Here is a 56,146-nt window from a genome sequence, read left to right on the forward strand (position 1 = left end):
TGAGAAACTCAGGCCAGAAGGAAATCAGAACGTGGTGGGGGTATGGGCACTGATGATGCGGCAGATGCCTGCCGAGGTGTTGCTGAAGCTGTGTGGTATGCCGGTGTTGATGGCATAACTCTGCCCTGCAACGAGGTGATAATCCTGGCCGTTGATGGTCAGAATCACGTCACCTTCCAGTATCGTGCCGATCTCCTCACCCTGGTGTTTGATCCGCTCTCCGGTCGTTGTGCCGGGTTGGTAAGTCTCGAAGATCATTGCCAGCGTACGGTTCGGATTTCCGTTGTGAACCAACTTCATTGATACACCCTGACTGCCGATCTCAATCAGGTCATCCTGATTGATAACCACCTGCGGCTCGTCAGGTTTTTCCGGTTCCGCGAAGAACTCGGAGAGCGACAGCCCGTAGACTTTCAGCAGCTTTTGCAGCGTACTGATGGCAGGACTGACTTTGTCCTGTTCTATGGTGCTGATGGCGCTATGCGTTAATCCAGACAGTTCGGCGGCACGACGTTGAGAAAGACCCAGTTGCTGGCGGATCTCTGACAAACGTTTACCCGGCGCCAGGCCGTCATCGCTCATATTGGTATTTCCTTAACAGTAGGGGTCAGAGTCGCTGCTTTTCAGCGAGGTGGTTCTGACAGGCGGTGATAAAACCTTCCAGCAACATACGCGAAAGTGCGTATTCGCTACTGTTCCATTCCGGATGCCACTGCACGCCGAGGGCGAACGGGTGATCGTGAACGCTGGCGGCTTCCACCAGGCCATCCTGCGAGCGGGCTTCTACGCGCAGTGAAGGGCCCAGCGTTTTCGCGCCTTGTCCGTGTAATGAGTTCACCCAAAACGTGTTGCAACCCGGTATTAATGTCGAAAGCAATCCTCCCTGTTGAACCTGGACTTCATGAGATGGCGCATATTGCTGCTCCACCGGGAGTTCCGGATCTTCACGGTGTTCCAGGAACTGAGGCTGATCGCACAGGCGACGATACAGAGTCCCGCCTGTGGCGACAACCAGTTCCTGCAAACCCCGGCAGATGGCGAAAATGGGAATGCGCCTTTCAAGCGAGGCTGCAATCAGCGCCATGCTCAATTCATCACGCCCGGGATCGGCGTCAGGCTCATCGCCGTTTTCACCATAGAGGTGCGGCTGCACGTTGCTGGGGCTGCCCGGCAGGAAAATACCGTCGAGTTTAGGAAGCAGAGCGTTCAGCAATTCCGGCTCTGCCAGCGCGTGCGGCAGGGCGATTGGCAAACCTCCAGCGTTTAATACGGCATTCAGGTACTTTTCTTGCAATGTCTGGGTCTGGTGACCCTTAAGCCTGTTTCTGCACATCACAACACCGATAACCGGTTTGTCAAATATATTGCCCATGATCAACCTCACAGTCTGGACTAAATTATTGCCAAAAACTTCCATGTGGCTCTGTTCCGTTCAATATTTTCTCAATCTAGCAGCGGTATAACCTCTTTGCAAACTCAATTTAACATTTGACAAACATTTGGATTGGTATCATTGTCGAAAAGTGGACATTATATTTAACGGTCTGAATCAGTGACCGGCATTCAAAGCAACGGCGGTGAATCATGGAAACCAATATCGTAGAAGTTGAGAATTTTGTTCAGCATTCTGAAGAGAGACGAAGTAGCGCGTTTGCGCGCGAAGTAAAGAGCTACCTCGAGCGCTACCCGAATACCCAGTACGTTGACGTGCTGCTGACCGACCTGAACGGCTGCTTCCGCGGAAAACGTATCCCGGTTTCCAGCCTGCCCAAGATAGAGAAGGGCTGCTACTTCCCGGCCTCCGTATTTGCGATGGATATTCTTGGCAACGTAGTAGAAGAAGGCGGCTTAGGGCAGGAGCTTGGCGAGCCCGATCGCAACTGCATTCCGGTGCTGGGGACCTTAACCCCATCAGCGGCAGACCCGGAATATATCGGTCAGGTGCAGCTGACCATGCTGGATGAAGATGGCGCTCCCTTTGACGTTGAGCCGCGGAACGTGCTGAACCGACTCTGGCAGCAGCTGCGCCAGCGCGGCCTGTTCCCCGTGGTAGCGGTAGAGCTGGAGTTCTATTTACTGGACCGTCAGCGTGATAACGAAGGTTACCTGCAGCCGCCCTGCGCCCCGGGCACCGATAATCGTAATACCCAGAGCCAGGTTTACTCCGTTGATAACCTGAATCATTTTGCCGCCGTGCTGGAAGATATTGACGACCTGGCGCGCCTGCAGCTGATCCCGGCCGACGGCGCCGTGGCGGAAGCCTCACCGGGCCAGTTTGAAATCAACCTGCACCATACCGATAACGTGCTGGATGCCTGCGACGATGCGCTGGCGCTCAAGCGCCTGGTTCGCACCGTTGCGGAAAAGCACAAGATGCACGCCACCTTTATGGCGAAGCCATATGAAGAGCACGCCGGGAGCGGGATGCACATCCACATCAGCATCCTGAACAGCAAAGGCGAAAACGTGCTGGCCGACGCCGATGGCGAAGATTCCGCCATCCTGAAGCGCGCGCTGGCGGGAATGATAGATTTAATGCCCGCTTCTATGGCACTGTTAGCCCCTAACGTAAACTCCTACCGTCGTTTCCAGCCGGGTATGTATGTGCCAACGCAGGCTTCATGGGGGCATAACAACCGTACCGTCGCGCTGCGTATCCCTTGTGGCGATCGTGACAACCACCGTGTCGAGTACCGCGTAGCGGGTGCTGATGCCAACCCTTATCTGGTGATGGCGTCAATCCTCGCGGGCATTCTGCACGGTCTGGATAACGATCTGCCGCTGCAGGAAGAAGTGGAAGGAAATGGTCTGGAGCAGGAAGGGCTGCCGTTCCCTATTCGCCAGAGCGATGCGCTGTGGGAATTCACTCAGAACGACCACCTGCGCGAGCTGCTGGGCGAGCGTTTCAGCCACGTCTACCACGCCTGTAAGAACGATGAGTTAATTCAGTTCGAGCGTTTGATCACAGAAACTGAAATTGAGTGGATGCTGAAAAACGCGTAATTGCGATGTTGCCCGGTGGCGCTTCGCTTACCGGGCCTACCGTACTGTTGTAGACCGGGCAAGCAACGCGCCCCCGGCAATCAAAAAAAAGAAGCAGCATCATACGGCCTGAGCGGAGCCAGACCGGACGTTTTAGCAGGGCAACCTGCCATTTTCCGAAGTCGCGTAACGGAGCGCAGGCGACAACGGGCCTTCAGTTAAACGACAGATTGTATGACGAGGAAATGAGATGATGCAGATGTTCAAATACCCGCACGGCGAAGGCGAATGCCGCTGCCGCATTGATTACGACGGACCAGCACAAGGTCATTGCCCGACGTTCACACCCCTTACTTCACGACTTCCCCCCAGGCTGAGCAGGTTTGCTACCACAATGATTTCACCGCAAACCCGCACGCGCATGGGGGGGCTTCGTCATGGCGACTAACTCATCTCTCGATCTCCCCTCGCAGGCGGGCAAACCGCAGCTGCGTAAATCTTTAAAACTCTGGCAGGTGGTGGTGATGGGGCTCGCCTATCTCACGCCAATGTCGGTGTTTGACACTTTTGGTATCGTATCCGGCATCAGCAACGGCCACGTTCCGGCTTCCTATCTTCTGGCGTTGGCGGGCGTGCTGTTCACCGCCATCAGCTACGGCAAGCTGGTACGCCAGTTCCCGCAGGCGGGTTCTGCTTATACCTACGCTCAGAAGGCAATCAGTCCGCACGTTGGCTTTATGGTCGGCTGGTCATCGCTGCTCGATTACCTGTTCCTGCCGATGATTAACGTCCTGCTGGCGAAAATCTATCTCTCCGCGCTGTTCCCCGGCGTTGCGCCGTGGATCTGGGTGGTGGGTTTTGTCTGCATTCTGACCGCCGCGAACCTGAAAAGCGTCAACCTGGTAGCAAACTTCAATACCCTGTTCGTGCTGGTGCAGGTGGCCATCATGGTGGTGTTTATTTTCCTCGTGGTGCAGGGGCTGCACAAAGGCGAGGGCGTCGGCACCGTCTGGACGCTGCAGCCGTTTATCAGCCAGAACGCGCACCTGATCCCAATAATCACCGGGGCGACGATCGTCTGCTTCTCGTTCCTGGGCTTTGATGCTGTGACAACGCTTTCGGAAGAAACGCCCGATGCGGCGCGCACCATTCCGAAGGCCATCTTCCTGACGGCGGTCTACGGCGGCATTATCTTTATCGTGGCGTCCTTCTTTATGCAGCTGTTCTTCCCGGACATCAGCCGCTTCAAGAATCCGGACGCTGCCTTGCCGGAGATTGCGCTCTACGTGGGCGGGAAGCTGTTCCAGTCTATCTTCCTGTGTACGACGTTCGTGAACACCCTCGCTTCTGGACTTGCGTCTCATGCCAGCGTTTCGCGTCTGCTGTACGTGATGGGCCGCGATAACGTCTTCCCGGAAAAATACTTCGGCTACGTGCACCCGAAATGGCGTACTCCGGCGCTGAACGTGCTGATGGTTGGCGTTGTGGCGCTCTCCGCGCTGTTCTTCGACCTGGTCACCGCGACGGCGCTGATTAACTTCGGTGCGCTGGTGGCGTTTACCTTTGTGAACCTGTCGGTGTTCAACCACTTCTGGCGTCGTGAAGGGCGTAACAAAACCTGGAAGGACAAGGTGCACTATTTGATCCTGCCGCTGATGGGCGCTGCAACCGTCGCCGTGCTGTGGATCAACCTGGAAATGACCTCGCTGACGCTGGGTCTGGTGTGGGCTGCTGTTGGTATTCTGTACCTGACCTATCTCACCGGTCGCTTCCGTAAGCCGCCGCCGCAGTTCGATGCGGCGAAAGCCGAGCAGGCCTGGGAGTGATTTTTACCCGCTCTGGAGAAGAAAGCAGCAAACGAGTCAAAATGTGAAAAACAGGCTTTGACAAGCCGGGGGCGCATCGCTAATATGCGCCCCGTTAACCGATTCCTCTGTAGTTCAGTCGGTAGAACGGCGGACTGTTAATCCGTATGTCACTGGTTCGAGTCCAGTCAGAGGAGCCAAATTTAGAAAAGCCTGCTTACGAGCAGGCTTTTTGCTTTTGTGAATTCGCTACAGCCTGAATCCAAAATGCGAACCGTCCGGCAGTTCGATATCCAGGTTCAGCTTGCAGCCCGTAGCTTCTACGTAGCGTTTGAGCGACGAAAGCTTTATGTCCTTTCCTTCCTTCTCCATTCCGGCAACCGTAGGCTGCTTGATGCCCAGTGCGTTAGCCATTTCCACCTGCGTTTTGTTCATTTTCGTGCGCAGCTTTGAAAGGGTGTAGTTGAGAAGAATGCTCTTATATAAAAGAAGTGACTGTTGCGCGGGATGGCACTAAAGAGATAAGTTCGGGAAATCTTGGCTTCATCAGGCTGGCCGGGCTGATGTCCGCCCGGCAATGTCAGATTAGCGGCGAGAGATATGATTTTGTCTGAGTGGTGCTTCTACGGTAGTGCCTTCTTTGTGTCTTGCATGTTCTGCTTTCTCAATATCTAACAGCATTTCTGCTGCCAGTTTGCGCGCTTCAGCGATCATCAGCGGATCTTCCTCCACCAGGATTTGCTCCAGAGTTCGTCCCATTTTTTACCTCGTTTCGATATAAAAGTGCTTCTTCAGATAACCCGCCAGTTCATTATCAGCCGTCCGGATCATGGCCCTGTAAAACTGCCGCTCATTTCCTGATTTTTTACCGCCACAAAGCATGACGCCAGAGCGGTCCGGGATGAACGCATAAAAGGCTCGTAAAGGATCGCCACGACACTGAACGCGCAATTCTTTCATGTTTGAAAAACGCGATGCTTTTACAGTGTCTGCATGAGGTCTTGCCAGATTGGGTCCTCGCGTTGCGAGTACAATCATCGATGCTGTGACGCAGGCTTTCTCTTTCTGCTGTAATTTAAGGAACCAGCCGTCAAACGTGTCCGTCGTTTTTATAACCCACACATCCTACTCCATGATTTTTTCGATTGAAATCTGTACAGCGTCAATTCTGCACAGTAAGTGTGGATAAAGAGGACTTTTCAGAAAAGCGCCTGGTTTGAGAACGGGAAGCGTGCTTCAGAGGAAGTTGTGAAAGTGCAGAAGTGTGCAGAAAGTTTGCGGCGCTGCTCGCAAAAAGGCGGGCATTGCGCCCGCCATGTAGTACTTATCCCAGCTGAACCCGCACAGGAGCCGTAGCCGAGAACAGCCACGGCCTTGCATCGCTGTCCACCAGCGGTGACAGCGTTTCACGCACCAGCTGGTGATACTCATCCAGCCACTGCTTTTCCTGCTCGCTCAGCAGATTGATGTCCACCTGGCTCAGGTCGATGGGGATCATCGTCAGTGAGGCAAACTTGCAGAAGCCCGGCTGCGATTCCACCACTTCCACCTGATTTTCGATGCGGATCCCGTATTCACCTTCCAGATAGTAACCCGGCTCGATGGTGATGATGTTGCCTGCCGCCAGCGGCCACGGGTTGACCTTTTTGGCGATGCGGTGCGGCGCTTCGTGGATCAGCAACTGGTGGCCCACGCCGTGACCGGTGCCGTGATCGAAATCGACGCCCAGCTCCCACAGGGCACGACGCGCGAAGGCATCCAACTGATGACCGAAGCTGCCGGACGGAAACTGCAGCGTAATCAGCGACAGAAATCCTTTCAGTACAGCGGTGTAGTGCAGTTTCCGCTGCGGATCGAGCGGGCCATATGCCAGCGTACGGGTGGCATCGGTGGTGCCGTTGCTGTACTGGCCGCCGGAATCATTCAGATAGAAGCTGTCCGCGGTGATGGCGGCGTTAGTGGCTTCGCTCGAATGATAATGGCACATCGCAGCGTTAGCGCCCGCGGCAGAAATGGTGCCAAAGCTTGGCTCGATGAAGGTGGCCTGCTGCTGACGGAAGGCAAACTGTTTTGCCTGTGCTTCCAGCTCGGTTAGCGGATTGCCTGCGGCGATACGCGCCGGCACCTCGTGCGCCAGCCAGGCGAGGAAATTCACCCAAGCCGCGCCGTCAAAACGGTGGCTGTCGCGATAGCCTTCCAGCTCCGCGTCATTTTTGGTCGCTTTGATAAAGGTGATCGGATCCGCGCTCCACAGCACTTCGCCGCCGTGCTGCTCCACGGCAAAACGCAGGGCCACTGGTGCGCTGTCGGCATCCAGCTGAATACGCTTACCGTTGGCAATTTGCTGCGTGCGTGGCACTAACTGCTCCATCGGTGAAAGCGTCAGGCTGGCAAGCAGCGCCTGCGACAGGCCCGTTGTCTTGGCGGCATCAACAAACCACTCCACTTCACCCGAGCGGCTCAGCAGCACAAACGACAGCGGCACCGGGCTGGTGGCGATATCCGCGCCGCGCACGTTCAGCAGCCATGCGATGTTGTCCGGCTGGGTGATAGCGAGGTAATCCGCGCCGTTAGCCTCAAGCTTTGTCGCAATACGCGCGCGTTTGGCCTCGCTGCTTTCACCGGCGATATTAAGCGGCATTTCACGGATTGCGCCGCAGGGCGCGGCAGGGCGATCGTGCCAGACTGCAGTGAACGGATCTTCTGCCAGCGCGACCAGTTCGGTGCCAGAAGCGTTCAGCGTTGCAAACTGGCTGTTGACCATCAGCAGCGGTTCGAAACCAATGCGACTGCCCGCCGGGAGGTGCTTCTCCAGCGGATCGTTATGCAGGTGGTGGATTTCCCACGCCTGAAGATCCACTTCGTTGCGCACCTGCACCTGGTAACGGCCATCGACAAAAATCAGGGCGCGATCCGCCAGCACCAGCGCAACCCCCGCAGAACCCGTAAAACCGGAAACCCAGGCGAGCTTATTGTCATGCGGGGCGGCGTATTCGCTTTGCCAGGCATCGGCCCGCGGGACGATCATGCCATCAAGATTTTGCGCCTTCAGCCAGTCGCGTAGCGCGGAAAGAGAGGAGGTCATTTGCATTCTTCTTAATCCTGAAAATTAACGGAACGGCGGTTCGTTGAAGGTGCGCAGCTTGCGGGAGTGCAGCTTGTCGCCTTCGGCACGCAGCAGGTCGATGGCGCGAATGCCAATCTGCAGGTGCTCGGAAATTGCGCCTTCATAAAAACGGTTCGCCTGGCCGGGCAGCTTGATTTCGCCGTGCAGCGGCTTATCGGAAACGCACAGCAAAGTGCCGTAAGGTACGCGGAAGCGGTAGCCCTGAGCGGCGATGGTGGCGCTTTCCATGTCGATGGCGACGGCGCGGCTGAGGTTGAAGCGCAGGGCTGAGGCGGAATAGCGCAGCTCCCAGTTACGGTCGTCGGTGGTGACGACGGTGCCGGTGCGCAGGCGATGCTTAACTTCCTCGCCTGGCATGCCGCTCACTTGCTTGGTGGCGTCGTACAGTGCGCGCTGCACTTCGGCGATGCTTGGAATTGGAATGTCCGGTGGCAGAACAGCATCCAGCACATGATCGTCACGCAGATACGCATGCGCCAGCACGTAGTCACCGATGGTCTGGCTCTCGCGCAGGCCGCCGCAGTGGCCGATCATCATCCACACTTCCGGGCGCAGCACGGCAAGGTGGTCGCAGATGTTTTTGGCGTTCGCCGGGCCGACGCCGATGTTAATCAGCGTGATCCCCTGGCCGTCTTTGGTGATCAAATGCCATGCGGGCATCTGGTGCTTTTTCCATGCCAGATCGGAAATGGCTGTCTCCGGCGCTTCGGTATCGGCGGTGATCCACACGCCGCCTGCGCAGGAAAGCGCGACGTATGGGCTGTCCGGATCGAGAATCTGGCTGCAGCCCCAGCGGACAAATTCATCCACGTAGCGGGTGTAGTTGGTGAACAGGACGAACGGCTGGAAATGTTCCACCGGCGTGCCGGTGTAGTGACGCAGGCGGGCGAGGGAGAAATCCACGCGGCGGGCATCGAAGTGCGAGAGGGGGTAGAGCTCCGTCGGGTGGAACAGGCCGTCTGCGGTTTCATCGCCAATCTGCGCCAGATCGGTGGTCGGGAAGTGGCGCGTCAGCCCGGCGCTCATGGAACGATCCAGCGTCAGCGTTGAGCCGTCAATCACGTACGGGTAAGGAATTTCGTGCTGCGACAGCTCCACGGTGATGTGCGCGCCGTAATCCTGATACAGCGAGGTGAGCTGCTCCAGCAGATAAGGACGGAACAGGGTTGGCTGAGTAATGGTTGTCGTGTAGCAACCCGCGTGAGTAAAGCGGCCCCAGGCGCGGGTTTTCAGGGCGCTGTGCGCTTCACCGTCCCAGGAGACGGAGAGGGAAGGGTAAACGAACAGCCCTTTCAGGCGATCTTCGGGCGTGGGCAGCACGCCTTCATTAATGTAGCGACCAATCGCTTCACGCAGGGCGGCGACGGATTGATTGTAAAGCGCATCGAGCTGTTCCAGCGCTTGTTCCGGCGTCAGGCCGGTAGCCTTCTTATTCATCATTCGCTTCCTGTGTCGTTGTTGCGGTATTACCCGATAGTATGTCACAGGAATGTGAAACAAAAGCCAGCGGAAAAGGCTGAAGTATAAAGAGAATGCAGAAAAGCAAAAAGCCTGCCCGCAGGCAGGCCGGGGATCGGCTGTCAGCTGAACATTGCCGTCAGAGAAGCGCTTGCCAGGCTGTGGAAATGGACGTTAAAACCGACCATTGCGCCGCTTGCCCCTTCATCCACTTCGATTTTTGCCACGTCTAACGCATGCACCGTAAAGATGTAGCGATGGGTTTCGCCCTTTGGCGGAGCCGCGCCGCCGTAGCCCGCCTTGCCGAAATCGGTACGCGTCTGAATTGCACCCTCAGGCAGATCGGCAATGCCCGAGCCTGCACCCTGCGGTAAGACGCGGGTATCCGCCGGCAAGTTAGCGACAATCCAGTGCCACCAGCCGGAACCGGTCGGCGCATCGGGGTCGTAACAGGTGACGACAAAACTTTTGGTGCCGGAAGGCACCTCATCCCAGGCAAGATGCGGCGACAGGTTGTCGCCGTCATAGCCCATACCGTTGAACACCTGACGGTGCGGCAGCTTGTCGCCATCCTTAAAATCGTGACTGATCAGTTTCATTCGGGTTGCCCTTCAGCATGTTGAATAATCACGAAGTTTAGCTCAGGCCATAAAAAGCGTGTTGTCGTTGAGAGCGGCTTTGACCGCGTCCGTGAGGCGGGTGAGCTGCGCCGGGGTGATGATATACGGCGGCATCAGGTAGATAAGCTTGCCGAATGGACGGATCCAGACACCATGCTCCACAAAGAATTTTTGTAGCCTGGCCATGTTTACGGGATTCTTCGTTTCTACCACGCCGATTGCGCCAAGGATACGCACGTCGGCTACGTTTTCTGATTCGCGAACGTCTGCCAGCTCCCGCTTCAGTTGGGTTTCAATGTCTGCCACCTGCTGCTGCCAGTGGCCTTCTTCCAGCAGTGCCAGGCTTTCTGCCGCCACGGCGCAGGCCAGCGGGTTGCCCATAAAGGTCGGGCCATGCATAAAGCAGCCCGCTTCGCCGTTGCTGATGGTTTCTGCGACGTCCCGGGTGGCGAGCGCGGCGGACAGCGTCATGGTGCCGCCCGTCAGCGCTTTGCCAAGACACATAATATCCGGGGCGATGCCTGCATGGTCGCAGGCGAACAGCTTGCCGGTGCGGCCAAAGCCGGTGGCAATCTCATCGGCGATCAGCAGGATGCCTTCGCGGTCGCACATTTTGCGTAAACGACGCAGCCACTCCGGATGATACATCCGCATGCCGCCCGCGCCCTGCACAATCGGCTCGACGATAACGGCGGCGATTTCACTGCGGTGCGCCGCCATCAGGCGGGCAAAAGGCACGATGTCCATCTCATCCCACTCACCGTCAAAACGGCTCTGCGGCGCGGGTGCGAACAGGTTTTCCGGCAGGTAGCCTTTCCACAGGCTGTGCATCGAGTTGTCCGGATCGCAGGCAGACATCGCGCCAAACGTATCGCCGTGATAGCCGTTGCGGAAGGTGAGAAAGCGTTGGCGCGGCTCGCCTTTGGCATGCCAGTACTGCAAGGCCATTTTCATTGCCACTTCTACCGCCACCGAGCCGGAATCGGCCAGAAACACGCACTCCAGCGGGTCTGGGGTCATGGCGACCAGCTTGCGGCACAGGGCGACGGCGGCCGGGTGAGTGATCCCGCCGAACATCACATGCGACATCTGTGAAATCTGCTGCGTCATCGCCGCGTTCAGACGCGGGTGGTTGTAGCCATGGACTGCCGCCCACCAGGAAGACATGCCGTCGACAAGCTGTTCACCCGACGCCAGCTCCAGCACGCAGCCGTGTGCGGCGACCACCGGGTAAATGGGGAGTGGGGCAGTCATTGAGGTATAGGGGTGCCAGATATGTTGTTGATCGAAGAGGAGATCGTCTTGAGTCATAATTAACTTGTAAACCATTTTGAAAAGTTTTAGGTTTACGAGTCTACACCGAACCGAGAAACAACTGAACCCCTTTTGGAGATGCTCATGGCTCACCACACTCATTGGACAATGTCGCAGGTCACTGAACTGTTTAATAAACCCCTGCTGGAACTGCTGTTTGAAGCGCAGACCATCCACCGTCAGCACTTCGACCCGCGCCAGGTCCAGGTCAGCACGCTGCTGTCGATTAAGACCGGTGCCTGCCCGGAAGACTGTAAATACTGCCCGCAAAGTGCGCGCTATAAAACAGGGCTTGAGGCCGAAAGGCTGATGGAGGTCGAGCAGGTGCTGGATTCGGCGCGTAAAGCAAAAAACGCCGGGTCGACCCGTTTCTGCATGGGCGCTGCGTGGAAAAACCCGAACGAGCGCGATATGCCTTACCTTGAACAAATGGTCAAAGGCGTGAAGGAAATGGGGCTCGAAGCCTGCATGACCCTCGGCACGCTCTCCGACTCGCAGGCGCAGCGCCTCGGCGAAGCGGGGCTCGATTACTACAATCACAATCTTGATACCTCGCCGGAGTTCTACGGCAACATCATCACCACCCGTACCTATCAGGAGCGTCTCGACACCCTCGGTAAAGTGCGCGATGCCGGCATCAAAGTCTGCTCCGGCGGCATTGTCGGCCTTGGCGAAACGGTGACCGATCGCGCCGGGCTGCTGCTCCAGTTGGCGAACCTGCCGACGCCGCCGGAAAGCGTGCCGATCAACATGCTGGTGAAGGTCAAAGGTACGCCGATGGAGAACAACGAAGACGTTGATTCCTTTGATTTTATTCGCACTATTGCAGTGGCGCGCATCATGATGCCGACCTCGCACGTGCGCCTGTCTGCGGGCCGCGAGAAGATGAACGAGCAGACCCAGGCGATGTGCTTCATGGCCGGGGCGAACTCGATCTTCTACGGCTGCAAGCTGTTGACCACTCCGAATCCGGAAGAAGATAAAGACCTGCTGCTGTTCCGCAAGCTTGGCATCAACCCGCAGCAGACGGCGGTGCTGAGCGGCGATATCGAACAGCAGCAGAAGCTGGAACAGGCTCTGATGACGCCGGACACCGACACGTATTACAACGCGGCGGCGATATGAGCTGGCAGCAGCGTATCGAAGAGGCACTAAACGAGCGTCGGGCAGCGGATGCATTTCGCTCCCGTTCGCCTGTCACTCAGGGAGTGGGGCGTTGGCGGGTTGCGAACGGGCAACGCTGGCTCAATTTTTCCGGCAACGATTATCTCGGCCTGAGTCAGCACCCTGCTATCGTCAGCGCCTGGCAGCAGGGGGCCGAGCGTTACGGCACCGGCAGCGGCGGCTCCGGGCACGTTACCGGCTACAGCGAAGCGCATCAGCAATTCGAACAGCGGCTGGCTGAGTGGCTGGGCTACCCGCGCGCACTGCTGTTTATCTCAGGCTTTGCCGCGAATCAGGCGGTCATCGCGGCGCTGCTGCGTAAAGAGGACCGCATTGTCGCCGACCGGCTCAGTCACGCCTCGCTGCTGGAGGCCGCCAGCCTCAGTCCGGCTCAGCTTCGCCGGTTTGCTCACAACGACAGCGCACAGTTGGCAACGCTGCTGGCAAAACCCGTGGACGGCCTTCAGCTGGCAGTGACCGAAGGTATTTTCAGCATGGACGGCGACAGCGCGCTGCTGGCGGAAATTGCCTCGGTGACGCAAGCGGCAGGCGGCTGGCTTATGGTGGATGACGCCCACGGCATTGGCGTCAGCGGGCGTGAAGGGCGCGGCAGCTGTGACGCTCAGGGCATCAAACCCGATCTGCTGGTGGTGACCTTTGGTAAAGCCTTTGGTCTCAGCGGCGCGGCGGTGCTGTGCAGTGATGAAGTGGCAGATTACCTGCTGCAGTTCGCCCGTCACCTGATTTACAGCACCAGTATGCCGCCTGCACAGGCCGTGGCGCTGAACGAGGCGCTGGCGGTGATCCGCAGCGATGACGGCGAAGCACGTCGCCAGCGTCTTCATGAGCATATCTCGCGCTTTCGTCGTGACGCTGAACAGCTGGACTTACAGCTAACAAACTCGGGCAGCGCCATTCAGCCAGTCATCGTCGGAGAAAACAGCCACGCGCTGGCGCTGGCGGAAAAGCTGCGGGATGCGGGCTGCTGGCTGACGGCGATTCGTCCGCCGACGGTGCCCGCTGGCACGGCCCGCCTGCGGGTGACGCTCACTGCTGACCACCGGGCAGAAGATATCGACAGATTGCTGGAGGCGATGCATGGCGTACGTCAATAAGGCGGCGGTAGCGGCAGCGTTTGGTCGCGCCGCCGGCCATTACCAGCAGCATGATGATTTACAGCGCCAGAGCGCGGCGGCACTGCTGGCTCAGCTTGAGGACCGGGCATTTCCGCAGGTGCTGGATGCGGGCTGCGGGCCGGGCACCATGAGCCGCTACTGGTCGGAAAAGGGAAGCCTCGTGACTGCCCTGGATCTCTCTTCGCCAATGCTGGAGGAGGCGCAGCGGCAGGGCGCGGCGCAGCATTACGTCCAGGCCGACATTGAAGCGATGCCACTGGCCGACGGGAAATACGATCTTGCCTGGAGCAACCTCGCCGTACAGTGGTGTGAGTCGCTGCCTTCGGCGCTGGGCGAGCTACATCGGGTGGTGCGACCGGGTGGGGTTGCTGCTTTCAGTACGCTGGTTGCTGATTCGTTGCCCGAGCTGAACCAGGCCTGGCAGGCGCTTGACCGCCATCCGCACGCCAACCGCTTCCTGTCACAGGAGGCGATTCTTGATGCGCTGCGCGGGTACCGCGCGCGGCACCGGCTGCACACGCTGCGAGTGACCTTTGACGACGCGCTAAGCGCCATGAAGTCCCTGAAAGGCATTGGCGCGACGCACCTGCATGAGGGCCGGGCGGTACAGACGCTCACCCGCAGTCACCTGCAGCGGCTGGAGCTGGCGTGGCCAAAAGAGCAGGGCCGCTGCGCCCTGACGTACCATATTTTGACAGGAGTGATTGACCGTGACTGAACGCTATTTTGTCACCGGCACCGATACTGAAGTGGGTAAAACGGTCGCCAGCAGCGCGCTGCTACAGGCGGCCAACCGGGCCGGATTCCGTACCGCAGGCTATAAGCCGGTGGCCTCCGGTAGTGAAATGACCAAAGAAGGTTTACGTAACACCGATGCGCTGGCGCTTCAGCGCAACAGCAGTGCGGCGCTAAGCTATGACCAAGTAAACCCGTACACCTTTGAGGAGCCGACGTCGCCGCATATCGTCAGCGAAGATGAAGGGCGGCCGATTGAGGCATCCCTGCTTTCTGCCGGGCTTCAGGCGCTGTCGGGCAAAGCCGACTGGGTGCTGGTGGAAGGGGCGGGCGGCTGGTATACGCCGCTCTCGTCCTCTTACACCTTCGCAGACTGGGTGCAGGCTGAACGGCTGCCGGTGATCCTCGTGGTTGGCGTGAAGCTGGGCTGCATTAACCATGCCGTGCTGACCGCGCAGGCCATCACTCAGGCCGGGCTCACGCTTGCGGGCTGGATTGCCAACGACATTATCCCGCCGGGAAGGCGGCATGCTGAATATCTGGCAACCCTGACCCGGATGCTACCTGCGCCGCTGCTGGGTGAAATTCCGTACCTCGCAGACGGGCCGGAACACGCTGAACCGGGGCAGTATCTCAACCTTAAGGCGCTTCGTCCGGGGTCATAAATTGTTCCAGCAGCCGGGTATCCAACTGGCTGACGGCCCCCTGCGCCACATTGCGCCCGCGATGAAGCAGGCAGAACTTATCCGCGACCCGACGAATAAACGGCAGGTGCTGTTCGGCAAGCAGCACCGTCATTCCCAGCTCGCGGTTGAGGCGCAGCAGGCATTCGCCGAGCTTGTGCATAAAACCGTGGCCCATTCCGCGGGTTGGTTCGTCGAGGATCAGTAATTTCGGACTACTCACCAGCGCGCTGGCGAGCGCAAGCTGATACTGGTCATCGTCGGACATCGCCGCGCCCTTTACCTGACGCAGCGGCCAGAGATCCGGCATCAGATCGAAGATGGCGCTGCCGACGGCGCTGCTGCCCTCGTGACTGGCCCGCATCGCAATCTGCAGGTTTTCCTCCACCGTCATCTGCGAAAAAATACGCTTGTCCTGTGGTACATAGCCAATGCCCATTGCAGCCCGCAGCGGCGGCGAGAGCGCGAGCAGATCCTGCGGCGGCCCGCTGGCTTCCTGCCAGAAAATGTCTCCGCTTTCCACCTTCTGATATCCGGCGATGCAGTTAACCAGCGTCGTTTTACCCATACCGGGCAGGCCCAGCAGCCCGGTGCATTCGCCGGGGGCAAGATCGAGGCTGAGATTCCACAGTATGTGCTGGCTTCCGTAGTAGTGATTCACAGCGCGCAAACTCAACATCGGCCTCTCCTTTCATTTTGCCGTCGGTGGCGGAAAGAGGGTGCAATTCGCTTGCCAGAAGAATGCGGGCAGAGAAAAGGGATGATTCTTTCAGATTATTCCCCGAAAAACGCTGTTGGCCGGGGGAAATTAACGCAGCGGCTGCACTCTGTCAGTGCCGTTAGTCCGTCATTCTGAAGGGTTTTGGTGCAGCGTCATTGCTGGATTTGTGAGCGATCTCTCACTACAGGACAAGTCACTTTTTCGATGACGAAAGACAAAAAACAGCGATAAATAATTTTTGCTGTGCCTTTTGCGGGGTCAGGACCATTTTGCCCGAGTGGCAGGGGCGTAGGGCTGCAGACAGTTATCCACCATTCCTGTGGATAACCATGTGTATTAGAGTTAGAAAACTTGCGACAGGCAAGAGAATACGCGGGCTGCGCCCAAATTGATGCGAAACGCGGCTTTTTGATATTTTCTTTTTATTTCAATAGGTTCAATAAAAGCAATGCCTGTCAGAAAAGTGTCACCGGCTGCCATAAAAGTTTCATTACGCATCTTGACAAATGTTAAAGGCGAGAATGTTCTGGGGATAACCCTGTTTCGGGAGCGTTTTATCTTGTCGCAGAAGAAATTTTCGCCATGCTGGCTTGCTGATGAACGCGCTAACACAGATACGATAATGCGTTACTGTTTTTTTATCCAGTATTTATTTGTGGCAAATTTTGGTGCGGCGAGTAGAATTAATCGTCTGCCCGTTTCCCTTCATCAGGTTGTCGTTCATGAGTAAACCGTTAAAACTGCATTCTGCTTTCCGTCCGTCCGGCGATCAGCCTGAAGCCATCCGTCGTCTGGAAGAGGGGCTCGAAGATGGTCTCGCGCATCAGACGCTGCTCGGCGTAACCGGGTCAGGGAAAACGTTTACCATTGCCAACGTTATCGCCGACCTTCAGCGTCCGACCATGCTGCTGGCGCCGAACAAAACCCTGGCGGCGCAGCTTTACGGCGAAATGAAAGAGTTTTTCCCGGAGAACGCCGTGGAGTTTTTCGTCTCCTACTACGACTACTATCAGCCGGAAGCCTATGTTCCCAGCTCCGACACCTTCATCGAAAAAGACGCCTCGGTAAACGAACATATCGAGCAGATGCGTCTTTCTGCAACCAAAGCGATGCTTGAGCGCCGTGACGTCATCGTGGTGGCGTCGGTCTCGGCGATTTACGGCCTGGGCGACCCGGATCTCTACCTGAAGATGATGCTGCACCTGACGGTCGGGATGATCATCGATCAGCGCTCCATCCTCCGCCGCCTGGCCGAGCTGCAGTACAGCCGTAACGATCAGGCCTTTCAGCGCGGCACGTTTCGCGTGCGCGGCGAGGTTATCGACATCTTCCCGGCGGAATCGGACGACATTGCGCTGCGCGTGGAGCTGTTCGACGAAGAGGTTGAGCGGCTGTCGCTGTTTGACCCGCTGACCGGGCATCTGGAATCGACCATTCAGCGCTTCACCGTCTACCCGAAAACCCACTACGTCACGCCGCGCGAGCGCATTCTGCAGGCGATGGAAGAGATCAAAGATGAGCTGGTCGACAGGCGTAAGGTGCTGCTGGAAAACAATAAGCTGCTGGAAGAACAGCGCCTCTCCCAGCGTACCCAGTTCGATCTCGAGATGATGAACGAGCTGGGCTACTGCTCTGGTATCGAAAACTACTCCCGCTTCCTCTCCGGGCGCGGGCCTGGCGAGCCACCGCCGACGCTGTTTGACTATTTGCCGGCCGACGGCCTGCTGGTGATCGACGAATCCCACGTCACCGTGCCGCAAATTGGCGGCATGTATCGCGGCGACCGGGCGCGTAAAGAGACGCTGGTGGAGTATGGCTTCCGCCTGCCGTCGGCGCTGGATAACCGTCCGCTCAAATTTGAAGAGTTTGAAGGGCTTGCCCCTCAGACCATCTACGTCTCAGCGACGCCGGGCAAGTATGAGCTGGAGAAATCCGGCGATGAGGTGGTCGATCAGGTGGTGCGCCCGACCGGATTGCTGGATCCCGTCATCGAGGTGCGCCCGGTGGGCACACAGGTGGACGATCTGCTGTCGGAAATTCGCAAGCGTGTGGCCATCAACGAGCGCGTGCTGGTGACCACGCTTACCAAGCGTATGGCTGAAGACCTGACGGAATACCTTGAGGAGCATGGCGAACGTGTGCGCTACCTGCACTCGGATATCGACACCGTCGAGCGAATGGAAATTATCCGTGATTTGCGCTTGGGTGAATTTGACGTCCTGGTGGGGATCAACCTGCTGAGGGAAGGCCTCGATATGCCGGAAGTGTCGCTGGTGGCGATTCTGGATGCCGATAAAGAGGGCTTCCTGCGTTCCGAACGCTCGCTGATTCAGACCATTGGTCGTGCGGCGCGTAACATCAACGGCAAGGCCATTCTCTACGCCGATAAAATTACCCCGTCGATGGAGAAAGCCATTGGCGAAACGGAGCGCCGCCGCGAGAAGCAGCAGCGCTATAACGAAGAGAACGGCATTGTGCCGCAGGGGCTCAACAAGAAGGTTGTCGATATCCTGTCGCTCGGTGAGAGCATTGCGAAGGTCAAAGGTAAGGGCCGTGGTAAACGCTCGCCTGCCGACGTGGAAGCCGCTGAGCTGGCGCTGACGCCAAAAGCGCTGCAGCAGAAAATCAGCGAGCTGGAGGCGCAGATGATGAAGCACGCCCAGAACCTCGAGTTCGAAGAGGCAGCGGAGGTGCGCGACCGTCTGCATCAATTACGCGATTTGTTTATCGCGGCATCTTAACTGCTAATGCCGGGTGGCGGCTACGCCTGACGCCGGCCTACGATGTTATCGTTCTGTAGGCCTGGCAAGCGTAGCGCCGCCGGGCAACGAATAAAAAAATAAGGTCCCGGTCACACAACGTTCCCGGGACCTTAATGTTGGGTTAATCTTCTTTAGCGATACTGTCCTCACTTTAATGAGGATAGCGCCATGCCTAAAGCAAACTTTTCAACTGCTCTGATCGTACTCGTTGCCTTTCTGATCGTCATTGCCTTCTTTCATCAGTGGATCCTGACTTACTGATCAGCGCGTTCTGCGCGGAAATTTAACCCACGCTTTCACGCCTGGCCCAGGCCTGCGGTTATGGAGGAAGAACTGCGCATCGTGCAGTTGAGCGATGCGGGTAACAATACTCAGCCCAAGCCCAATCCCGCCGTAGCGGCTGTCCATGCGCACGAACGCTTTGCTGAGTTCGCCGCTTTTGGCCTCATCAATGCCCGGTCCTTCATCTTCCACCGCCAGCATGCCTGCTTCCACCAGAATGGTGATGGTGGCGTTTTCCGGGCTGTAGCGGTGAGCATTTTCCACCAAATTCCGCAGCAGTACCCGCAGCAGCGTCGCGTCACCTGAGACGGTCACATCCCGATCTTCTGAGGGCAATTGTAACTTCTGGCCTCGCAGGCTGAGCATGGTCTCCAGCTCGTCCTGAATCGGCAAAACGACCCCTTGCACCAGCGGCACCTGCTGGTAGGTACCCGCCGAAAAAGATTGCCCCACGCGCGCCAGCTGCAGCAGCTGGGAGATACTCTGCGTCATCTGATCGAGTCGCTGCAGTAGCGGATCAACCATGACGCTGTGAGATTTCGCCATCAGCTCCAGATGCAGGCGTAGCCCCGCGAGCGGCGTGCGTAGCTCATGAGCGACGTCGGCGGTAAACAGGCGTTCACGCTCCAGCGTCATGTTGAGGCGTTCGACAAGCTGGTTAATGGCCGAGGTGACGGCGTCCACTTCGCTGACCGACTGCGGCAGCTCGATGGGCTGAAGGTTGTCCGGCGTGCGGCTGTTGAGCTCCTGCTGAAGATGCCAAAGCGGGCGGGTGATGCGCTTCACCGCCTGCAGACAAATCCACAGCGCCAGGCCAATGATAAGCATGCTGGGGATCAGCAGGCTGGCGACGGCCTCCCGCACTTCATGCTCGATATGCTTGTGGTTGTTGTGCCCGTTCACGGCGCTTTGTACCAGCAGCTGGATTTGCTCCTGGCTTTCATGCCACAGCCAGAACACGCTGATGAGCTGGCAAACCAGCAGAATGGTGGCGATGGTCAGCAGCAGCTGGCGGCGCATGGTCCACTGAATATTGAGGATCGCCGGTAGCTTCATTTACGCGTCCTCGTGGGTTTTCACCAGCATGTAACCGAAGCCGCGCACCGTGCGAATACGGGATTTCCCAATTTTGTCGCGCAGGTTGTGGATATGCACCTCCAGCGTATTGGTCGACGGTTCGTTATCCCAGCTGTAGATGTCGTTATAAAGCACTTCCCGGTGTACCGGGCTGCCCGCTTTGGCCATCAGGCGCGAGAGCAGGGCGTACTCTTTCGGCGTCAGCTCAAGCGGCGCATCGCCAAGGGAGACGAGACGGCGCGTGATATTGAGGTGCAGATCGCCAATGTTGATTTCGTTATCACCCTGATTGTTATGACGGCGCAGCAGGGCGCGTACGCGGGCGTTAAGCTCTTCCAGGGCGAACGGTTTCACCAGATAGTCATCGGCACCGGTGTCGAGACCGGCGATGCGGTCGGCGACGGTATCGCGAGCCGTAAGAATGAGCACCGGCAGGCTAATTTTCTCCCGACGAATGCGGGTGAGGAAACTCAGCCCGTCTTCATCGGGCAAGCCCAGATCGAGCACGATCAGGCTGTAGTGCCCGTTAGCAAGGCACAGCGCCGCTTCGTGCGCGGTAGTCACCCCGTCGCAGACGTAGCCTTCGCTCTGCATTGCGAGGATCAGTCCCTGTAACAGCAATGCATCGTCTTCCACCACCAGCACTTTCATTTACTTCGCTCCTCTGCACGGCGTCAGGATATCGTCGCTTGCCTGATACTCTTTCGTGCTGACGCCCGCCAAGCCTAACATGGTTGAGAACAGATTATCCTGCGAATAGTGGTTCGCCTGTGCATCGTTTTTCAGGCAGGCGTAATTCACGTTGTAGCGCTGCTGATAGTCATCCGACAGCCAGATGAGCATCGGCACATGTTTTTGCGTATCCGGCGCGATGGAATACGGCAGGCCATGCAGATAGACCCCGTTTTCACCAAGTGACTCACCGTGATCGGACAGATACACCAGGCTTGTGGTGAAGCGGTTCTGTCTGGACTGCAGCAGCTTAATGGCCTTATCGACAATGTAATCCACGTTGACGATAGTGTTGTCGTAGGTGTTCACCAGCTGCTCTTTGGTGCAGTTCTGGATTTCGTTGCTGTCGCAGGTCGGGCTGAAGACACGGCGCTCTTTTGGATAGCGGTTGTAATAGGTCGGGCCGTGGCTGCCGATAGTGTGGAGCACAATCACGCCGTCGCCCTTCAGGTTGTCGATATACTCTTCAAGGCCATGGAACAGCACGTCGTCGTAGCATTCGCCGTCTATGCACTGACCCGGTAAGTTCAGGCGAGTCATGTCCTGGTGCGGCACACGATCGCAGGCACCTTTGCATCCGCCGTCGTTTTCATTCCACAGCACATTGATGCCCGCTCGCTGAATGATATCCAGCAGACCTTCCTGATGCTGCGCCAGCTGCTCGTCATAATGTGCGCGCGGCATGTTGGAGAACATGCAGGGCACGGATATCGCCGTGGCGGTGCCGCAGGATGTGGTATTCGGAAAATAGACCACGTTGTCCTGCTTCAGGCGCGGGTTGGTTTCACGGGCGTAGCCACCGAGGGAGAAGTCCTCCGCGCGGGACGTTTCACCGAGTACCAGAATGGTGAGGTTATGGCGCGGGCCGTTTTTCATTTCCGGTTTTTGGCTAGCGTCTTCGCCGATGTGCACCAGCGGCAGATGAGCAAGGCGATTGTGGGCATACCAGGAGTTGACCGCAACGATGCTGTTCGACGGGTTAATGGATTTCACCAGCTCTTTGTTATTGCGAAACAGCGAGGCGTAATCTTTGTAGAACAGCAGCGCGACGGCCATGATAACCAGCGCCGACACCACAATACTGCCCACGCGCAATGTCAGGCTGCGCAAGGGGCTGGCGGGCTTTTTCAGCTTAATCCACCAGGCGATGACCACCGCCAGCAGACCGGTTGTCGCCAGCGTCAGCACCAGTTTGCCCGACATCAGGGCGAAGCTTTCGGCGGGCGTGGTGTCGATAATATTGGTGATCATCGAGCGATCAATGATCACGCCGAAGGTCATGATGAAGTACTGGGCGGCGGCGCTCAGCAGGATAAACAGGCTGATGACCAGCCGGTCAAGCCACAGAAGGGAGGCCAGCGTCACCAGGATATTGATGATGCAAAACAGCACCAGCGGCATAGTGGCAAATACCAGCGCGTTATGCAGGGAATCAACAGGCAGCAATGAAAACGCCTGCTTAAAGAAGGCAACGTTCAGAAACAGCGCGATATAAAGGGCAAACAGCACAAGGTAGAAAACGTGCCCCATCGCGGGGCGACGTAAAGCAAAACGTGACATCAGGATCATCCGCAAGGCTAAGATGACGGCAGGATGACAGCCCAGCTTTAAGACAACCTTAAGAACTTAAGGAAAGCTGCCCGACATGCTGCCTTAGCCAAGGGCCTGAATGGCTTGCTCCAGCGCCTCGCGCAGCAGGTGGCGGTCGTGACGGTAGCGTATATCGCTGGCTTCAAGCGGTGCCTGAATGACCACGCGGTTTTCCATGCCCGCGACGTCCACTTTGGGGCCAACCACCACGGCATCAATCACCGGTTTGCCGACGTAATGCTCCATCAGCGCCAGCTTATCCTTCAGCGACAGGCTGGCGGCGGCGGGGCTGAGTTCTTTCCCCAGATTGCCGATATAGACCATCGGGGCGGGCGTCCGGCGCAACGCTTGTGCCATGTCGTTCAGCAGCAAAATGGGCATCAGGCTGGTGTAGAAGCTGCCGGGCCCGATGAGAATTAAGTCTGCCTCCGCAATGGCCTGGATCGCTTCGCGGGTTGCGGGGACCGACGGCGTCAACATCAGCTCTTTTGGCGGCAGCCTGAGCTGGTCGATATTCACTTCACCGTAGATTTCATGGCCTTCGTCGTCAACCGCCATCAGATCCACCGGCACTTCCGACATCGGAATCAGCGCAGAATCCACTTTCAGCAGATTTCTGATCAAATTGATCGCCTCAAGAGGCCTTACGCTCAGGTGATCCAGCGCCTTTAACATCAGATTTCCGAGGTTATGCCCGGAAAGTTCGCCATTACCGCCAAAACGATACTCAAACATTGCCGAAGCCACGCTCGGTTCGGTAATTAACTGGTTAAGGCAGTTGCGCATATCTCCCCAGGCGATCCCGCCTTCGGCGCGACGAATGCGGCCCGTGGAGCCACCGTTATCGGTGGTGGTGACAATACCTGTCAGGCGCGAACCCAGAGAGGAGAGGGAGGACATCACTCGCCCCAGACCGTGGCCACCGCCGAGGGCGACAACGCGGTCGAGATCCGCAAAAGTACGATTGCGCATAGTATTCCTTATCAGTAACGGTCGCTGTGAGCTTAGCGTAACTACCCCTAAAAGACGATCGGCGGATCCCATCAAAATGACGCATATCAATGCAAAAGCATGATTTTTGCGTATTCTGTAGCGAAATTGCACGATAGGCTCGTTATATATAAGATTATATAGCGAAAAGGTGAAATGGCGAATATGTCATTTACGCGCTACTATCGGCTTAACCTGCTTCGAAGTCTGAAGCGACACTCTAGCCCTTGCGCCTAAGTCTGTGGATATGGCGCTCTGGCCGTGACGATGTCACCAGGGTACAGGAAGAAATGACTGTGCCTCCCGTATCTGGAAAGGTGTATGGCCCAACAACTGACCGATGCTTTCGCGCGCAAGTTCTACTATTTGCGTCTGTCGATTACCGATGTGTGCAACTTCCGCTGCACCTATTGCCTGCCGAACGGCTACCAGCCGGGCGCGGTGAGCAATAACGGCTTTCTCTCCATCGATGAAGTGCGCCGCGTGACCCGTGCGTTTTCCGCAATGGGCACCGAAAAAGTGCGCCTGACCGGCGGCGAACCTTCGCTGCGACGTGATTTCACCGACATCATTGCCACCGTGCGTGAAAACGAAGCGATTCGCCAGATTGCCGTCACTACCAACGGCTACCGCCTGGCGCGCGATGCGCAGAGCTGGCGCGATGCCGGGCTGACGCACATCAACGTCAGCGTCGACAGCCTCGACGCCCGCCAGTTTCACGCCATCACCGGGCAGGACAAATTTCAGCAGGTGATGGACGGCATTGACGCCGCCTTCACCGCCGGGTTTGCCAAAGTGAAGGTGAATACCGTGCTGATGCGCGACGTGAATCACCATCAGCTCGACACCTTCCTTGAATGGATCAAACCGCGCCCAATCCAGCTGCGCTTCATCGAATTGATGGAGACCGGCGAGGGCAGTGACCTGTTCCGCAAGCATCACATTTCCGGCATAGTCCTGCGCGATGAGCTGCTTAAGCGTGGCTGGATCCACCAGATTCGAAGCCGCAGCGACGGCCCGGCGCAGGTCTTCTGCCACCCCGATTACGCCGGGGAAATAGGGCTTATCATGCCCTATGAAAAAGACTTCTGCGCCAGCTGCAACCGCCTGCGCGTTTCTTCCGTGGGTAAACTGCACCTGTGCCTGTTTGGCGATGGCGGTGTGGATCTTCGCGATCTGCTGGCCGAGGATGCGCAACAGCCTGAGCTGGAAGCGCGTATTTCTGAAGCACTGGCGCAGAAAAAGCAGACCCATTTCCTGCATCAGGGCCAGACCGGCATCACCCGGAATTTGTCCTACATCGGCGGCTGAGCCGTTCAAAGAATATGGAGGTTTATCATGAGTCAGGTCAGTGCTGAATTTACGCCGACCCGTATCGCTATTCTGACCGTGTCCAGCCGTCGCGGCGAAGAGGACGACACGTCCGGGCACTATCTGCGGGAAGTCGCGCACGACGCGGGGCACACCATCGTCGATAAAGCCATCGTAAAAGAGAATCGCTACGCCATTCGCGCCCAGGTTTCCGCATGGATTGCCCGTGACGACGTGCAGGTGGTGCTGATAAACGGCGGCACCGGGTTTACCGACGGCGATCAGGCCCCGGAAGCGCTGCGCCCGCTGTTTGACCGTGAAGTGGAAGGGTTTGGTGAAGTGTTCCGTATGCTTTCCTTTGAGGAGATTGGCACTTCCACACTGCAATCCCGTGCCATTGCGGGCGTGGCAAACCAGACGTTGATTTTTGCCATGCCGGGTTCGACCAAAGCGTGCCGTACCGCGTGGGAGAACATCATCGCGCCGCAGCTTGATGCGCGTACCCGCCCGTGTAATTTCCACCCTCATTTAAAGAAATAAGCCATGTCGCAACTGACGCATATTAACGCCGCCGGTGAAGCTCATATGGTGGACGTCTCCGCCAAAGCGGAAACGGTGCGCGAAGCCCGCGCCGAAGCCTTCGTCACCATGATGCCGGAAACGCTAGCCATGATTATCGACGGTAGCCACCACAAAGGCGACGTCTTCGCCACCGCCCGCATCGCAGGCATTCAGGCGGCGAAAAGAACCTGGGACCTGATCCCGCTGTGCCATCCGCTGATGCTCAGCAAAGTGGAGGTCAACCTTCAGGCACAGCCGGAGCATAGCCGGGTGCGCATTGAATCGCTGTGCCGCCTCACCGGGAAAACCGGCGTCGAAATGGAAGCGCTCACCGCCGCGTCGGTGGCGGCGCTGACCATCTACGACATGTGTAAAGCGGTGCAAAAGGACATGGTGATTGGCCCGCTGCGCCTGCTGGCGAAAAGCGGGGGTAAATCCGGAGACTTCAGGGCGGAAGCAGATGATTAAGGTTTTATTTTTCGCCCAGGTGCGCGAGCTGGTGGGGGCTGATTCACTGGCGCTGGACACCCAGGCAACAACCGTGGAAGCGCTGCGTCAGGAACTGGCTGCGCAGGGTTCTCGCTGGGAGCTGGCGCTGGAAGAGGGCAAGCTGCTTACCGCCGTTAACCAGACGCTGGTGGAGAGTTCTCACCCCATCGCGGACGGCGACGAAGTGGCGTTCTTCCCGCCGGTGACAGGAGGCTGATGATGAGCGAAACCCTTATTCGCGTCAGCCCGGAGCGCTTTAACGTCGGCACGGAATACGGCTGGCTCGCGGAGCGTGATGAAGACGGCGCGGTGGTGACCTTCACCGGAAAGGTGCGTAATCATAACCTTGGCGACAGCGTGAAGGCCCTGACGCTTGAGCACTATCCGGGCATGACGGAGAAAGCGCTGGCGGAAATCGTCGAAGAAGCTCGCGGGCGCTGGCGTTTAGGCCGCGTGACGGTGATTCACCGCATCGGCGAAATGTGGCCCGGCGAAGAGATTGTGTTCGTTGGCGTGACAAGCGTGCACCGCGGCAGCGCCTTCGCCGCCGGGGAATTCATCATGGATTACCTGAAAACGCGCGCGCCGTTCTGGAAACGAGAAGCGACGCCGGAAGGCGAGCGTTGGGTGGAGTCACGCGAAAGCGACCAGGAAGCGGCAAAGCGCTGGTAAAACACGTTTTCAGACTTGCTCGATCCGGGCTTGTGATACGCTTACAGAACACCCACTTATTCAGAGGTATTCATCATGGACCGATATACGCGTCCCGATTCAATCGTGCAGGCGCGCTCTGGCCTGCAAACCTATATGGCGCAGGTTTATGGCTGGATGACCTGCGGGCTGCTGCTGACGGCGTTCGTGGCGTGGTTTGCGGCGAACACGCCTGCGGTAATGATGTTCGTCTTCTCCAGCAAAATCACCTTCTTTGGCCTTATCATCGCCCAGCTGGCGCTGGTCTTTGTGCTTTCCGGAATGGTTCAACGCCTGAGCGCAGGCCTCGCCACCACGCTGTTTATGCTCTATTCGGCGCTAACAGGGCTCACGCTTTCCAGTATTTTCCTCGCCTACACCTACAGTTCTATCGCCAGCACCTTTATCGTGACGGCGGGAATGTTCGGCGCGATGAGCCTGTACGGTTACACCACTAAGCGCGATCTCACCGGCATGGGCAAAATGCTGTTTATGGCGCTGATTGGTATCGTTCTGGCGTCTCTGGTGAACATCTGGCTGAAAAGCACGCCGCTGATGTGGGCGGTGACCTATATCGGCGTGGTGGTGTTCGTGGGCCTGACGGCGTACGACACCCAGAAGCTGAAAATGATCGGTGAACAGATTGATACCCGTGACAGCAGTAACCTGCGTAAGTACGCTATTCTCGGCGCGCTGACCCTCTATCTCGACTTCATCAACCTGTTCCTGATGCTGCTGCGCATTATGGGCAACCGTCGCTGATCCCTCTGGCCCTTCTCCCGTGTGGGGAAGGGCACCTATCCTGAACATGGAAAAACCGCCCGAAGGCGGTTTCACAGCTGCGTTGAGCCCTTTTACCTTAGCGGCGGGTCAACCTCATCCGGTATGCCCGGATCCAAAGGGTCGATGGGATCGGGAATATCCGGCACTGTATCACCAGGAAGCGGCTCATCAACAGGAACAGGGTCCACCCCTTCTGAACGTTCTGGCATATGACCTCCATTGAACAATCCGGTTAATGATGCGCAAAAGACTATTTTTTGCCTTTCTGAGGGTTTTTGTCTTTATCTTTCGGCATCTTATCTGGGGTTTTCGGCAGATCTTTATTAACGTTCAAAGCGTTATGTTTCATGGATTACTCCAGTAGAGTTAGCAGCATGATGCTGCCTGATAAGTATAGGGAGACATGATGAACAAGCCATACGAAGCGGGAGGGGGCGGAAGATGTGCCAAACGTTCCTGTGTCAGGGCGTATAGCGCCCGAAGGCGCCATACATCAGGGGGTACAGGTCAGGGTTTGGTTTTCTGACTCATGACTTTCTGCTTAATTCTGTCGCCCGTTTTAAGATCTATCTGACGCCAGTATTCAAATGCGCGAGACAGTACCGGTTCCTCCACGCCGTCCAGCAGGTGGCCTGCGACGTTGTTGACAAGCCGTTCACGCGCCGCTTCATCCATGACCTTATTAATAAGGGCATTGGCCTGACCAAAATCATCATCATCCTTACGCAACGTATAGGCAGCACGCACCATTTCCCCCTGAACGGGCCAGGTTGAATCGACGGGCAGCGAATTTCCCTCGGCGGAAGGGCCGCCTTTTGAATTGGGGGCATAAACCGGATCCGACACCGGCGTGATTCGCATTGCGCCATCCTTGCTGTAGCTGTTAACCGGGGACTTAGGGGCGTTGACCGGGATCTGCTTATAGTTCACCCCAAGCCGCGCTCTGTGGGCATCTGCATAGGCAAAAATGCGGCCAATCAGCATCTTGTCCGGGCTCAGCCCGGTGCCCGGAATCAGGTTATTCGGCTCAAACGCGGCCTGCTCAATTTGCGCATGATTATCCGTCGGATTGCGATCGAGGGTGAGTTTACCCACTTTAATCAGCGGATAATCGTCATGCGGCCAGACTTTGGTCAAATCGAAGGGGTTAAAGCGATAATGCTCTGCTTCGGCCATTGGCATGATTTGCATATACAGCGTCCAGCTCGGGAAATTACCGTCTTTAATCGCGTTAAACAGATCCCGTACGTGATAATCGCCATCCTGTCCGGCCAGCTTGTCTGCTTCCTCCTGAGTCAGAAAGTCGATCCCCTGATCGGTTTTGAAATGGTATTTGACCCAGAACTTTTCCCCACTGGCATTGACCCACATGTACGTATGACTTGAATAGCCATTCATATGACGCCAGCTTTTAGGGATCCCCCTGTCTCCCATGAGGTAGGTGACCTGATGCGCGGACTCCGGTGACAGCGTCCAGAAATCCCATTGCATGTCGTGGTCGCGAAGATTGTTATCGGCCCGGCGCTTTTGCGAGCGGATGAAATGCTGGAATTTCATGGGATCGCGAACGAAGAATACCGGCGTGTTGTTTCCCACCAGATCAAAATTGCCCTCAGTGGTGTAGAATTTGATGGCAAATCCACGTGGGTCGCGCCAGGTATCCGGACTTCCACGCTCGCCCGCGACCGTGGAGAAGCGCACCACAACCTCAGTTTTCACTCCCGGCTGGAAAGGAGCCGCACGGGTGAAGCGACTGACGTCTTCCGTCACCTCAAAATGGCCAAAGGCACCGCTGCCTTTCGCATGAGGCTGGCGCTCAGGGATTCGTTCCCGGTTGAAGGCTGCCATCTGCTCAATCAGGTAATGATCGTGAAGCAGTATCGGGCCATCCGCACCGACGGTAAGGGAATGTTCATCGCTGGCTACCGGGATGCCAGCATCGTTTGTCGTCGGCTTATTGACGTTATTGCTCATGAAAGTGTCCTCTGACGGGTCTTGTTGTAGGTATTTACAAATACAGACTCAAGCGTAGTCCACTCAGCTGAACAACAAGTTCAGAAATGCCTGTCAGGTAGATTTTGCAGAATTATCGTGCTTGACCCAGATCAGTTGATTTACCGGGAAATTCTTCGCTTTAGCGATATCGAGATAGCTTTTCCTGACCTCTGGCGGCATGTCTGGCGTGCGTGAAAGGATCCATAAATAATCACGATTCTGCCCGGCCACCAGGGCGTATTGATAATCCGGGTCGATGGCGATCACGTTATACCCCGCATAGAAGGGCCCAAAGAAAGAGACTTTCAGCGCTGCCACATCCTGAGAACCGACAAATCGCGCTTTCCCTTCACTCTGCTTCCATTTCCTTTTCTGCGGGTCGAATCCCCGGTTAATGACCCGGATGGAGCCGTCACTGTTCATTGAATAATCCGCAGCGACGTTATTCAGTCCGCGCTCAAAATAGTCATCAAATCGCGCGATTTCATACCATTTGCCGAGGTAGCGTTTGGCATCAAAATGTTCGACCGGCGCGATCCCATCAGGCAAGCCGGGAGAGCGACAAGCGACGAGGGCTAATAAAGCGCCAAACCCTGTGGCAACGTGCCTTAGCTTCATATTCTTATCCTTGTTGAAATGCGTCATTCCAGTGTAGGAGGGAATAAGAGAAGGACAGTAAAACGGGGAAGAATCGGAATTTTCATTTAGCACAGCGGCTTCATCGCCTTGTACAAGACGTGAGAGATAGATCACAGCTAAACTAAATCATTGTGCTGATTTAAATGAATAATTACTTTTACGTGAAAATAAATCATGATTCTGTACACATATTTCGTACAATTTTGCTAAGTTTAATGACACGGTTGAAATACGGGCAGCCTGGTGTAACCCGGTTGTCCAATATCGATGTTGGCTGTTGAACGGAAAAAGCGAGACAAGAAACATAAAATCATTAAGTCGGACGGAAAAATGAAAAACTCAATCCCGGAGCGCTACCTTTTTAGCTGTGAGCTGTTTCGAAGCGTTGAACGAAGGGCGATGGCGGACTATGGGCAAATGAGCCCTGGCGTGCTTCAGACCATTATCGTTGAGCGCATGAAAACCGAACATAACGCGATATTGCAGGATTTGTACTGGCAAATGCTGAAACTGATACGGCAAAAAAATCCGGTAATCTCATCAGCAGACCCGGTTCACTAACGACTTAATTTTCTGTAAGCGCTCAGCCTTGTTCGTGTTCGCTACGACGGCGCTTTCGACCGAATCCATTCTCTCTGTTCCTCTGTTAGCCTTGATCGTTGCCGTTCTGTCCGAACGGCGTTTTTTTTACGGCGTACCGGTTGGTGATTTCACCTGGGCGCCAGCATGATGGCTATGACTTCGCCATGACCTTCTCATTCTTCGCTTTTAACTTCTTCGCCCGCCCCTCGAGCCACAGGTATCCCACCGTCGCCAGCGCCAGCGGGATAAAGAAATAGAGCATCCGATAAGCCAGCAGCGCGGCAATAATTTTTCCCTGCGTGGTGTGTTCACCCGCCAGAAGGGCAATAAATACGGCCTCCAGTACGCCGATGCCTGCTGGGATATGTACGATGACGCCGGCAATGCTACTGACCAGCAGCACGCCCAGCACGAAGAAATAGTCCACCTCTTTGCCGAGCAGCAGCCAGATTATAGCCCCCATTGCCATCCAGTTGGCGCTGGAGATAGCCATCTGCAGCAGAGCGAATCGCCAGGAGGGCAGCACCAGCTTTTGGCCTTTGATGGTCAGATGACGCCGTCTGGCGAACGCGCAGCCCCACAGATAAACGGCAATCATCAGTAACAGCGCGCCGCCGATAAGCCGCAGCGTGCCGTCGCTGATATACCAGTGTGCGGGCAGCTCAACCACGCCGATGGAGAAAATAATGCCGCCGAGCAGAACATAGCCCAGCCAGTTGGTGGCGATGCTCAGGGAGAAGATCCGGGTGATGGTGGCGCCGGGCAGACCGAGCCGCGAGTAGAGCCGATAGCGCATCCCGATGCCGCCCACCCAGGTGCTGAGCGTCAGGTTGAAGGCATAGCAGATACAGGACACCAGCATCACCTGGCGTTTTGCGAGCTTATGCCCACAGTATGCCCGGCCCAGCAGATCGTAACAGCCATAGAGCACGTAGCTGACAATGACCAGCGCCACGGCGCTCAGCAGCACGATGCGGTTATAGCTGCGTACAACCTGCCACACCTCCTGCCAGTCGACCTTCCGGGCATACAGCACCAGCAATACGGCAACGGCCAGCAAGAACAGCCAGGTCAGGATTTTTTTGGCAATGCGCCAGCGCGGATGAGCCCCGGCCATCAGGGTTTGACTCCCGGGTTTTCGGGATCGTATCGATCCTGCGTCTCCAGCGAGCTCTGTTCAGGCGGCGGCACCTGCGCCATTTTCGGCGTGTGGGCCGGTAGCCAGCCGATCACCGCCGGGAAATGACGCAGGAAGTGGAAGGCCAGCACGCTTTGGGTCAGGTTCCACCAGCTCCGCTCCGGCACCATTGAGCTGTCGACCTGCTGACAGTCATGGGCGATGATATTGTTCAGGTTTTCACGCAGCGTGTGGTTGAACGCCCGATCGTGGACGATCAGGTTGGCCTCAAGGTTGAGCGACAGGCTGAGCGGATCGAGATTGCTGGAGCCCACCGTCGCCCACCTGTCGTCCATCAACGCCACCTTGCCGTGCAGCGGTCGTCGTCGGTATTCAAATATCTTCACGCCGCCTTTGAGCAGATAGCGGTACAGCAGGCGGGCACCCACTTTCACAATCGGCATATCAGGCTCTCCCTGAACCACCAGTTTGACCGTCACGCCCCGGCGGGCACTCTTGCGCATGGCATGCAGCAGGCGATAGCCGGGAAAGAAATAGGCGTTGGCGATAATCACCTCCCGCTTCGCATGCGCCAGCATTTGCAGATAATGGCGTTCGATATCGTCGCGATGGTCGTGGTTATCGCGCCAGACGAACAGCGCCTGGGCCTCGCCAGGCGTGCGATTTGCTTCCGGGCGATGGCGACGATGCCAGAAGCGGCGCGCGTCGGCGTTTCCTGGCAGGTTTTCCACCTCAAATTGCAGGATATCCTGCACTACGGGCCCTTCAACGCGCACGGCGTAATCCTGCTTGGCCTCCGGGCCGTAGTCGGACATATGCTCTGCGGAGAAGTTAATGCCGCCGACAAACGCCACCGTGCCGTCGACAACCACAATTTTGCGGTGCATGCGACGAAAGAGGTTGGTGCGCATGCCGAACAGACGAGGGCGAGGATCGTAATAGCGGAACACCACGCCTGCTGCCGTCAGTTCGCCGACGAAGCTGTCGCTGAGATCCGCCGAGCCGTAGCCGTCCAACAGCACCTCAATGCTGACGCCGCGACGTGCCGCCTGCAGCAGCGCGTCATGCAGCTGCCAGCCGACCGCATCTTCAAACCAGATAAAGGTTTCGAGGATAATTTTTTGTCGGGCCTGCTCGATAGCCGTGAACACCGCCGGATAATACTCATCGCCGTTTTCCAGCAGCCGTATCTGATTGCCTTCACGCCAGCCGCATTTCATAGGTGAATCTCCGCGCTCAGCGGCGCATGGTCAGACAGATGCCGCCACTCCCGAAGCGGTAGCGTCGTCGGGTGGCTGGCATGTGCGTTTTTTACATAAATCCTGTCGAGGCGCAGGAGTGGGAAGCTCACCGGGAAGGTGCGCACCGGGCGACCAGTTGCCGTGGTAAAGATCTCCTCAAGCCCGGCGTCGCGTTTTAGCGGCAGGCTTGCCCGCAGCCGCCAGTCGTTGAAATCCCCCGCGACCAGGACGGGTTCGTTGTGCGGCAGGCCATTTACCCACTCGCTGAGCATAGTCAACTGAGCCTGACGATGCGCCTCGCGCAGGCCGAGATGGACGCAAATGACGTGAACGGAAGTGCTCAGTTCTGGCGGGGAGATGCGGCAATAAAGCAGCCCGCGTTTTTCACTCTCGCCGACGGAAATATCCAGATTCTCAAAGTGGGTGATAGGAAAACGCGACAGTACGGCATTGCCATGATGGCCTTCCGGATACACCGCGTTGCGCCCGTAGGCGTAATCCTGCCAAAGCGTATCGGCAAGAAATTCGTAGTGGCTGGTGTTTGGCCAGTTCTCCACGCGCAGCGACCACGCATCGTGTGCGCCCAGCACTTCCTGCAAGCAGACGATATCAGCCCCGACGGCGCGAACGGCGTCCCGCAGCTCGGGTAAAATGAAGCGACGATTAAACGTGGTAAACCCTTTGTGGGTGTTGATCGTCAGAATTTTTAATGAAAAACGGTGCGACTGTTGCGTCATAATTGTCCTGTTCGCATCACTGTCCTGAATAAAATAGTGTAGTAGCCGTCACAAAAAGGTGCGGTGATACGGAATTTTCCGTAAAGTCCGGTACTCTCAGTTACAGTTGAAAATGCTTCGGGAGGAAGGACATGAAGTGGCAACAACGAATTCGTGTCGCAACGGGCCTGAGCTGCTGGCAGATTGTATTGCATTTGCTGGTAGTGGCCGCGCTGGTGATGGGCTGGATGGGCGGCTCTCTGGTGAAGGTGGGGCTTGGGCTTTGTGCCCTTTATGCGCTGACGGTGATCTTTATGCTGGCCCTCCAGCGCCACCACGAGGCGCGTTGGCGCGAAACAGGAGATTTTCTTGAAGAGCTCACCACCACCTGGTATTTCGGGGCGGCGGTGATCGTGTTGTGGCTGCTGTCACGCGTGCTGCACAACAACCTGCTGCTGGCGCTGGCCGGCGTGGTGATCCTGGCCGGGCCTGCGCTGCTCTCGCTGCTCACCAAAGACAAAAAGCTACGCCACGTTTCGCCGAAACATCGCGTACGCCACTGAACCCGTCGTGGCCGCTATCACCAGCAGCGGCCACAGGCTTCCCCAAATGATGTCAAAGCTCGCATCCTTCAGGTAAATCTGCTTGGTAATGTCCGTAAAGTGGCGAATCGGGTTAATCCACGTCACGTCCTGTAGCCACACCGGCATATTCTCTACCGGCGAGACGTAGCCCGAGAGCAGAATGGCGGGCATCATAAACACAAACACCCCGATAAACGCCTGCTGCTGCGTTTCGCACAGCGAGGAAATCAGCAGCCCGAATCCCACCAGTGAGAGCCCGTACACCAGCATGGTGAAGTAAAAGAGTAAAAGCGATCCGGCAAACGGAATCTGATAGGCGAAGATGCCCACCGCCAGCACGATGCTTGCCTGGAAGGTCGCGACAATCAGCGCGGGCACCGCCTTGCCAACGAAGATTTGCCAGGTGGCGAGCGGCGATACCAGCAGCTGATCGAGCGTACCCTGTTCGCGCTCGCGGGCGACGGACAGCGACGTCACAATCATCACCCCGATGGTGGTGATCATCGCAATCAGCGACGGCACCACGAACCACTTGTAGTCCAGATTCGGGTTATACCAGTTGCGCACCACCAGTTCGCTGTTGTTCGGCTTCGGTTGGCCGTCGAGCAGTTCCTGCTGGTACTCCTCAACGATGCGCTGGAGATAGTTGGCGGCGATCTGCGCGCTGTTGGAGTTGCGTCCGTCGAGCAGCAGCTGCATCGGCGCGGTCTGTCCGCTGTCGAGATTGCGTGAAAAATCCGCCGGGAAACGTATTACCAGCAGGGCTTTTTGCGTATCGATGGTCGTCTGGATGTCCTGCGGGCTGCGCAGGAGCAGCACGTGGGTGAACGCCTTCGCACGGGCGAAGCGCTGGGTCAGCTCCACCGCGTGTTTACCGCTGTCTTCGTTATAAATGGCGATGGTGGCGTTGGTCACCTCAAGCGTGGCGGCGAACGGGAACAGTAGCACCTGAATCAGTACGGGTATGATCAGAATGGCGCGGGTTTGCGGTTCGCGCAGCAGCGACTGTAGCTCTTTACGGATCAGCGTCCATAAGCGATGAAACATCGTTTCTCCCTTGATTTCTCAATTGTCGGGTGGCGGCTGCGCCTGACCCGACCTACAAAATTGATATCACCGTAGGCCCGGTTTGTAGGCCTGGTAAGGCGTTAGCCGCCACCGGGCAATCAGCCACCGGGCAAATTAATCGAGCCGACGCTTCGTTTTCAGCCACGTCAGGCCGATAAACATCACCGCCGAGGCAATCAAAAACAGCGTGTTCACCATCAGCACCACCGGAATGTTCCCGGCGAGAAACAGGCTTTGCAGCGTGCTGACGAAATAGCGGGCCGGAATAACGTACGTCACCGCGCGAATGGCTGCGGGCATGCTGTCTATCTGAAAAATAAACCCGGACAGCATAATGGACGGTAAAAACGCGGCGTTCAGCGCCACCTGAGCGGCGTTAAACTGATTGCGCGTAATAGTCGAAATCAGCAGGCCCATGCCCAGCGTGCTCAGCAAAAACAGGCTGGTGATTAAAAACAGGACCAGCAGCGAGCCGCGGTACGGCACGCCCATGATGAACACCGAGACCAGCATGCACAGCCCCATCGCCAGCATGCCGAGGAAGTAATAGGGAATGAGCTTGCACAGCAGCAGCTCGGCGCGGGTGACTTCGGTGGACAGCAACGCTTCCATGGTGCCGCGCTCCCATTCGCGGGCGACCACCAGTGACGTCAGGATCGCGCCGATCACCGTCATGATGATCGTAATTGCCCCGGGAATAATGAAGTGCTGGCTGATGGCCGCCGGGTTAAACCAGTAGCGTAGCTGTACGTCAATCAGCGGCTCGAAGGATTCACCCCTGTCTTCCGCCCGCTGCATCTGCCAGATTTGCCATATTCCCTGTACGTAGCCCTGCACGAAGTTGGCGGTGTTCGGCTCGCTGCCGTCGGTGATTACCTGTAGCGGCGCGGTATCGCCCGCACGGTTCATCTGTGCGGCGAAGTTCACCGGGATCACCACCAGGCCACGGATGCGCCCGGCCTGCATTTTCTGAATCAGCTCCTGGCGGTTATCGCTGAGCGTGGCGTCAATGTACGGTGAGCCGGTCATGGTGTGGGCGAAGTCCAGCGCCTCTTCGCTTTGTTGTTCCAGCAGAATGCCGACCCGCAGCTTGCTGGAGTCGAGGTTAATGCCGTAGCCGAAGATAAACAGCAGCATCAGTGGGATGACCACCGCAATCAGCCAGCTGCTGGGGTCGCGGACAATCTGCCGCGTCTCTTTCACGCACAGGGCGCGCACGCGTCGCCAGGAAAGCACGCTACCGGACATCGTGATGCTCCTTATCCCAGTCGTTGATAAGCGTAATGAACGCCTGCTCCATTGTCGGATCGCTGGCTTCGGCGCCCGCTGCCTGGGCCTTTAAATCATCCGGCGTGCCGCTGGCGATAAGCTTGCCGCGATAGACCAGGCCGATACGGTCACAGTACTCGGCTTCATCCATAAAGTGCGTGGTGACCATCACCGTCACGCCTTTTTCCACCATGCTGTTGATATGCAACCAGAACTCCCGGCGGGTAATCGGGTCCACGCCGGAGGTGGGTTCGTCGAGAAACAGAATATCGGGCTCGTGCATCAGCGAGCAGGCCAGCGCCAGCCGCTGCTTATAGCCGAGCGGTAAATCGTCCGTCGCGTGGCTGCTGATGCTTTTCAGGCCAAACGCCTCGCTCATTTTGGTGATTTTTTCGTTCTGGGCGCTGCCGCGCAGGCCATATACGCCGGAGAAGAAGCGCAGGTTTTGTTCGACCGTCAGATTGCCGTACAGCGAAAATTTCTGCGCCATATAGCCCAGATGCTGGCGCGCCTTGCCGGAGCTGACTTTCAGATCCATATCCAGCACCAGCGCTTTGCCGGACGTGGGCACCAGCAGACCGCACATCATTTTAAAGGTGGTAGATTTACCCGCTCCGTTAGGGCCAAGCAGGCCAAAAATCTCTCCGCGCTTCACGGCAAAATTCACGCGATCGGTGGCGGCGAAATCACCGAATTTTTTGGTGAGCTCTTTGGCTTCTATTACCGTTTCGCCAGGCGTACCGTCCACGGTGTGCAGAATGGCGCCCAGCGGAGATTCAGAGGTGCCTGCGCCGCCCAGCAGATCGATAAAGGCGTCCTCAAAGCGTGGCGGCGTTTCCTCTATCTCCATCTCCGGCATGCCGTCGGCATGGCGAATCTGTTCGGCGGTGGCCTCTTTAGTGAGGATAAGCCGCACCGAACGGCCCTGGATCATTCCATCGCTGACCTGCGGCAGCTTCAGCGCCCGCTGTAACAGCCGACGGTTGTTCTCAACCGGGCTGTTCATCAGGAAGCTTCGCCCGCGCATGGTATCGGTCAGCGCTTTCGGCTCGCCCTGATAAAGCAACTCACCTTCGTTCAGCAGCAGCACGTCCCGGCACTGCTCTGCTTCATCAAGGTAAGAGGTGCTCCAGAGGATCAGCATTCCGTCGCCTGCCAGCTCGTGCACCATCTGCCACAGCTCGCGGCGGGAAATCGGGTCGACGCCCACGCCGGGTTCATCCAGCAGCAGCACTTTCGGTTCGCCGACGAGGGTACAGGCAAGTCCCAGCTTCTGCTTCATGCCGCCGGAAAGCTTGCCCGCCAGGCGTCCGGTGAAGGGACCAAGAGAAGTAAATTCCAGCAGTCTGGCGAAGGTTTTTTCGCGCTGCTCACCGGTGACGCTGCGCAGATCGGCATACAGCGTCAGGTTTTCCATCACCGTTAAATCTTCATACAGGCCAAATTTTTGCGGCATATAGCCGAGTACCGCGTGCAGGGCGCTGTTGTCATCGATAGGGTCGTAGCCGATCACGCTGACTTTGCCTTCGTCCGGCTTGAGCAGACCCGCGAGCATACGCATCAGCGTGGTTTTTCCCGCACCGTCCGGACCGACCAGGCCGGTGACATAACCGGTCTGAACGGTGCAGTCGAGCCGGGCAACCGCAGGCTTATCCATACCGGCAAAGCGTTTGATAAGCCCGTCGAGCTTAATCACCGCTTCATTCATGCGTCTCTCCCTGCGCAAACTTGACGGTCACCGGCATGCCCTGGCGCAGCGCGCTGTCGGCATCCGTCACGATAATGCGCAGGCGATAAACCAGGTCGGTGCGCAGGTCAGGAGTCTCGACAGTTTTTGGCGTGAATTCTGCCGTTGGTGACACGAAGCCGATTTTGCCGTGATAAGGCTTATCCGGGCGACCGTCGGTGTAGAGCAGCAGCGTACGTCCAGGCTGAGCCTGGTTCAGGTTGCTTTCATCGACGTAGGCACGCACCCACACCGGGCGGGTAAGAGAGAGCGTCAGCACCGTGCTGCCCGCGTTTAGCATGCTGCCCGGCTCAACGGCACGGGTCAGGATAGTGCCTTCGGACGGGGCGAGCAGGGTGGTGTCCTGCAAATCCAGCTGCGACTGGGCAAGCTGCGCCTGGGCCTGTTCGAGGCTGGCTTTCGCCTGGGCGATTTCCTGCGGACGATTACCGGCGTGATACTGGCTGAGCTTATCCTGTGCCGATTTCAGCGTTGCCTGAGCCTGGTCGCGCGCGGATTTAGCGTTTTCTAAATCGTTGGCGGAGACGGTGCGGCTTTTCCACAGGCCTTGCTGGCGCTGATAAAAGTTCTGCGCGTAGTCGTAAGCGGCCTGTGCCTGACGCACGGCAGCGGCGGCCTGGGCAATTTCCTCATCACGATAGCCCGCCATCAGCAAATCGTACTTCGCCTTGGCGGCAGCCACGTTGGCTTTAGCCTGCATCAGCGCATTTTCATACGGCGCGTGGTCGAGCTCACCGAGGGTTTGCCCGGCTTTCACCGCATCGCCTTCATCCACCTGTAATGCCTGCAAACGGCCTCCGACGCGGAAGCTCATATTCACGGTGCGGATATCGACGTTGCCGTAAAGGGTCAGGCCAGTGTCCTTACTGCTCTGATACCAGAATGCGCCCGCGGCAATCGCGGCGACAATCACTGCGACAACCAGACCGAGGATGATGGGTTTCTTCATGACTTCAGCTCCTTTGCGTTAATCCGTTGAGCAAGAGATCGATATGGCAGGTAATCACCTGGAAAATGCGTTCCGTTTTTTCTTCATCAAACTGGGTCCAGCCGGTGCGCAGCAAAATAGTTTCACGCCCGAGGCGGAAGGCGAGGATTTCCCCGAGCAGGGCATGGGTATGCAAAATGGTGTCCGTGTCCGTTGGACTTCGCCCGGTATAAGCCGCAATGAGCCGCGTCAGATGTGCATGGAGCGGGGCGATGACCCGATCGTGAATCAGCTGATAGGCGGGGGAAGGCGAAAGTTGCTCGCGCGAGATAAACTTACTGAGGTTGACCGTTTCGTCCTGGGTCAGCAGCAGGATCATATTCTGGCTGGCCTGAAGAATCAGCGTGCGGATCGCGGTTTTGTCTGGCGAAGGCTTGCTCAGCAGCGCTTCGCCCGCCTCGGCGAGAGGGCGAAAGTGGTTGCCGATAAAATCAGCGATCCACTGGGCGCAGGCGAGATAAAGATCTTCTTTCGAGCCGAAATAGTAGGGGATAGCGGCGATGTTTTGTCCCGCCAGCGCGGCAATGTCGCGGGTTGTGGCATGCAGGCCATATTCGCCGAACTGGGCGATAGCGGCGGCAATCAGCTGGCTTTTGGCCTGTTCGCCCTTGCTGGTGATTGGCGTGGTATTCATCGGGTCTCTGAAAGTTAATCAATCGATTGATTAAGATTATGACTGTTTTTTCGGCTTGTCCACTTCGTTTGCCGAATTGTTTTGTGGGTCGCTTTAGCAGAGGGCGAGCGGCTACGGGAGGAGGGGGTTGAGGAGTGGAGTAATCTAACAGGGCAGCTCTTCGTTTCTGGCAGAGATGACAGCGTTCCTTGCTGCCCGCCCTCTGTAAAAGCAGACTTTCACAGCTTTTAGCGCATTACGAAGCGGGTTCCTCTGGGTGGTGCAGCAAGTCATTACACTCGTCCTGTAATTCATTGATAAGTCTTGCTACATGGAAACCATCGCACACGGAGTGATGTACCTGAACGGCGAGAGGTAACAATACCTTTTCATCTTGTTTGTAATATTTCCCAACAGTGAACATGGGAGCAAAAAAATTCTGCATGTTAGCAATATTGATATTAAAGCTGGTAAAGCTTACCCAGGGAATAGCCGATACGAAAAATACATTTTCCAGGGACTCTTCTTTCGGCCAATAAGAAAGATTATTACCATAGCGTGCAACGTCCTCTGAATAGACGCTCTGGAAGTGATGAATATTGCCATCGTAGTGACTCCATAATGATGAAAAGGTCTCCGTTTCATTATGGAAAATGGTATACATTGGATGCACCTCATTCCATATAACAAGCTCATTATTTTTCATGGCCATACGGAACTCAGTGTGCCGGTTTACGATTTTTGAAAGCAGGAAAATCATCGTTGGGTAAAATTTCCAGCCAACTTCTTTGATGTTTTTTAGCAGCAAGGTAATGTCTAACAGAACGGTTTGGTTAATTGTACTTTGAGCAAAGGACTGAAAAACTTCAAAATGTTCCTTTCTTGCCCAACGAGACAGATCAACAGACGTATAGTTTGCCGTGGTTTCTTTCATTTTTTAACCTTTGATTCGCAGTCATAGATCAGATGTTAGCTGAAGTTTTTCATGAATTAATCTGGCCTGCAGTCCCAAATCGTTTGGGTAGTGAAGCATTTGCGAGAAGAGCGCATCTGGCAAAAGCTCGATTTATGCAACAAAGCCATCCCTCTGCAAATCAACGCTGCCCTGAGCCTGCACAAATCAATAAACCTTAATGTTTGTATGAATTTGCTGGCACTGACTAACCCCTCAGCTCGTTTTTTGTACTCTCCCTGTGAGGTTAGCTGCGCCTTGAATAACAGCTCCGCCCTTGAATAATCAATCACAAAGAGCGAGTGGTGCGTTAATGCATTGATTTTTATGAATTAAATTATATATTTGCTTAATGCATTGTTATTAGCCAGGCTGCATGTATAAATAGCACGAGCTAAATTATAATTCTTTAATATTCAGTAGATAGGTGGATTAAGATGCGGCTAATTGTCATGCTGTTAAGCTTTATGATCTCCACGCAGATTTTGGCTGGCGAGCTTCCCAAACCTGCCGGGAAAGTCCTGTTAACGCTGTCCGGTAATATAGAAAATACCAATGAAAATGGTAAGGCTATTCTCGATATTGCGAGCCTCGAGAAGCTCGGTATGGTGAGTTTCCAGACCGCCTCTCCCTGGTACAATGGACGCACAACCTTTACGGGTATTCCAATGCAAAAGCTGATGGATTACGTTGGGGCGAAAGGTTCTGTTGTGACGGTGACGGCGCTCAATGACTACACCACCGTTATCCCTCTCAGTGATTTCAAAAAATACAATGTCATTCTTGCCCTAAAAATCAATGGGGAATACATGCGCGTCCGCGATAAAGGTCCGCTATTCATAGTCTATCCCTATGACAGCAAACCTGAACTGAATAATCAGGTCTTTTATTCAAGGTCAGCCTGGCAGGTTAGCAAAATGAGCATTGAGTAGAGGCTCAGAAGAACAACATGAACAGAATACTGGCTGCCATAATATTTTTCCTTTTTATATCCACAGGATATATATCTTTTCTTGTGCACGAAAGGCAGCAAGAGCTACAAAAACTGACGCACTACGCCAATTCATGGTCTGCAGCACAGCTGGTTTCGGAGTATTACCGGTTCGAATCATGGCTTGGTCTTTACACTATCGATGAGTCGATGACACTCGATGATGTGCGCTTACACCTCGATATTATGCTCAGCCAGAGCGATTTGATGAAAGAAGGTGATTTGGGCCAATATATCAATAGCCATAAATCACTTCATGAACTGGCTGTAAAACTCGAAAATACGCTGAATTATCTCGATGCTCACCTTGATACCATGAGTCGCCCGGAACTTCAGGTATATCTGAAGGCCATGTATTCGCTTGATGCACCACTAAGCCGTCTTTCATCCGGTGCTTTAAATAAAGATGTTAACCTGATTAACAACGCCAACAGCAAAATTCAAACTCTGTACTCTGTTTATTCCGCGATTTCAGTGTTGCTAATAATACTGAGTGCGATACTGGGTGTGCTGATTTTTTATCAGAACAGAAATATTTTGAAGGCACATCTTCAGGTCAGGGGACTTGCGGAAGAGCTTCAGAAGTCTAAAGAAAAGCTGCAAATGCAGAATGCCAGACTGGAGTATGACGTTTATCATGACCCTCTTACAGGGATGAGTAACAGGCTGTTTTTCTGGGATAATTTAAACGAAGCCATCAAAATGGCAGAAGGCAATAACAGCGCTGTGACCGTAATGTTATTTGATCTGGACAGGTTCAAGGAAGTCAATGATACCTATGGTCATGATGCGGGTGATATGTTGCTGTGTCAAATATCCCAGCGTCTGGGCTCGATGAGTTTTCATCCCGATACGTTTTATCGCTTAGGCGGGGATGAATTCGCCTTTATTTCTGGCGATTTGACAGAAGGTCACGCTGTTTCGCTGGCCCAAAAAATATGTGATGCTATTAATCAGCCTTACACAATTTATAGCGCGATTATCAATATAACCACCTGTGTCGGTATTGTTAACTCAGAAACAGAACGTCGCTCTGATTATCTCTATAAATTAGCCGACCTGGCCCTCTATGAAGCTAAAAATGAAGGTGCTGGCAGGGTTACTGTCTTCCGCCAGAGAATGTTAGACAAGCTGCAAGAAAGCAGAACCCTTGAGCATGATATGGCCCTGGCGATAATGAATAAAGAGTTCGTGGTTTATTATCAACCGATTGTCGACTCGTTCAGCCGGGAAATTTACAGCTATGAAGCGCTTATTCGTTGGGTGCATCCGCGAAAGGGGATTTTGTCGCCGGATAGCTTTATCCCTGTTGCCGAAAAAACAGGAATGATTAACGAGGTGGGGAAATCAGTGCTTAGCATGGCCTGTCGGGAAGCGGCTTCCTGGGCAGTTCCGGTTAAAATCTCCGTGAATGTCTCTCCTGTCCAGCTAAGCAGCAAAGCCTTTGCCGGAATAGTGCTCTCTGTCCTGAAAGAAACCGGGCTCCCGGCTGATCGTCTTGAGCTGGAGGTGACTGAATCGTCCCTCTTTATTGAGAGCAAAACGCCGATGAATACCCTTAACAAGCTCAGAGCACTGGGCGTGCAAATCTCCATCGACGATTTTGGTACCGGATACTCTTCTCTTTCCCGGCTGAGTCGACTTGCGTTCGATAAAATCAAAATAGACAAATCCTTTGTGCAGTCGATATCGACCCAGGAAGACGCCCTGAATATCATCAAACTCATCACCGGCATGGCGAAGTCTCTCAATATGAAGACCGTTGCAGAGGGTGTTGAAACACAGGAACAGCTTGAAAGTCTTCAGACTCTGGGCTGTGATTTCGTACAAGGATATCTGTTTAGTAAACCTCAGCCCTGTGTCACCGGGGAGATCAGAAATGGTTTAATCCCGAACGGCGCTGCGCGAGGCTGAGCCATCCCCTTCGCCAGCGCCGGCTCCTTGCTTAAAGCAGACACTCACAAGCCCGCATTGGCGTAGGGATTAACTGACGGAAATTCCTGAGGTATAGCTTTAGCCACTCTGAAAATTCGTTCTTCGCGACTTGCATTGTGCCCTGGCATACCAGAGAAACTCTGGCTGGATTTTAGTCAGAAGCTACAGAGAAATGACTGCCTGGCTTTTACTCCGGGATATTTTATGCGGTGTGTCACAAAAACTGCTACACTCCGCTCCTTGCTGACATTATCGTTTTTGTCTTTTTGCCCTGTCACTATCCCCCTGAAAACGATACCTGTCATGGTCGGGGCGGTTCGGAGTTGTTATGTCTTTTGAAACCCTTGGCCTGAATGCTGAGATCCTGCGCGCGATTGCCGAGCAGGGCTACACGCAGCCGACCCCTATTCAGCAGCAGGCTATCCCTTGCGTATTGCAGGGCCGCGACCTGATGGCCAGCGCCCAGACCGGTACCGGTAAAACCGCCGGCTTTACGCTGCCGCTGCTGCAACTGCTTTCCCAGAGTGAACCTCACGCGAAAGGACGTCGTCCGGTGCGTGCACTGATCCTGACGCCAACCCGTGAGCTGGCGGCGCAGGTGGGCGAAAACGTTCGCGAATACAGTAAATTCCTCAACATCCGTTCGACGGTGGTGTTTGGCGGCGTAAGCATCAACCCGCAGATGATGAAGCTGCGCGGCGGCGTGGACGTGCTGGTGGCGACGCCGGGCCGTCTGCTGGACCTGGAACACCAGAACGCGGTGAGCCTCGATAAAGTTGAAATTCTCGTGCTGGACGAAGCCGACCGCATGCTGGACATGGGCTTTATCCACGACATTCGCCGCGTGCTGGCAAAACTGCCGTCGAAGCGCCAGAACCTGCTGTTCTCTGCCACCTTCTCCGACGACATCAAAGCGCTGGCGTCCAAACTCCTGCACAACCCGCTGGAAGTGGAAGTGGCGCGTCGCAACACCGCCTCCGAGCAGGTGACGCAGCACGTGCACTTCGTCGATAAAAAACGCAAGCGCGAGCTGCTGTCGCAGATGATTGGCGAAGGTGACTGGAAGCAGGTGCTGGTGTTTACCCGCACCAAACACGGCGCCAACCATCTCGCCGAACAGCTGAATAAAGACGGCATTCGCAGCGCGGCAATCCACGGCAATAAGAGCCAGGGTGCCCGTACTCGCGCGCTGGCTGATTTCAAATCAGGCGATCTTCGTGTGCTGGTGGCAACGGATATCGCAGCCCGTGGCCTGGATATTGAAGAATTGCCGCACGTGGTCAACTACGAGCTGCCGAACGTGCCGGAAGACTACGTCCACCGCATCGGCCGTACCGGCCGTGCTGCTGCCACGGGTGAAGCGCTGTCTCTGGTCTGCGTGGATGAGCACAAGCTCCTGCGTGACATCGAGCGTTTGCTGAAGAAAGAGATCCCGCGCATTGCGCTCCCGGGTTACGACGTGGATCCAAGCATCCAGGCAGAGCCGATTCAGAACGGTCGCCAGGGGCGTGGTGGTCGCGGTCAGGGCCAGCCTCGTCGTAACGACGCTGGTCAGCCGCGCCGTAGTGACAAACCGGCGGGCAGCGGTCAGCCGCGTCGCAGCGATAAACCGGCCTCCGGAAATGCGCAGCCTCGTCGTGCCGACGGTGAGCAGCCACGCCGCGAAGGCGCTCCGCGTCGTCGCCGTCCGCGTAAACCCGCCGCTGCACAGTAATTCCCGAGCATGGCCGCAAATCGCGGCCATTTTTTTTGCCCCCACCGCCGGAAAGTGCCAGAATAGTGGCTGTTTATACAGTATCCGGATTTATTGATGGCACTCACCGCCGCGCTCAAGGCGCAAATCGCCGCCTGGTATAAGGCGCTTCAGGAACAGATCCCCGACTTTATTCCCCGGGCACCGCAGCGGCAGATGATCGCCGACGTGGCGAAAACGCTCGCCGGAGAAGAGGGCAGGCACCTGGCCATCGAAGCGCCAACCGGCGTGGGTAAAACGCTCTCCTACCTGATTCCCGGCATTGCCATTGCACGGGAAGAGCAAAAAACGCTGGTGGTCAGCACCGCCAACGTCGCGTTGCAGGATCAGATTTACAGTAAAGACCTGCCGCTGCTGAAAAAAATCATTCCCGAGCTGCGCTTTACCGCGGCTTTCGGCCGCGGACGCTACGTCTGCCCGCGCAACCTGACCGCGCTCTCCAGCACCGAGCCGAACCAGCAGGATCTGCTGGCGTTTCTTGAAGACGAACTCACGCCCAATAATCAGGAAGAGCAGAAGCGCTGCGCGAAGCTCAAAGCCGATCTCGACAGCTACAAATGGGATGGCCTGCGCGATCACACCGACCTGGCCATCGACGACGCGCTCTGGGGCCGCCTGAGCACCGACAAAGCCAGCTGCCTTAACCGCAACTGCCACTATTACCGGGAATGCCCGTTCTTTGTTGCCCGCCGGGAAATTCAGGAGGCGGAAGTGGTGGTCGCTAACCATGCGCTGGTGATGGCGGCGATGGAAAGTGAAGCCGTATTGCCGGAGCCAAAAAATCTGCTGCTGGTGCTCGATGAAGGTCATCATCTGCCGGACGTCGCCCGCGATGCGCTGGAGATGAGCGCGGAGATTACCTCTGGCTGGTATCGGCTACAGCTCGATCTCTTCAGCAAGCTGGTGGCAACCTGCATGGAGCAGTTTCGCCCGAAAACCTTTCCGCCTCTTGCTGCGCCCGAGCGGCTTAAAGAGCATTGCGATGAGCTGTATGAGCACATCGTCTCGCTGAACAATATTCTTTCCCTCTATATGCCTGCCGGGCCGGAAGCGGAACACCGCTTTGCTATGGGCGAGCTGCCGGACGAAGTCATGGTTATTTGCCAGCGGCTGGCAAAGCTGACGGAGATGCTGCGCGGGCTGTCGGAGCTGTTTCTCAACGACCTGAGTGAGAAAACCGGCTCGCACGATATCGTTCGTCTCCACCGTATTTTGTTGCAGATGAACCGCGCGCTGGGCATGTTTGAATCCCAGAGCAAACTGTGGCGGCTTGCCGCGATGGTGCAGGCTTCCGGCGCGCCGGTCACCAAATGGGCAACGCGCGATCTGCGCGACGGCCAGCCGCACGTCTGGTTTCACTGCGTAGGGATTCGCGTCAGCGATCAGCTCGAGAAACTGCTATGGCGGCGCGTGCCGCATATCATCGTCACCTCTGCCACGCTGCGTTCGCTGAACAGCTTCTCTCGACTTCAGGAGATGAGCGGGCTGAAGGAGAAGGCGGGTGACAGGTTCGTGGCGCTCGATTCACCTTTCAACCACGTTGAACAGGGCAAAATAGTGATTCCAAAGATGCGCGTAGAGCCGTCGATGGAGAACGAAGAGCAGCATCTGGCGGAAATGGCGGCCTACTTCCGCGAGCAGGTGGAGGAGAAAAAGCATCTGGGCATGCTGGTGCTGTTTGCCAGCAGTCGTGCAATGCAGCGCTTCCTGGAATACGTACAGGATCTGCGGCTTTTGCTGCTGGTACAGGGCGATCAGCCGCGTTATCGGCTGGTGGAGCTGCACCGCAAGCGGGTCGGGGGCGGCGAGCGCAGCGTGCTGGTGGGACTGCAGTCGTTTGCTGAAGGGCTCGACCTGAAGGGCGAACTGCTGAGCCAGGTCCATATCCATAAAATCGCGTTCCCGCCGATCGACAGTCCGGTAGTGATCACCGAGGGTGAATGGCTGAAAAGCCTGAATCGCTATCCGTTTGAAGTACAAAGCCTGCCGAGCGCGTCCTTTAACCTTATACAGCAGGTGGGGCGCTTGATTCGAAGCCACAATTGCTGGGGCGAAGTGGTGATTTACGATAAACGCCTGCTCACCAAAAATTACGGCCCACGTCTGCTGAACGCGCTGCCGGTATTTCCCATTGAGCAACCGGATGCGCCAGAGGGTATAGTGAAAAGCAAACCTAAACCGACTCGTCGCAAGCGGCGTTGAGCCGTCAGGAGCACTGCATGGATTATCGCAATATTATTAAAGAAGTCGGGCGCGGCAAAAATCACGCCCGCGACCTGGATACAGATACGGCCCGTGGCCTGTACGCGCAAATGCTGAAGGGCGAAGTACCGGAACTGGAGCTTGGTGGCATTCTGATTGCGCTGCGCATTAAGGGTGAAGGTGAGGCGGAAATGCTGGGCTTTTATGAAGCGATGCAGCAGCACACCGTCAAGCTGACGCCGCCGGTGGCAAAGCCGATGCCGATCGTTATTCCAAGCTATAACGGCGCGCGCAAGCAGGCTAACCTCACGCCGCTGTTGGCGATGCTGCTGCATAAGCTCGGCTTTCCGGTGCTGGTGCATGGCGTCAGCCACGATCCAACCCGCGTACTGACCGAAACCATTTTTACGCTGCTCGGCATTGAGCCAGCGCTCCACGCCGGGCAGGCGCAGGCGAAACTGGACGGCCATCAGCCGGTGTATATGCCGGTAGGCGCATTCTGCCCGCCGCTGGAAAACCAGCTGGCAATGCGCTGGCGGATGGGCGTGCGTAACAGCGCACATACCCTGGCTAAGCTCGCAACACCGTTTGCCGAAAATGCCGCGCTGCGGCTTTCCAGCGTATCGCATCCGGAATACGTGCCGCGCGTGGGTAAGTTCTTCGCTGATATTGGTGGCCGGGCGCTGTTGATGCACGGCACCGAAGGCGAGGTGTACGCCAATCCCCAGCGCTGCCCGCAGATAAGCCTGATCGACGCAGCCGGTACGCGCGCGCTGGTTGAGCGCGAAGCTGAGGTACGGGAGGCATCGCTGCCGTCTTCTAAAGATCCTGAAGTGACCGCTCGCTGGATTGAACGCTGCGTAGCGGGCGTCGAACCGGTACCAACATCGCTAAAACGACAGATGGCCTGCTGTCTGGTAGCAACCGGCGAAGCGCCTGACTTCGATGCCGCTTTGCAGCGGATCGATGCGCTCTGGTAATTCACAGGCAAAAAAAAAGCCCGTCCAGTGGCCGGACGGGCAAAACAAGGGTTAAACAGGTACAGCAGGGCAATGGTCAATGAGAGGTAAAACGTTGTCCGGCGATTATTTGTAGATCACCGCAGTACCGCTGATTTTGTTATTGGTGTTAGCAGACGTAATGCTGTAACCGGTAGCTCCCGCAGCCGCGGCTTTCTCAGCCAGTTTCGCTTCCAGACCGTCCAGGGTGGTTGCGCCTTCCGCAGACACGGTCCCGATTTTGTTCATACTTTGAGCTTCAGCGCTGGAAACCGGCTGAGCGGCAAATACGCCGAAAGAAAGAGCGGAAAGGGCGATGGCAACAGCAGCAGTTTTGATGGTTTTCATGGGTAATCTCTCGCAGGTTATTCTTTAAAAGTGACGTTGTTCCGTCGATGTGATGAGTATCACGTTTTTCTGCGGGAGATAAAATCGAATAGACTTGACAGACTTCATCGAAAAAATTGAACATTAAATAAATTACTGATTATTAATAAAATAAAATCAGAAAACGGTAACGCAACGGTGGAAGTCAATTTGAGGGCACGGATTGCGACTTTTTTCGGCAAAAACTGTGCTCGTAAAGGAAACCGTTTTTGCTGCGTATTAGGTTATATTTTTGTCAGTGTGTCTGTGTTTTTTGTATGGGCCAGAACTATACACCGTTTTAAATGCGAATTTAAAGTTTTTACTCTTCGGTTTGTTTTTTTGGTGTGAAGCAGAAAAAAGAATGCGCCTGCACGGGCGTGAGGCGCATTTCGGAGGGGGAACTCAGACAGATTATTTGTAGATGGTAGCCGTGCCGTACATTTTGTTATCACCGCTGGCGGAGTTTACCACGAACCCTTTCGCACCCTGTTCATGGGCTTTTTCGGCCAGTTTATCCTGCAGGTCATCTAAAGTGTACGCTCCGGATACCGACACGGTGCCCGCCGGACGTAGTTGTCCGGTATTACCTTGCGTCAGCTGTTGCGGTTCGGCGGATGCCGAGAAAGAGAGCATCGACAACGCACCAGCAGCAACCAGAATCAACAGTTTTTTCATGTGCACATCCTCTCTGTTTCCCACGGGGGATGCGTTAAGTGTAGGCGCTGAAGAAGTGTGATATGCCGCAAAAAATTGATGATGATCTGCTCGTTTTTTGAACGACATTAATTGACAATAAACTGACAAATCAGCCACATACAAGTGGCTGATAAGATTGTGGATTATCGGGCATCCGGGCGAACCAGATCGAAACGCTGGCTTTCATCGATAGTGTAATAAGCCGTTGGACCACCTGCACGCAGTGCGGGTCTGGCTTTGGCGGTCTGGTAAATGCCGTTTTCCAGCAGTGATTCATCAATATGCACCGCCACGACTTCACCCAGCACCAGCCAGGAATCAACTGCGCTGCCGTCGGCGGTGGTCAACTGGATGCATTGCGACAGGCGGCATTCAAAATTCACCGGGCTTTCGGCTACGCGAGGCGCGCGGACGAGGCGGCTTTCTGCAGGGGTTAATCCGGCGCGAACAAATTCGTCTTCGCCGTGGGGCAGGCTTGCGGAGGTTTCATTCATCGCGCTGGCAAGATCGACCGTGGCGAGGTTCCAGACGAATTCGCGCGTTTCAACGATATTGCGCACGCTGTCCTTCCAGCCGCTGCTGGCGAAACCGATGATCGGTGGGCGATAGTTAAAGCAGTTAAAGAAGCTATAGGGTGCCAGATTGCGATTGCCCTGGGCATCTGCCGACGCAATCCAGCCAATCGGGCGTGGGCCAATAATGGCGTTGAGCGGGTCATGTGGCAGTCCATGTCCGTCTGAAGGCTGATAAAAATACATAGCGCACCTGTCAGTTTAAAGGATTATGCAGACTCACTTATTTACGCCACCCGCGTCAACGGGTATCTTACGCTGCCGCAACAGGAGGATGCCATGAATGCCCAAAAGCCGGGGTTACACCCGCGTAACCGTCACCACGCTCGCTATGATTTACCCGCACTGTGCAAGGACACTCCCGCGCTGTCGGCGTTTATCGTCACCAGCCCGGCCGGGGAGCAGACCATTAACTTTGCCGATCCCGAGGCGGTAAAAACCCTGAACCAGGCGCTGCTGGCGCACTTTTATCAGGTGAAAGCGTGGAATATTCCGCAGGGCTTCCTCTGCCCGCCGGTACCGGGCCGGGCCGACTATATGCATCATCTGGCCGATCTGCTGGCCGAAACCAGCGGGGGGAAGGTGCCGAACAATGCCAGCGTGCTGGATATCGGTACCGGGGCGAACCTGATTTATCCGCTGATCGGCAGCCATGAATACGGTTGGCGCTTTACCGGAACCGAAGTGAATGCCGAAGCGATTGCCGCAGCGCAGGCCATTATTGAGGCCAATCCGGGCATGAGCCGCCAGATTCGCCTCCGTCGTCAAAAAGATCCCCAGGCTATCCTCAGCGGGGTGATCCACAAAAACGAGCAGTTTGATGCGATGGTCTGCAACCCGCCGTTCCACGATTCCGCCGAAAGCGCCCGCGAGGGTAACGAGCGTAAGCGCCGTAATCTTGGGCAGCAAACTGAGGCGCTGAACTTTGGCGGCCAGCAGCAGGAGCTGTGGTGTGAAGGCGGGGAAGTGGCGTTTATCCGTAAAATGCTCGACGAGAGCCGCCAGTTTGCAAAACAGGTGCTGTGGTTTACCACGCTGGTGTCGAAGGGCGATAATCTGCCGATGCTCTATTCCGCGCTGACCGCCGCAGGTGCGGTGAAAGTGGTAAAAAAAGAGATGGCCCAGGGGCAGAAGCAGAGCCGCTTCATTGCCTGGACCTTCCTTGATGAAGACAAACGCCGTCGCTTTGCGGCCCGCGCACGCTGAATGCTGTCGTGCCGGATGGCGCTGACGCATATCCGGCCTGCGTGGCCGATTACAGCGTTGGCTGATCCGGTAATGGCGGTTCTGATGCCGCTATTGCCGGGTTACCCGGTGCAGGCAAAACCTGATAAGTCTGCACCGGCGCCCGAATATCTGCCTTGTCGAAATGCTTTTTCACCTGGGTATCCAGCGCGAAGCGCACCGTCCACTGTTTCAACGGGAGCGTAGTGAACGAAACCCGCAGCGTGAACGCCGCGTTGGTCAACCCGACCAGCCCCGCAAACGACGGCTCGCCAATCACTAGCCCGCGAATCTCCTCCTGCTCCATGAGCTCTGCTACCGCCGCCTTAAGCGCATCATTGGCTTTATCCACGTCTTCGCTACGGTCGACGTCGTAATTTGCCACTACCGAGCCAATACCACGCACAAAGTTGGCAAAGGTGGTGATAGATGACCAGGGAATGATGTGGTACGCGCCGGTGTCCTGACGTACGCCAACGGAGCGAATCGACATCCGTTCGACGGTGCCGGTGAGTGGCCCGATGGTCACCAGATCGCCGGTATTCATCCCGTTCTCAAACTGAATGAAAATCCCGGTGATGATGTCCTTCACCAGGGTTTGTGAACCGAAGGAAATGGCGAGCCCTAACGCTCCGGCACCGGCCAGCAGCGGTGCGATATTCACGCCAATTTCCGACAGCAGGATCATTACCGTGATGGTGCTGATGACGACCGCCAGCGCATTGCGAAACAGCGTCAGCAGCGTGCGGGCTCGTGCGCTTGGCAGCGGGCGGCCGTGGATATCAGACGCCAGGCGATTCTCGATAAGGCTTGCCAGCAGCGTCCAGCCAATCGCCGAGAAGAACAGGATCAGCGCGATGCGAATCAGCACGTCCACGGTTTTCTCGCCTGCGCCGTTATGCAGCCAGTTCCAGAAATCAAACAATCCCCAGGCGCTTAGCAGCAGCATTACCGCCACGCAGACCGTGAGGATGCGCGCCGCCTTCAGCGAGGCGGAAATCCAGCCGTTAAGACGCTTTTGCAGTTCCGGATAGTTGCGCTGGGTCTCCGGCGACAGGGTGATACTTTTGGCAATCCATCGCGACAGAATACCTGACACAAACGCCGCAATGCCGATAATAGCCAGGCTTTTAACCGACGCGCCCATCATAAATTTCAGGCTGTTGCCCGGGTCGAAGAGCGAGAAGAAAAACAGCACGATAAAGTATGCGCTGGCGAGCCAGTGCCAGACCAGCGCAAAGGCGCGAATGAACAGGCTGAAAAACGCCAGCGAGCGGTTGGCAAGCCCGAGCAGGCTTTCGGTAATCGCTTTCTTGTTGTGAAAAATGAGCCACAGCGCCCAGACGGTGATGCACAGCATGATAATGACGTTGGCGAGCGCGCCGGCCTGTACGTTTATCTGATTTGAAACGATCGGCACCGCGACGATAAGTCCGTAGCCAATCAGCCCGCTCAGCAGGCTCAGGCGCAGGCTCCAGTAACGTGCTGTGTCATTTTGAATGCTGAAAGGGCGCAGGTCCGGCACGCGGGGGCAGAATATCAGGCGCAGAATGGCTTTGAAGAACTCTATCAGCGCAAAGGCGTTCAGGAACAGGCTTTGCTGAAAGGCCACGGTGCGGCTACCGCCGTTGAGCCTGTCGCTCAGCATCTGCCCGACAAACAGCGTCAGGCTGAGCAGCAACAGGTCGATGATTAACGCGGCGGTAATCATCGCCGGGAGGTGCAGCCAGCTGTTGCGATCCCGGTTTTTTTTGCGTCCCCACTGGCCCATTTTGCGATACAGCGGCAGTGCGCCCAGGCGTAGCAGGGCATAGAACGCGAAGACCAGAACCGCCAGCAGCAGAAAGTGAGTGACGGCGTTGCTGAACGTCTGAGCATTGAACGGTTTATGGGGCGCGGTGGAGATATTTCGCCAAAGCTGTGCGAATCGGGTGGACAGCGCTTCGCCGTAGCGGCGGCTTACATCGGTCACGCTTTCCAGTACGGTCTTTTCCTCCGTCACCGGTGGTGGCGTGAGCGTCGGGACTTTTTCCTGCGGTGGCGTGGCGGCGGCAGTGCGCAACTGCTTAATCAGCTCCTGGCGCGACGCATCGTTTTCCAGTACGTCCGCCAGCGCCGCATAGGCCGCTTTTTTCTGAGCGGCATCAGGTTCGCTGGAGGAAGGCTGGCTGGCGGCGGTGGTCACGCCGGGAATCGTTACCGCCTGAAGCGGCGCACAAAACAGCGTTGCAATCAGCAACAGGATCCACGGCACGGGGCCTCCCTTTCAAATCATCAACAAAATGATAAGTATAGTGGGTGGGGAGACGTGGCTGGATTTTGGGAAAAATCTCTGAGGTAGATGGCAAGTCCTGGGGGCATTTTTTGCCTGATGGCGCTTCCTACATCATTCACTGAGCATGTTGAACTTGTAGGCCCGGTAAGCCTGCGCCACCGGGCATTTTTGTCGTTTATCAGCGATGCTGATTACGAAACGTGCTGCAGAAACTCCTGCAAACGCTGGCTTGGCGGATTGGCAATCAGCGTTTGCGGGTTGCCGTCTTCGGCAATGCGCCCTTTGTCGATGAAAATCAGACGCGAGGCCACTTTCTCGGCAAAGCCGATTTCGTGGGTGACGATGACCATGGTCATGCCTTCTTCAGCCAGATCCTGCATGACCTTCAGCACTTCATGACGCAGCTCCGGGTCGAGCGCGGAGGTTGGTTCATCAAACAGCATCATTTTCGGCTTCACCGCGAGCGCTCGGGCAATCGCCACGCGCTGCTGCTGACCGCCGGAAAGTTCCGACGGATAGTGATGACCGCGTTCGGCGAGGCCCACCTTTGCCAGCAGGCTTTTTGCCAGGGCTTCTGCTTCTGCTTTCGATGCGCCGCGCACGCGCTGCGGGCCGAACATCACGTTTTCCAGCGCCGTCAGGTGCGGGAACAGGTAAAACTGCTGGAACACCATGCCCGCTTCCTGACGAATCAGGCGCTCATCGACTTTCGGGTCGTTAACCTTCAGGCCATCAACGATCAGATCGCCGCTGGTGACTTCTTCAAGCTTGTTGATGCAGCGCAGGAGGGTGGATTTTCCCGAGCCCGATGGCCCGATAATCACCACCACTTCACCCTGTTTGATATTCAGATCGATATTGTGCAGCACCTGAGTCTGGCCGAAGTGCTTGGAGACGTTTTTAAATTCAATCACAGGATTTTCATCCTTCTTTCAAGAATGCGAAGCACGATGTTCAGTACCTGAGTGATGATCAGGTAGATGACACCGACGGCGGTCCAGATTTCCAGCGCGCGGAAGTTACCGGCAATGATCTCCTGACCGCTGCGGGTCAGCTCAGCGGCACCGATTACGATAAACAGTGAGGTGTCCTTGATGCTGATAATCAGCTGGTTACCGAGGGCCGGGAGCATGCGGCGCACCGCCAGCGGCATAATCACGTGGCGAATGGTTTCGCGATGGGAGAGGCCAAGCGCCAGGCCCGCTTCGCTGAAGCCTTTATGAATCGACAGGACCGAACCGCGGGTGATTTCCGCGATGTACGCACCGGAGTTGATCATGATGGTGATCACCGCCGCGGTGAAGGTGTCGATACGAATGTCCGGGAAGGCCATCGGCAGGGCGAAGTAAATGTACATCACCTGCACGACGATTGGCGTGCCGCGAATAACTTCGATGAACACGAGGGCGATATGGTTAGAAATCCAGCCACCATAGGTGCGGGCCAGACCTGCCAACAGGCCAATCACCAGACCGCCAGCCAGTCCGAGGATCGAAATCCACAGAGTCATTTTGGCGCCATCCAGCAGGATTGGAATGGCAGGCCAAATGACGCTCCAGTCAAACTGCATACGTTATATTCCTGTTACCGTGGTTCAAAAACAGCAGGGGCGAAAGGCCGCCCCTGAACTCATGAGACTTCACTAAAGATAATTATTTTGGTTCAGTGCCGAACCATTTTTTGTAGATTTCGTTGTACTGGCCGTTTTCGTGCAGGGTTTTCAGCGCACCGTTCACTTTTTCACGCAGGTCGTCGCTGCCTTTCGGGAATGCGATACCGTACTGCTGTGCTTCCAGCGATTCGCCTACCGCTTTGAACTGACCGTTGCCGGCCGTTTTGATGAAGTACAGAATGTTCGGAGTATCGTGCAGCACGGCGTCAGCGCGGTTGGTGCCAAGTTCCATATAGGCATTGTCGATGTTCGGGAACTGGCGAAGGTCTTTGGTTTTGATGTTGGCTTTCGCATAGTCAACGGAGCCGGTGCCGCTTTTCACTGCCAGCACTTTACCGTCGAGATCTTTCACGGATTTGATGTCGTTGTTGTTGGCTTTAACCATCACCAGCAGGCCGCTTTTATAGTAGCCATCTGAGAAGTCGATCGCTTTTTTACGCTCGTCGGTAATGGTGATTCCGGCCAGCGCCAGGTCGATGTTTTTGGTCTGCAGCGCAGGAATAATGCCGCTGAAATCCATAGGCTTCAGGGTGTAGTTGAGCTTCAGCTCTTTGGCGATGGCTGCCCACAGATCGACGTCGAAACCTACGTATTTGTCACCCTGCTTAAACTCAAACGGAACGAATGCCGTATCAGTGGCCACAACCAGCTGCTTTTCTGCAGCCTGGGAAGAAACGGCGAAGGCCAGAGCCAGTGCGGCCAGTGAAACTTTGAATACAGACTTCATAGCATTTCCTTTTATAACCACGGGGCAATCCCCTGCGAGAATGATTGGTGTATGAAAAAATCATGCCAACTTTACAACCTGTTGTTTTTCAACGAAGCGGTAACGACTGATTGCACGAAAAAGGTGTTATAAAGGTTGTCGTGCACCACAACGAGGCACCGAATTAGTGCATTAAAACGGGTGGATAA

General features: G+C 56.1%; 54 protein-coding genes, 1 tRNA gene, 1 pseudogene and 1 riboswitch. Of the genes and pseudogenes, 22 read left to right on the forward strand and 34 right to left on the reverse strand.

All coding sequences use genetic code 11. The features are described from left to right. Window positions 1-24 precede the first annotated feature (24 nt). Both puuR and puuD read right to left on the reverse strand, forming a co-directional pair. Complete coding sequence (gene puuR, locus RTU33_RS10640; RefSeq protein ID WP_312627222.1) at window positions 25-582, reverse strand: HTH-type transcriptional regulator PuuR; 558 nt, start codon at window positions 580-582, stop codon at window positions 25-27. A gap of 25 nt (window positions 583-607) precedes the next feature. After that, on the reverse strand, window positions 608-1,372 hold the full coding sequence (puuD, locus tag RTU33_RS10645; RefSeq protein WP_312627224.1) for a gamma-glutamyl-gamma-aminobutyrate hydrolase: 765 nt from the start codon (window positions 1,370-1,372) through the stop codon (window positions 608-610). Between the two features lie 212 nt (window positions 1,373-1,584). Here puuD and RTU33_RS10650 point away from each other — a divergent pair, with 212 nt between their 5' ends. From RTU33_RS10650 to RTU33_RS10660, 3 genes are all read left to right on the forward strand, one after another. Then, entirely contained in the window at window positions 1,585-3,003 is a 1,419-nt protein-coding gene (locus RTU33_RS10650) for a glutamine synthetase family protein (RefSeq protein WP_312627225.1), read from the forward strand. 416 nt (window positions 3,004-3,419) lie between these two features. Further along, window positions 3,420-4,808, forward strand: coding sequence for an APC family permease (locus RTU33_RS10655; RefSeq protein ID WP_097164325.1), 1,389 nt, complete (start codon window positions 3,420-3,422; stop codon window positions 4,806-4,808). A 103-nt stretch (window positions 4,809-4,911) separates the two neighbouring features. Next, window positions 4,912-4,987 (forward strand) — tRNA-Asn (locus RTU33_RS10660). Window positions 4,988-5,036: 49 nt separating this feature from the next. Here the strand turns inward: RTU33_RS10660 and RTU33_RS10665 are convergent. The 7 genes and pseudogenes from RTU33_RS10665 to bioA form a co-directional block, all read right to left on the reverse strand. Next, window positions 5,037-5,261 (reverse strand): annotated as a pseudogene (locus tag RTU33_RS10665) (helix-turn-helix domain-containing protein); the annotation flags it as partial. 111 nt (window positions 5,262-5,372) lie between these two features. After that, complete coding sequence (locus RTU33_RS10670; RefSeq protein WP_312627228.1) at window positions 5,373-5,546, reverse strand: hypothetical protein; 174 nt, start codon at window positions 5,544-5,546, stop codon at window positions 5,373-5,375. Window positions 5,547-5,549: 3 nt separating this feature from the next. Beyond that, a complete protein-coding gene (locus tag RTU33_RS10675) occupies window positions 5,550-5,909 on the reverse strand; it encodes a type II toxin-antitoxin system RelE/ParE family toxin (RefSeq protein ID WP_312627230.1) in 360 nt (119 codons plus the stop codon). 202 nt (window positions 5,910-6,111) lie between these two features. Continuing rightward, the gene (locus RTU33_RS10680) at window positions 6,112-7,878 is read right to left on the reverse strand and encodes an aminopeptidase P family protein (RefSeq protein WP_312627231.1); all 1,767 of its coding nucleotides are present in this window, start codon (window positions 7,876-7,878) and stop codon (window positions 6,112-6,114) included. 18 nt (window positions 7,879-7,896) lie between these two features. Then, complete coding sequence (locus tag RTU33_RS10685; RefSeq protein ID WP_312627311.1) at window positions 7,897-9,351, reverse strand: AMP nucleosidase; 1,455 nt, start codon at window positions 9,349-9,351, stop codon at window positions 7,897-7,899. A gap of 143 nt (window positions 9,352-9,494) precedes the next feature. Further along, window positions 9,495-9,971: a kinase inhibitor gene (locus RTU33_RS10690; RefSeq protein ID WP_312627232.1), complete on the reverse strand. Its 477-nt coding sequence runs from the start codon at window positions 9,969-9,971 to the stop codon at window positions 9,495-9,497. 42 nt (window positions 9,972-10,013) lie between these two features. Next, window positions 10,014-11,303, reverse strand: a complete 1,290-nt coding sequence (gene bioA / locus RTU33_RS10695) for an adenosylmethionine--8-amino-7-oxononanoate transaminase (RefSeq protein WP_312627233.1) — start codon at window positions 11,301-11,303, stop codon at window positions 10,014-10,016. Window positions 11,304-11,390: 87 nt separating this feature from the next. On the opposite strand from bioA, the gene bioB reads away from it, so the two are divergent. Genes bioB through bioD form a run of 4 tightly spaced genes read left to right on the forward strand, consistent with a single transcriptional unit; the run spans window position 11,391 to window position 15,006 of the window. Further along, the gene (bioB, locus tag RTU33_RS10700; protein ID WP_312627234.1) at window positions 11,391-12,431 is read left to right on the forward strand and encodes a biotin synthase BioB; all 1,041 of its coding nucleotides are present in this window, start codon (window positions 11,391-11,393) and stop codon (window positions 12,429-12,431) included. Continuing rightward, on the forward strand, window positions 12,428-13,585 hold the full coding sequence (gene bioF, locus RTU33_RS10705) for an 8-amino-7-oxononanoate synthase (RefSeq protein ID WP_312627235.1): 1,158 nt from the start codon (window positions 12,428-12,430) through the stop codon (window positions 13,583-13,585). Before bioB ends, bioF begins: the two co-directional genes overlap by 4 nt. Continuing rightward, entirely contained in the window at window positions 13,569-14,324 is a 756-nt protein-coding gene (bioC, locus tag RTU33_RS10710) for a malonyl-ACP O-methyltransferase BioC (RefSeq protein ID WP_312627237.1), read from the forward strand. The genes bioF and bioC overlap by 17 nt, the downstream gene beginning before the upstream one ends. Continuing rightward, complete coding sequence (bioD, locus tag RTU33_RS10715) at window positions 14,317-15,006, forward strand: dethiobiotin synthase (protein WP_312627239.1); 690 nt, start codon at window positions 14,317-14,319, stop codon at window positions 15,004-15,006. Before bioC ends, bioD begins: the two co-directional genes overlap by 8 nt. Here the strand turns inward: bioD and RTU33_RS10720 are convergent. Beyond that, entirely contained in the window at window positions 14,981-15,703 is a 723-nt protein-coding gene (locus RTU33_RS10720; RefSeq protein WP_312627240.1) for an ATP-binding cassette domain-containing protein, read from the reverse strand. The genes bioD and RTU33_RS10720 overlap by 26 nt on opposite strands. Before the next feature lie 384 nt (window positions 15,704-16,087). After that, window positions 16,088-16,357: a hypothetical protein gene (locus tag RTU33_RS10725; protein ID WP_312627241.1), complete on the reverse strand. Its 270-nt coding sequence runs from the start codon at window positions 16,355-16,357 to the stop codon at window positions 16,088-16,090. 110 nt (window positions 16,358-16,467) lie between these two features. Between RTU33_RS10725 and uvrB the strand changes: the two genes are divergently transcribed. Continuing rightward, on the forward strand, window positions 16,468-18,486 hold the full coding sequence (gene uvrB / locus RTU33_RS10730; protein ID WP_312627242.1) for an excinuclease ABC subunit UvrB: 2,019 nt from the start codon (window positions 16,468-16,470) through the stop codon (window positions 18,484-18,486). A 282-nt stretch (window positions 18,487-18,768) separates the two neighbouring features. Here uvrB and pmrB read toward each other — a convergent pair whose 3' ends face one another. The 4 genes from pmrB to yvcK all read right to left on the reverse strand — a co-directional run bounded on the left by pmrB (window position 18,769) and on the right by yvcK (window position 23,160). Then, complete coding sequence (gene pmrB, locus RTU33_RS10735; RefSeq protein WP_312627243.1) at window positions 18,769-19,845, reverse strand: two-component system sensor histidine kinase PmrB; 1,077 nt, start codon at window positions 19,843-19,845, stop codon at window positions 18,769-18,771. Further along, window positions 19,846-20,517, reverse strand: coding sequence for a two-component system response regulator PmrA (gene pmrA / locus RTU33_RS10740; RefSeq protein WP_312627244.1), 672 nt, complete (start codon window positions 20,515-20,517; stop codon window positions 19,846-19,848). After that, window positions 20,518-22,158 carry a phosphoethanolamine transferase EptA gene (eptA, locus tag RTU33_RS10745; protein ID WP_312627245.1) on the reverse strand — a complete coding sequence of 547 codons (1,641 nt, stop codon included), beginning with the start codon at window positions 22,156-22,158 and terminating at the stop codon, window positions 20,518-20,520. A gap of 93 nt (window positions 22,159-22,251) precedes the next feature. Continuing rightward, a complete protein-coding gene (gene yvcK / locus RTU33_RS10750) occupies window positions 22,252-23,160 on the reverse strand; it encodes a uridine diphosphate-N-acetylglucosamine-binding protein YvcK (RefSeq protein WP_312627246.1) in 909 nt (302 codons plus the stop codon). A gap of 222 nt (window positions 23,161-23,382) precedes the next feature. Continuing rightward, window positions 23,383-23,514: riboswitch (molybdenum cofactor riboswitch) on the forward strand. On the opposite strand from yvcK, the gene moaA reads away from it, so the two are divergent. The 6 genes from moaA to RTU33_RS10780 all read left to right on the forward strand — a co-directional run bounded on the left by moaA (window position 23,500) and on the right by RTU33_RS10780 (window position 26,991). Next, window positions 23,500-24,489: a GTP 3',8-cyclase MoaA gene (moaA, locus tag RTU33_RS10755; RefSeq protein WP_312627247.1), complete on the forward strand. Its 990-nt coding sequence runs from the start codon at window positions 23,500-23,502 to the stop codon at window positions 24,487-24,489. It overlaps the preceding riboswitch by 15 nt. A 27-nt stretch (window positions 24,490-24,516) precedes the next feature. Beyond that, window positions 24,517-25,029, forward strand: a complete 513-nt coding sequence (gene moaB, locus RTU33_RS10760) for a molybdenum cofactor biosynthesis protein B (protein ID WP_312627248.1) — start codon at window positions 24,517-24,519, stop codon at window positions 25,027-25,029. Window positions 25,030-25,032: 3 nt separating this feature from the next. Beyond that, window positions 25,033-25,518 carry a cyclic pyranopterin monophosphate synthase MoaC gene (gene moaC / locus RTU33_RS10765; RefSeq protein ID WP_312627249.1) on the forward strand — a complete coding sequence of 162 codons (486 nt, stop codon included), beginning with the start codon at window positions 25,033-25,035 and terminating at the stop codon, window positions 25,516-25,518. Further along, entirely contained in the window at window positions 25,511-25,756 is a 246-nt protein-coding gene (gene moaD, locus RTU33_RS10770; protein WP_312627251.1) for a molybdopterin synthase sulfur carrier subunit, read from the forward strand. Before moaC ends, moaD begins: the two co-directional genes overlap by 8 nt. A 2-nt stretch (window positions 25,757-25,758) precedes the next feature. Next, the gene (gene moaE, locus RTU33_RS10775; RefSeq protein WP_312627313.1) at window positions 25,759-26,211 is read left to right on the forward strand and encodes a molybdopterin synthase catalytic subunit MoaE; all 453 of its coding nucleotides are present in this window, start codon (window positions 25,759-25,761) and stop codon (window positions 26,209-26,211) included. A gap of 75 nt (window positions 26,212-26,286) precedes the next feature. Further along, entirely contained in the window at window positions 26,287-26,991 is a 705-nt protein-coding gene (locus tag RTU33_RS10780; protein WP_312627252.1) for a Bax inhibitor-1/YccA family protein, read from the forward strand. Window positions 26,992-27,083: 92 nt separating this feature from the next. Here RTU33_RS10780 and RTU33_RS10785 read toward each other — a convergent pair whose 3' ends face one another. From RTU33_RS10785 to RTU33_RS10795, 3 genes are all read right to left on the reverse strand, one after another. Further along, a complete protein-coding gene (locus RTU33_RS10785; RefSeq protein WP_312627254.1) occupies window positions 27,084-27,221 on the reverse strand; it encodes a hypothetical protein in 138 nt (45 codons plus the stop codon). Window positions 27,222-27,519: 298 nt separating this feature from the next. After that, entirely contained in the window at window positions 27,520-28,986 is a 1,467-nt protein-coding gene (locus tag RTU33_RS10790; RefSeq protein WP_312627255.1) for a catalase, read from the reverse strand. 93 nt (window positions 28,987-29,079) lie between these two features. Then, complete coding sequence (locus RTU33_RS10795; protein ID WP_312627314.1) at window positions 29,080-29,625, reverse strand: lipocalin family protein; 546 nt, start codon at window positions 29,623-29,625, stop codon at window positions 29,080-29,082. A 351-nt stretch (window positions 29,626-29,976) separates the two neighbouring features. On the opposite strand from RTU33_RS10795, the gene RTU33_RS10800 reads away from it, so the two are divergent. Next, window positions 29,977-30,207 carry a hypothetical protein gene (locus RTU33_RS10800; RefSeq protein WP_312627257.1) on the forward strand — a complete coding sequence of 77 codons (231 nt, stop codon included), beginning with the start codon at window positions 29,977-29,979 and terminating at the stop codon, window positions 30,205-30,207. Between the two features lie 172 nt (window positions 30,208-30,379). Here the strand turns inward: RTU33_RS10800 and RTU33_RS10805 are convergent, their stop codons facing one another. Genes RTU33_RS10805 through RTU33_RS10815 form a run of 3 tightly spaced genes read right to left on the reverse strand, consistent with a single transcriptional unit; the run spans window position 30,380 to window position 33,344 of the window. Further along, window positions 30,380-31,345: a YbhN family protein gene (locus tag RTU33_RS10805; protein ID WP_312627258.1), complete on the reverse strand. Its 966-nt coding sequence runs from the start codon at window positions 31,343-31,345 to the stop codon at window positions 30,380-30,382. Continuing rightward, window positions 31,345-32,586, reverse strand: a complete 1,242-nt coding sequence (gene clsB, locus RTU33_RS10810) for a cardiolipin synthase ClsB (protein WP_312627259.1) — start codon at window positions 32,584-32,586, stop codon at window positions 31,345-31,347. Before clsB ends, RTU33_RS10805 begins: the two co-directional genes overlap by 1 nt. After that, complete coding sequence (locus RTU33_RS10815; protein ID WP_312627260.1) at window positions 32,583-33,344, reverse strand: endonuclease/exonuclease/phosphatase family protein; 762 nt, start codon at window positions 33,342-33,344, stop codon at window positions 32,583-32,585. The genes clsB and RTU33_RS10815 overlap by 4 nt, the downstream gene beginning before the upstream one ends. A 131-nt stretch (window positions 33,345-33,475) precedes the next feature. Here RTU33_RS10815 and RTU33_RS10820 point away from each other — a divergent pair, with 131 nt between their 5' ends. Continuing rightward, complete coding sequence (locus RTU33_RS10820) at window positions 33,476-33,886, forward strand: YbhQ family protein (RefSeq protein WP_312627261.1); 411 nt, start codon at window positions 33,476-33,478, stop codon at window positions 33,884-33,886. Here RTU33_RS10820 and RTU33_RS10825 read toward each other — a convergent pair. The 6 genes from RTU33_RS10825 to catA all read right to left on the reverse strand — a co-directional run bounded on the left by RTU33_RS10825 (window position 33,848) and on the right by catA (window position 40,526). Continuing rightward, window positions 33,848-34,954: an ABC transporter permease gene (locus RTU33_RS10825; RefSeq protein WP_312627262.1), complete on the reverse strand. Its 1,107-nt coding sequence runs from the start codon at window positions 34,952-34,954 to the stop codon at window positions 33,848-33,850. The genes RTU33_RS10820 and RTU33_RS10825 overlap by 39 nt on opposite strands. A gap of 135 nt (window positions 34,955-35,089) precedes the next feature. Further along, entirely contained in the window at window positions 35,090-36,223 is a 1,134-nt protein-coding gene (locus tag RTU33_RS10830) for an ABC transporter permease (RefSeq protein ID WP_312627263.1), read from the reverse strand. Further along, a complete protein-coding gene (locus RTU33_RS10835) occupies window positions 36,213-37,952 on the reverse strand; it encodes an ATP-binding cassette domain-containing protein (RefSeq protein WP_312627264.1) in 1,740 nt (579 codons plus the stop codon). The genes RTU33_RS10830 and RTU33_RS10835 overlap by 11 nt, the downstream gene beginning before the upstream one ends. After that, entirely contained in the window at window positions 37,945-38,940 is a 996-nt protein-coding gene (hlyD, locus tag RTU33_RS10840) for a secretion protein HlyD (RefSeq protein WP_312627265.1), read from the reverse strand. The genes RTU33_RS10835 and hlyD overlap by 8 nt, the downstream gene beginning before the upstream one ends. Before the next feature lie 4 nt (window positions 38,941-38,944). After that, window positions 38,945-39,613 carry a transcriptional regulator CecR gene (gene cecR / locus RTU33_RS10845; protein WP_312627266.1) on the reverse strand — a complete coding sequence of 223 codons (669 nt, stop codon included), beginning with the start codon at window positions 39,611-39,613 and terminating at the stop codon, window positions 38,945-38,947. 235 nt (window positions 39,614-39,848) lie between these two features. Next, a complete protein-coding gene (gene catA, locus RTU33_RS10850) occupies window positions 39,849-40,526 on the reverse strand; it encodes a type A chloramphenicol O-acetyltransferase (protein ID WP_312627267.1) in 678 nt (225 codons plus the stop codon). Window positions 40,527-40,981: 455 nt separating this feature from the next. On the opposite strand from catA, the gene RTU33_RS10855 reads away from it, so the two are divergent. The 5 genes from RTU33_RS10855 to ybiB all read left to right on the forward strand — a co-directional run bounded on the left by RTU33_RS10855 (window position 40,982) and on the right by ybiB (window position 48,405). Beyond that, entirely contained in the window at window positions 40,982-41,476 is a 495-nt protein-coding gene (locus RTU33_RS10855) for a molybdopterin-dependent oxidoreductase (protein ID WP_312627269.1), read from the forward strand. Window positions 41,477-41,493: 17 nt separating this feature from the next. After that, window positions 41,494-43,449, forward strand: coding sequence for a bifunctional diguanylate cyclase/phosphodiesterase (locus RTU33_RS10860; protein ID WP_312627271.1), 1,956 nt, complete (start codon window positions 41,494-41,496; stop codon window positions 43,447-43,449). A gap of 349 nt (window positions 43,450-43,798) precedes the next feature. Next, a complete protein-coding gene (rhlE, locus tag RTU33_RS10865; RefSeq protein ID WP_312627273.1) occupies window positions 43,799-45,184 on the forward strand; it encodes an ATP-dependent RNA helicase RhlE in 1,386 nt (461 codons plus the stop codon). A 96-nt stretch (window positions 45,185-45,280) separates the two neighbouring features. Further along, complete coding sequence (gene dinG, locus RTU33_RS10870; protein WP_312627275.1) at window positions 45,281-47,425, forward strand: ATP-dependent DNA helicase DinG; 2,145 nt, start codon at window positions 45,281-45,283, stop codon at window positions 47,423-47,425. Between the two features lie 17 nt (window positions 47,426-47,442). Continuing rightward, the gene (gene ybiB / locus RTU33_RS10875) at window positions 47,443-48,405 is read left to right on the forward strand and encodes a DNA-binding protein YbiB (protein ID WP_312627277.1); all 963 of its coding nucleotides are present in this window, start codon (window positions 47,443-47,445) and stop codon (window positions 48,403-48,405) included. A gap of 105 nt (window positions 48,406-48,510) precedes the next feature. Here the strand turns inward: ybiB and ybiJ are convergent, their stop codons facing one another. The 3 genes from ybiJ to RTU33_RS10890 form a co-directional block, all read right to left on the reverse strand. Next, window positions 48,511-48,771, reverse strand: a complete 261-nt coding sequence (gene ybiJ / locus RTU33_RS10880; RefSeq protein WP_312627279.1) for a DUF1471 family protein YbiJ — start codon at window positions 48,769-48,771, stop codon at window positions 48,511-48,513. A gap of 432 nt (window positions 48,772-49,203) precedes the next feature. Then, a complete protein-coding gene (mcbA, locus tag RTU33_RS10885; protein ID WP_312627280.1) occupies window positions 49,204-49,467 on the reverse strand; it encodes a DUF1471 family periplasmic protein McbA in 264 nt (87 codons plus the stop codon). Between the two features lie 164 nt (window positions 49,468-49,631). After that, entirely contained in the window at window positions 49,632-50,246 is a 615-nt protein-coding gene (locus RTU33_RS10890; protein WP_312627281.1) for a flavin reductase family protein, read from the reverse strand. Window positions 50,247-50,339: 93 nt separating this feature from the next. Between RTU33_RS10890 and rlmF the strand changes: the two genes are divergently transcribed. Further along, complete coding sequence (rlmF, locus tag RTU33_RS10895; protein WP_312627282.1) at window positions 50,340-51,266, forward strand: 23S rRNA (adenine(1618)-N(6))-methyltransferase RlmF; 927 nt, start codon at window positions 50,340-50,342, stop codon at window positions 51,264-51,266. Between the two features lie 49 nt (window positions 51,267-51,315). Here rlmF and ybiO read toward each other — a convergent pair whose 3' ends face one another. The 4 genes from ybiO to glnH form a co-directional block, all read right to left on the reverse strand. Next, window positions 51,316-53,538, reverse strand: coding sequence for a mechanosensitive channel protein (gene ybiO / locus RTU33_RS10900; protein ID WP_312627283.1), 2,223 nt, complete (start codon window positions 53,536-53,538; stop codon window positions 51,316-51,318). A 212-nt stretch (window positions 53,539-53,750) separates the two neighbouring features. Beyond that, window positions 53,751-54,473 (reverse strand): glutamine ABC transporter ATP-binding protein GlnQ, encoded by a 723-nt coding sequence (gene glnQ, locus RTU33_RS10905; protein WP_312627284.1) that lies wholly within the window; start codon window positions 54,471-54,473, stop codon window positions 53,751-53,753. After that, window positions 54,470-55,129, reverse strand: a complete 660-nt coding sequence (glnP, locus tag RTU33_RS10910; protein ID WP_312627285.1) for a glutamine ABC transporter permease GlnP — start codon at window positions 55,127-55,129, stop codon at window positions 54,470-54,472. The genes glnQ and glnP overlap by 4 nt, the downstream gene beginning before the upstream one ends. An 82-nt stretch (window positions 55,130-55,211) precedes the next feature. Next, window positions 55,212-55,958 carry a glutamine ABC transporter substrate-binding protein GlnH gene (gene glnH, locus RTU33_RS10915; RefSeq protein ID WP_312627286.1) on the reverse strand — a complete coding sequence of 249 codons (747 nt, stop codon included), beginning with the start codon at window positions 55,956-55,958 and terminating at the stop codon, window positions 55,212-55,214. Window positions 55,959-56,146 lie beyond the last annotated feature (188 nt).

Origin of the sequence: Scandinavium sp., assembly GCF_032012665.1 — a bacterium.
Classification (GTDB): domain Bacteria; phylum Pseudomonadota; class Gammaproteobacteria; order Enterobacterales; family Enterobacteriaceae; genus Scandinavium.

Excerpts from the sequence above, each read along its gene's own strand:
- puuR (WP_312627222.1), bottom strand. The coding sequence starts at position 582 with ATGAGCGATGACGGCCTGGCGCCGGGTAAACGTTTGTCAGAGATCCGC.
- ybiB (WP_312627277.1), top strand. The coding sequence starts at position 47,443 with ATGGATTATCGCAATATTATTAAAGAAGTCGGGCGCGGCAAAAATCAC.
- glnP (WP_312627285.1), bottom strand. The coding sequence starts at position 55,129 with ATGCAGTTTGACTGGAGCGTCATTTGGCCTGCCATTCCAATCCTGCTG.
- RTU33_RS10815 (WP_312627260.1), bottom strand. The coding sequence starts at position 33,344 with ATGACGCAACAGTCGCACCGTTTTTCATTAAAAATTCTGACGATCAAC.
- RTU33_RS10655 (WP_097164325.1), top strand. The coding sequence starts at position 3,420 with ATGGCGACTAACTCATCTCTCGATCTCCCCTCGCAGGCGGGCAAACCG.
- RTU33_RS10690 (WP_312627232.1), bottom strand. The coding sequence starts at position 9,971 with ATGAAACTGATCAGTCACGATTTTAAGGATGGCGACAAGCTGCCGCAC.
- RTU33_RS10720 (WP_312627240.1), bottom strand. The coding sequence starts at position 15,703 with ATGTTGAGTTTGCGCGCTGTGAATCACTACTACGGAAGCCAGCACATA.
- RTU33_RS10820 (WP_312627261.1), top strand. The coding sequence starts at position 33,476 with ATGAAGTGGCAACAACGAATTCGTGTCGCAACGGGCCTGAGCTGCTGG.
- RTU33_RS10825 (WP_312627262.1), bottom strand. The coding sequence starts at position 34,954 with ATGTTTCATCGCTTATGGACGCTGATCCGTAAAGAGCTACAGTCGCTG.
- RTU33_RS10780 (WP_312627252.1), top strand. The coding sequence starts at position 26,287 with ATGGACCGATATACGCGTCCCGATTCAATCGTGCAGGCGCGCTCTGGC.
- dinG (WP_312627275.1), top strand. The coding sequence starts at position 45,281 with ATGGCACTCACCGCCGCGCTCAAGGCGCAAATCGCCGCCTGGTATAAG.
- RTU33_RS10805 (WP_312627258.1), bottom strand. The coding sequence starts at position 31,345 with ATGGCCGGGGCTCATCCGCGCTGGCGCATTGCCAAAAAAATCCTGACC.
- yvcK (WP_312627246.1), bottom strand. The coding sequence starts at position 23,160 with ATGCGCAATCGTACTTTTGCGGATCTCGACCGCGTTGTCGCCCTCGGC.
- bioF (WP_312627235.1), top strand. The coding sequence starts at position 12,428 with ATGAGCTGGCAGCAGCGTATCGAAGAGGCACTAAACGAGCGTCGGGCA.
- bioC (WP_312627237.1), top strand. The coding sequence starts at position 13,569 with ATGGCGTACGTCAATAAGGCGGCGGTAGCGGCAGCGTTTGGTCGCGCC.
- moaA (WP_312627247.1), top strand. The coding sequence starts at position 23,500 with ATGGCCCAACAACTGACCGATGCTTTCGCGCGCAAGTTCTACTATTTG.
- eptA (WP_312627245.1), bottom strand. The coding sequence starts at position 22,158 with ATGTCACGTTTTGCTTTACGTCGCCCCGCGATGGGGCACGTTTTCTAC.
- bioA (WP_312627233.1), bottom strand. The coding sequence starts at position 11,303 with ATGACTCAAGACGATCTCCTCTTCGATCAACAACATATCTGGCACCCC.
- RTU33_RS10670 (WP_312627228.1), bottom strand. The coding sequence starts at position 5,546 with ATGGGACGAACTCTGGAGCAAATCCTGGTGGAGGAAGATCCGCTGATG.
- RTU33_RS10650 (WP_312627225.1), top strand. The coding sequence starts at position 1,585 with ATGGAAACCAATATCGTAGAAGTTGAGAATTTTGTTCAGCATTCTGAA.
- pmrB (WP_312627243.1), bottom strand. The coding sequence starts at position 19,845 with ATGAAGCTACCGGCGATCCTCAATATTCAGTGGACCATGCGCCGCCAG.
- RTU33_RS10890 (WP_312627281.1), bottom strand. The coding sequence starts at position 50,246 with ATGTATTTTTATCAGCCTTCAGACGGACATGGACTGCCACATGACCCG.
- RTU33_RS10785 (WP_312627254.1), bottom strand. The coding sequence starts at position 27,221 with ATGCCAGAACGTTCAGAAGGGGTGGACCCTGTTCCTGTTGATGAGCCG.
- glnH (WP_312627286.1), bottom strand. The coding sequence starts at position 55,958 with ATGAAGTCTGTATTCAAAGTTTCACTGGCCGCACTGGCTCTGGCCTTC.
- mcbA (WP_312627280.1), bottom strand. The coding sequence starts at position 49,467 with ATGAAAAAACTGTTGATTCTGGTTGCTGCTGGTGCGTTGTCGATGCTC.
- RTU33_RS10855 (WP_312627269.1), top strand. The coding sequence starts at position 40,982 with ATGCGGCTAATTGTCATGCTGTTAAGCTTTATGATCTCCACGCAGATT.
- pmrA (WP_312627244.1), bottom strand. The coding sequence starts at position 20,517 with ATGAAAGTGCTGGTGGTGGAAGACGATGCATTGCTGTTACAGGGACTG.
- RTU33_RS10680 (WP_312627231.1), bottom strand. The coding sequence starts at position 7,878 with ATGCAAATGACCTCCTCTCTTTCCGCGCTACGCGACTGGCTGAAGGCG.
- RTU33_RS10835 (WP_312627264.1), bottom strand. The coding sequence starts at position 37,952 with ATGAATGAAGCGGTGATTAAGCTCGACGGGCTTATCAAACGCTTTGCC.
- catA (WP_312627267.1), bottom strand. The coding sequence starts at position 40,526 with ATGAAAGAAACCACGGCAAACTATACGTCTGTTGATCTGTCTCGTTGG.
- moaE (WP_312627313.1), top strand. The coding sequence starts at position 25,759 with ATGAGCGAAACCCTTATTCGCGTCAGCCCGGAGCGCTTTAACGTCGGC.
- RTU33_RS10685 (WP_312627311.1), bottom strand. The coding sequence starts at position 9,351 with ATGAATAAGAAGGCTACCGGCCTGACGCCGGAACAAGCGCTGGAACAG.
- clsB (WP_312627259.1), bottom strand. The coding sequence starts at position 32,586 with ATGAAATGCGGCTGGCGTGAAGGCAATCAGATACGGCTGCTGGAAAAC.
- RTU33_RS10830 (WP_312627263.1), bottom strand. The coding sequence starts at position 36,223 with ATGTCCGGTAGCGTGCTTTCCTGGCGACGCGTGCGCGCCCTGTGCGTG.
- moaD (WP_312627251.1), top strand. The coding sequence starts at position 25,511 with ATGATTAAGGTTTTATTTTTCGCCCAGGTGCGCGAGCTGGTGGGGGCT.
- puuD (WP_312627224.1), bottom strand. The coding sequence starts at position 1,372 with ATGGGCAATATATTTGACAAACCGGTTATCGGTGTTGTGATGTGCAGA.
- rhlE (WP_312627273.1), top strand. The coding sequence starts at position 43,799 with ATGTCTTTTGAAACCCTTGGCCTGAATGCTGAGATCCTGCGCGCGATT.
- bioB (WP_312627234.1), top strand. The coding sequence starts at position 11,391 with ATGGCTCACCACACTCATTGGACAATGTCGCAGGTCACTGAACTGTTT.
- RTU33_RS10790 (WP_312627255.1), bottom strand. The coding sequence starts at position 28,986 with ATGAGCAATAACGTCAATAAGCCGACGACAAACGATGCTGGCATCCCG.
- RTU33_RS10800 (WP_312627257.1), top strand. The coding sequence starts at position 29,977 with ATGAAAAACTCAATCCCGGAGCGCTACCTTTTTAGCTGTGAGCTGTTT.
- RTU33_RS10860 (WP_312627271.1), top strand. The coding sequence starts at position 41,494 with ATGAACAGAATACTGGCTGCCATAATATTTTTCCTTTTTATATCCACA.
- moaC (WP_312627249.1), top strand. The coding sequence starts at position 25,033 with ATGTCGCAACTGACGCATATTAACGCCGCCGGTGAAGCTCATATGGTG.
- RTU33_RS10795 (WP_312627314.1), bottom strand. The coding sequence starts at position 29,625 with ATGAAGCTAAGGCACGTTGCCACAGGGTTTGGCGCTTTATTAGCCCTC.
- moaB (WP_312627248.1), top strand. The coding sequence starts at position 24,517 with ATGAGTCAGGTCAGTGCTGAATTTACGCCGACCCGTATCGCTATTCTG.
- uvrB (WP_312627242.1), top strand. The coding sequence starts at position 16,468 with ATGAGTAAACCGTTAAAACTGCATTCTGCTTTCCGTCCGTCCGGCGAT.
- cecR (WP_312627266.1), bottom strand. The coding sequence starts at position 39,613 with ATGAATACCACGCCAATCACCAGCAAGGGCGAACAGGCCAAAAGCCAG.
- ybiJ (WP_312627279.1), bottom strand. The coding sequence starts at position 48,771 with ATGAAAACCATCAAAACTGCTGCTGTTGCCATCGCCCTTTCCGCTCTT.
- hlyD (WP_312627265.1), bottom strand. The coding sequence starts at position 38,940 with ATGAAGAAACCCATCATCCTCGGTCTGGTTGTCGCAGTGATTGTCGCC.
- rlmF (WP_312627282.1), top strand. The coding sequence starts at position 50,340 with ATGAATGCCCAAAAGCCGGGGTTACACCCGCGTAACCGTCACCACGCT.